The 56182-nt window shown below is 66.4% G+C and carries 52 protein-coding genes (2 of these 52 running past the window's edge); 24 read left to right on the top strand and 28 right to left on the bottom strand.

Annotated elements, in window-relative coordinates; all coding sequences use genetic code 11:
- A protein-coding gene (locus F1654_RS05415) for a serine/threonine-protein kinase (RefSeq protein WP_150022449.1) crosses the window boundary here: on the bottom strand, positions 1-62 show its beginning. It extends 2329 nt beyond the left edge of the window; 62 of the gene's 2391 nt are visible here — the first part of the coding sequence; the start codon lies at positions 60-62; its stop codon lies off the left edge, out of view.
- A 185-nt stretch (positions 63-247) separates the two neighbouring features.
- On the opposite strand from F1654_RS05415, the gene F1654_RS05410 reads away from it, so the two are divergent.
- Positions 248-835 (top strand): hypothetical protein, encoded by a 588-nt coding sequence (locus tag F1654_RS05410; RefSeq protein ID WP_150022448.1) that lies wholly within the window; start codon positions 248-250, stop codon positions 833-835.
- Positions 836-886: 51 nt separating this feature from the next.
- Here the strand turns inward: F1654_RS05410 and F1654_RS05405 are convergent, their stop codons facing one another.
- Entirely contained in the window at positions 887-1507 is a 621-nt protein-coding gene (locus tag F1654_RS05405; RefSeq protein ID WP_150022447.1) for a hypothetical protein, read from the bottom strand.
- A gap of 216 nt (positions 1508-1723) precedes the next feature.
- Here F1654_RS05405 and F1654_RS05400 point away from each other — a divergent pair, with 216 nt between their 5' ends.
- The 3 genes from F1654_RS05400 to F1654_RS05390 all read left to right on the top strand — a co-directional run bounded on the left by F1654_RS05400 (position 1724) and on the right by F1654_RS05390 (position 8571).
- The gene (locus F1654_RS05400) at positions 1724-7099 is read left to right on the top strand and encodes a VWA domain-containing protein (RefSeq protein WP_150022446.1); all 5376 of its coding nucleotides are present in this window, start codon (positions 1724-1726) and stop codon (positions 7097-7099) included.
- 105 nt (positions 7100-7204) lie between these two features.
- The gene (locus F1654_RS05395; protein WP_150022445.1) at positions 7205-7867 is read left to right on the top strand and encodes a hypothetical protein; all 663 of its coding nucleotides are present in this window, start codon (positions 7205-7207) and stop codon (positions 7865-7867) included.
- An 83-nt stretch (positions 7868-7950) separates the two neighbouring features.
- Complete coding sequence (locus tag F1654_RS05390; protein WP_150022444.1) at positions 7951-8571, top strand: hypothetical protein; 621 nt, start codon at positions 7951-7953, stop codon at positions 8569-8571.
- An 18-nt stretch (positions 8572-8589) separates the two neighbouring features.
- Here the strand turns inward: F1654_RS05390 and F1654_RS05385 are convergent, their stop codons facing one another.
- Positions 8590-8970, bottom strand: coding sequence for a hypothetical protein (locus tag F1654_RS05385; protein WP_150022443.1), 381 nt, complete (start codon positions 8968-8970; stop codon positions 8590-8592).
- A gap of 54 nt (positions 8971-9024) precedes the next feature.
- Positions 9025-9819 (bottom strand): hypothetical protein, encoded by a 795-nt coding sequence (locus tag F1654_RS05380; protein WP_150022442.1) that lies wholly within the window; start codon positions 9817-9819, stop codon positions 9025-9027.
- A gap of 174 nt (positions 9820-9993) precedes the next feature.
- Between F1654_RS05380 and F1654_RS05375 the strand changes: the two genes are divergently transcribed.
- The 4 genes from F1654_RS05375 (at position 9994) to F1654_RS05360 (ending at position 15299) form a co-directional block, all read left to right on the top strand.
- Positions 9994-10512, top strand: coding sequence for a hypothetical protein (locus F1654_RS05375; protein ID WP_150022441.1), 519 nt, complete (start codon positions 9994-9996; stop codon positions 10510-10512).
- A 94-nt stretch (positions 10513-10606) separates the two neighbouring features.
- Positions 10607-12964, top strand: coding sequence for a hypothetical protein (locus F1654_RS05370; protein WP_150022440.1), 2358 nt, complete (start codon positions 10607-10609; stop codon positions 12962-12964).
- 460 nt (positions 12965-13424) lie between these two features.
- Entirely contained in the window at positions 13425-14633 is a 1209-nt protein-coding gene (locus F1654_RS05365; RefSeq protein ID WP_150022439.1) for a TIGR03862 family flavoprotein, read from the top strand.
- A gap of 249 nt (positions 14634-14882) precedes the next feature.
- The gene (locus F1654_RS05360) at positions 14883-15299 is read left to right on the top strand and encodes a bactofilin family protein (protein ID WP_150022438.1); all 417 of its coding nucleotides are present in this window, start codon (positions 14883-14885) and stop codon (positions 15297-15299) included.
- Positions 15300-15343: 44 nt separating this feature from the next.
- Here F1654_RS05360 and F1654_RS05355 read toward each other — a convergent pair whose 3' ends face one another.
- The gene (locus F1654_RS05355) at positions 15344-16024 is read right to left on the bottom strand and encodes a ParA family protein (protein WP_150022437.1); all 681 of its coding nucleotides are present in this window, start codon (positions 16022-16024) and stop codon (positions 15344-15346) included.
- Between the two features lie 31 nt (positions 16025-16055).
- Positions 16056-16502 (bottom strand): bactofilin family protein, encoded by a 447-nt coding sequence (locus tag F1654_RS05350; protein WP_233205136.1) that lies wholly within the window; start codon positions 16500-16502, stop codon positions 16056-16058.
- Positions 16503-17215: 713 nt separating this feature from the next.
- Between F1654_RS05350 and F1654_RS05345 the strand changes: the two genes are divergently transcribed.
- The gene (locus F1654_RS05345; protein WP_199200461.1) at positions 17216-19543 is read left to right on the top strand and encodes a TonB-dependent receptor; all 2328 of its coding nucleotides are present in this window, start codon (positions 17216-17218) and stop codon (positions 19541-19543) included.
- Between the two features lie 57 nt (positions 19544-19600).
- Here F1654_RS05345 and F1654_RS05340 read toward each other — a convergent pair whose 3' ends face one another.
- On the bottom strand, positions 19601-20035 hold the full coding sequence (locus F1654_RS05340; RefSeq protein WP_150022434.1) for a nuclear transport factor 2 family protein: 435 nt from the start codon (positions 20033-20035) through the stop codon (positions 19601-19603).
- A complete protein-coding gene (locus F1654_RS05335) occupies positions 20032-20988 on the bottom strand; it encodes an SDR family NAD(P)-dependent oxidoreductase (protein ID WP_150022433.1) in 957 nt (318 codons plus the stop codon). The genes F1654_RS05340 and F1654_RS05335 overlap by 4 nt, the downstream gene beginning before the upstream one ends.
- A gap of 110 nt (positions 20989-21098) precedes the next feature.
- Between F1654_RS05335 and paaN the strand changes: the two genes are divergently transcribed.
- Positions 21099-22808 carry a phenylacetic acid degradation protein PaaN gene (gene paaN, locus F1654_RS05330; protein ID WP_150022432.1) on the top strand — a complete coding sequence of 570 codons (1710 nt, stop codon included), beginning with the start codon at positions 21099-21101 and terminating at the stop codon, positions 22806-22808.
- Complete coding sequence (locus F1654_RS05325; protein WP_150022431.1) at positions 22805-23251, top strand: PaaI family thioesterase; 447 nt, start codon at positions 22805-22807, stop codon at positions 23249-23251. The genes paaN and F1654_RS05325 overlap by 4 nt, the downstream gene beginning before the upstream one ends.
- On the opposite strand, the gene F1654_RS05320 is transcribed toward F1654_RS05325, so the two are convergent.
- Genes F1654_RS05320 through F1654_RS05310 form a run of 3 tightly spaced genes read right to left on the bottom strand, consistent with a single transcriptional unit; the run spans position 23229 to position 27627 of the window.
- Positions 23229-24707, bottom strand: coding sequence for a class I adenylate-forming enzyme family protein (locus tag F1654_RS05320; RefSeq protein ID WP_150022430.1), 1479 nt, complete (start codon positions 24705-24707; stop codon positions 23229-23231). The two genes, F1654_RS05325 and F1654_RS05320, sit on opposite strands and share 23 nt — an antisense overlap.
- Positions 24704-25948 carry a thiolase family protein gene (locus F1654_RS05315; protein ID WP_150022429.1) on the bottom strand — a complete coding sequence of 415 codons (1245 nt, stop codon included), beginning with the start codon at positions 25946-25948 and terminating at the stop codon, positions 24704-24706. The genes F1654_RS05320 and F1654_RS05315 overlap by 4 nt, the downstream gene beginning before the upstream one ends.
- A complete protein-coding gene (locus F1654_RS05310; RefSeq protein ID WP_150022428.1) occupies positions 25945-27627 on the bottom strand; it encodes a class I adenylate-forming enzyme family protein in 1683 nt (560 codons plus the stop codon). Before F1654_RS05310 ends, F1654_RS05315 begins: the two co-directional genes overlap by 4 nt.
- Before the next feature lie 177 nt (positions 27628-27804).
- On the opposite strand from F1654_RS05310, the gene F1654_RS05305 reads away from it, so the two are divergent.
- From F1654_RS05305 to F1654_RS05295, 3 genes are read left to right on the top strand one after another with little or no spacing between them, the layout of a single operon-like run.
- On the top strand, positions 27805-28794 hold the full coding sequence (locus F1654_RS05305) for a winged helix-turn-helix transcriptional regulator (RefSeq protein ID WP_150022427.1): 990 nt from the start codon (positions 27805-27807) through the stop codon (positions 28792-28794).
- 55 nt (positions 28795-28849) lie between these two features.
- On the top strand, positions 28850-29737 hold the full coding sequence (locus F1654_RS05300; protein ID WP_150022426.1) for an SDR family NAD(P)-dependent oxidoreductase: 888 nt from the start codon (positions 28850-28852) through the stop codon (positions 29735-29737).
- A complete protein-coding gene (locus F1654_RS05295) occupies positions 29734-30540 on the top strand; it encodes a DUF1295 domain-containing protein (RefSeq protein WP_150022425.1) in 807 nt (268 codons plus the stop codon). The genes F1654_RS05300 and F1654_RS05295 overlap by 4 nt, the downstream gene beginning before the upstream one ends.
- 54 nt (positions 30541-30594) lie before the next feature.
- Here the strand turns inward: F1654_RS05295 and F1654_RS05290 are convergent, their stop codons facing one another.
- A complete protein-coding gene (locus F1654_RS05290) occupies positions 30595-32043 on the bottom strand; it encodes a carotenoid oxygenase family protein (protein WP_233205135.1) in 1449 nt (482 codons plus the stop codon).
- Positions 32044-32055: 12 nt separating this feature from the next.
- On the bottom strand, positions 32056-33021 hold the full coding sequence (locus F1654_RS05285) for an NAD(P)H-dependent flavin oxidoreductase (protein WP_233205134.1): 966 nt from the start codon (positions 33019-33021) through the stop codon (positions 32056-32058).
- Positions 33022-33168: 147 nt separating this feature from the next.
- Between F1654_RS05285 and F1654_RS05280 the strand changes: the two genes are divergently transcribed.
- Genes F1654_RS05280 through F1654_RS05270 form a run of 3 tightly spaced genes read left to right on the top strand, consistent with a single transcriptional unit; the run spans position 33169 to position 36943 of the window.
- Positions 33169-34404 (top strand): acetyl-CoA acetyltransferase, encoded by a 1236-nt coding sequence (locus F1654_RS05280; RefSeq protein WP_150022424.1) that lies wholly within the window; start codon positions 33169-33171, stop codon positions 34402-34404.
- On the top strand, positions 34401-35615 hold the full coding sequence (locus F1654_RS05275; protein ID WP_150022423.1) for an acetyl-CoA C-acyltransferase: 1215 nt from the start codon (positions 34401-34403) through the stop codon (positions 35613-35615). Before F1654_RS05280 ends, F1654_RS05275 begins: the two co-directional genes overlap by 4 nt.
- Positions 35612-36943 carry a spinster family MFS transporter gene (locus F1654_RS05270; protein WP_150022422.1) on the top strand — a complete coding sequence of 444 codons (1332 nt, stop codon included), beginning with the start codon at positions 35612-35614 and terminating at the stop codon, positions 36941-36943. The genes F1654_RS05275 and F1654_RS05270 overlap by 4 nt, the downstream gene beginning before the upstream one ends.
- 36 nt (positions 36944-36979) lie before the next feature.
- On the opposite strand, the gene F1654_RS05265 is transcribed toward F1654_RS05270, so the two are convergent.
- Complete coding sequence (locus F1654_RS05265) at positions 36980-38230, bottom strand: Coenzyme F420 hydrogenase/dehydrogenase, beta subunit C-terminal domain (RefSeq protein WP_150022421.1); 1251 nt, start codon at positions 38228-38230, stop codon at positions 36980-36982.
- Positions 38231-38564: 334 nt separating this feature from the next.
- Here F1654_RS05265 and F1654_RS05260 point away from each other — a divergent pair, with 334 nt between their 5' ends.
- The gene (locus F1654_RS05260; protein ID WP_199200460.1) at positions 38565-39698 is read left to right on the top strand and encodes a BLUF domain-containing protein; all 1134 of its coding nucleotides are present in this window, start codon (positions 38565-38567) and stop codon (positions 39696-39698) included.
- A gap of 4 nt (positions 39699-39702) precedes the next feature.
- On the opposite strand, the gene F1654_RS05255 is transcribed toward F1654_RS05260, so the two are convergent.
- Positions 39703-41013: an ABC1 kinase family protein gene (locus F1654_RS05255; protein ID WP_150022419.1), complete on the bottom strand. Its 1311-nt coding sequence runs from the start codon at positions 41011-41013 to the stop codon at positions 39703-39705.
- Between the two features lie 154 nt (positions 41014-41167).
- Between F1654_RS05255 and F1654_RS05250 the strand changes: the two genes are divergently transcribed.
- Positions 41168-43090 (top strand): glycosyltransferase family 39 protein, encoded by a 1923-nt coding sequence (locus F1654_RS05250; RefSeq protein WP_199200459.1) that lies wholly within the window; start codon positions 41168-41170, stop codon positions 43088-43090.
- A gap of 10 nt (positions 43091-43100) precedes the next feature.
- The gene (locus tag F1654_RS05245) at positions 43101-43802 is read left to right on the top strand and encodes a class I SAM-dependent methyltransferase (protein ID WP_199200458.1); all 702 of its coding nucleotides are present in this window, start codon (positions 43101-43103) and stop codon (positions 43800-43802) included.
- Here the strand turns inward: F1654_RS05245 and F1654_RS05240 are convergent.
- From F1654_RS05240 to F1654_RS05215, 6 genes are all read right to left on the bottom strand, one after another.
- Complete coding sequence (locus F1654_RS05240) at positions 43772-44164, bottom strand: GtrA family protein (protein ID WP_150022416.1); 393 nt, start codon at positions 44162-44164, stop codon at positions 43772-43774. The genes F1654_RS05245 and F1654_RS05240 overlap by 31 nt on opposite strands.
- A complete protein-coding gene (locus tag F1654_RS05235; RefSeq protein WP_150022415.1) occupies positions 44161-45159 on the bottom strand; it encodes a glycosyltransferase family 2 protein in 999 nt (332 codons plus the stop codon). Before F1654_RS05235 ends, F1654_RS05240 begins: the two co-directional genes overlap by 4 nt.
- 27 nt (positions 45160-45186) lie before the next feature.
- Positions 45187-46113: a cupin-like domain-containing protein gene (locus tag F1654_RS05230; RefSeq protein WP_150022414.1), complete on the bottom strand. Its 927-nt coding sequence runs from the start codon at positions 46111-46113 to the stop codon at positions 45187-45189.
- 102 nt (positions 46114-46215) lie between these two features.
- Positions 46216-46569 carry a HepT-like ribonuclease domain-containing protein gene (locus tag F1654_RS05225; RefSeq protein ID WP_150022413.1) on the bottom strand — a complete coding sequence of 118 codons (354 nt, stop codon included), beginning with the start codon at positions 46567-46569 and terminating at the stop codon, positions 46216-46218.
- Positions 46569-46865 (bottom strand): nucleotidyltransferase family protein, encoded by a 297-nt coding sequence (locus F1654_RS05220; RefSeq protein ID WP_150022412.1) that lies wholly within the window; start codon positions 46863-46865, stop codon positions 46569-46571. Before F1654_RS05220 ends, F1654_RS05225 begins: the two co-directional genes overlap by 1 nt.
- A gap of 30 nt (positions 46866-46895) precedes the next feature.
- Positions 46896-48503: a carboxyl transferase domain-containing protein gene (locus F1654_RS05215; RefSeq protein WP_150022411.1), complete on the bottom strand. Its 1608-nt coding sequence runs from the start codon at positions 48501-48503 to the stop codon at positions 46896-46898.
- Between the two features lie 284 nt (positions 48504-48787).
- On the opposite strand from F1654_RS05215, the gene F1654_RS05210 reads away from it, so the two are divergent.
- Positions 48788-49282 (top strand): hypothetical protein, encoded by a 495-nt coding sequence (locus F1654_RS05210; RefSeq protein ID WP_150022410.1) that lies wholly within the window; start codon positions 48788-48790, stop codon positions 49280-49282.
- Positions 49283-49288: 6 nt separating this feature from the next.
- On the opposite strand, the gene scpB is transcribed toward F1654_RS05210, so the two are convergent.
- From scpB to F1654_RS05185, 5 genes are all read right to left on the bottom strand, one after another.
- Positions 49289-50062 carry an SMC-Scp complex subunit ScpB gene (scpB, locus tag F1654_RS05205; protein WP_150022409.1) on the bottom strand — a complete coding sequence of 258 codons (774 nt, stop codon included), beginning with the start codon at positions 50060-50062 and terminating at the stop codon, positions 49289-49291.
- Positions 50059-50865: a segregation and condensation protein A gene (locus F1654_RS05200; RefSeq protein ID WP_150022408.1), complete on the bottom strand. Its 807-nt coding sequence runs from the start codon at positions 50863-50865 to the stop codon at positions 50059-50061. The genes scpB and F1654_RS05200 overlap by 4 nt, the downstream gene beginning before the upstream one ends.
- Complete coding sequence (gene nagZ / locus F1654_RS05195; RefSeq protein ID WP_150022407.1) at positions 50862-51887, bottom strand: beta-N-acetylhexosaminidase; 1026 nt, start codon at positions 51885-51887, stop codon at positions 50862-50864. The genes F1654_RS05200 and nagZ overlap by 4 nt, the downstream gene beginning before the upstream one ends.
- Positions 51884-52693, bottom strand: a complete 810-nt coding sequence (locus tag F1654_RS05190) for an SPOR domain-containing protein (RefSeq protein ID WP_199200457.1) — start codon at positions 52691-52693, stop codon at positions 51884-51886. The genes nagZ and F1654_RS05190 overlap by 4 nt, the downstream gene beginning before the upstream one ends.
- Before the next feature lie 115 nt (positions 52694-52808).
- Positions 52809-53141: a DUF1476 domain-containing protein gene (locus tag F1654_RS05185; protein ID WP_150022405.1), complete on the bottom strand. Its 333-nt coding sequence runs from the start codon at positions 53139-53141 to the stop codon at positions 52809-52811.
- A 203-nt stretch (positions 53142-53344) separates the two neighbouring features.
- Here F1654_RS05185 and purC point away from each other — a divergent pair, with 203 nt between their 5' ends.
- Together purC and purS are read left to right on the top strand one after the other, a co-directional pair.
- Positions 53345-54103, top strand: coding sequence for a phosphoribosylaminoimidazolesuccinocarboxamide synthase (purC, locus tag F1654_RS05180; protein ID WP_150022404.1), 759 nt, complete (start codon positions 53345-53347; stop codon positions 54101-54103).
- Positions 54103-54345 carry a phosphoribosylformylglycinamidine synthase subunit PurS gene (gene purS / locus F1654_RS05175; protein WP_150022403.1) on the top strand — a complete coding sequence of 81 codons (243 nt, stop codon included), beginning with the start codon at positions 54103-54105 and terminating at the stop codon, positions 54343-54345. The genes purC and purS overlap by 1 nt, the downstream gene beginning before the upstream one ends.
- A gap of 18 nt (positions 54346-54363) precedes the next feature.
- Here the strand turns inward: purS and F1654_RS05170 are convergent, their stop codons facing one another.
- Positions 54364-54783 carry a hypothetical protein gene (locus F1654_RS05170; protein WP_150022402.1) on the bottom strand — a complete coding sequence of 140 codons (420 nt, stop codon included), beginning with the start codon at positions 54781-54783 and terminating at the stop codon, positions 54364-54366.
- 118 nt (positions 54784-54901) lie between these two features.
- On the bottom strand, positions 54902-55618 hold the full coding sequence (locus tag F1654_RS05165; protein WP_150022401.1) for a sulfite exporter TauE/SafE family protein: 717 nt from the start codon (positions 55616-55618) through the stop codon (positions 54902-54904).
- A 220-nt stretch (positions 55619-55838) separates the two neighbouring features.
- Here F1654_RS05165 and ccoN point away from each other — a divergent pair, with 220 nt between their 5' ends.
- Positions 55839-56182, top strand: partial view of a cytochrome-c oxidase, cbb3-type subunit I gene (gene ccoN, locus F1654_RS05160; protein WP_199200478.1) — the 5' end (the start) only. It continues 1303 nt past the right edge of the window; only the first 344 of its 1647 coding nucleotides appear in the window; the start codon lies at positions 55839-55841; the stop codon falls past the right edge of the window.

The raw sequence follows: 56182 nt of genomic DNA, 5'->3' as shown, positions 1-56182 counted from the left end.
TCAAGCTCCAGTGCAGCATCAAACAGGGCCTCGATTCTGGGCCAATCAACTCGTTGATCCATAAAGCGCGCTCTTGAAGGTTTTCAGGCGGATACTTCCGATCTTAGCGGCGCGCAGCGCAGCGCGCCAAGCCTGTAAATTACGCCTTGACAGTCCGCCCTGCCGTTTGAGCCCGTTCAGGTCTAGGCTCTGGTCTGAAGGGGCGTTGACTGACCTTCCTGACAGGCTGGCAAGACAGGAGAGAGCCATGATCCAGACAAGCTTGATAGCGGCCATCATCGCCACGGGCGCAAACGCCGTTGGCTGGGGGGCGGAACCGCTGACGCCCCAGGCCGATTTCCGCATGATCACCCAGATCCAGGACCAAAGCAGCGGCATGACGATGGAGGCCGAGCTGCGCCATTCCAATGGCCGTTTCCGTATGGAAACTCAGTTTCAGGGCCAGGATGCGGTGGTTCTCATCGATCCTGCATCCACCACGGTCACCATCCTGATGAGTATGAGCGGAATGCGCCTGGCCATGGACGTGGCTGCCGATGACAGCGGGTTTGACATTCCCGTAGCCGATGACCGGCTGGGTGAGCCGGTGGGTACAGACATTGTGGCCGGTGAGCCTTGCACGCTCTACCGCTTTGAGACCGAAGACGCGTCTGGCGGCGAAGCCCTGGGCTGCCTGACCGATGATTACATCGTGCTGCGCGTGTCTGTGCCCGATGAGGGCGCCGTGTTTGAGGCCCGCGAGTTCGAGCGGGCTGAGCAGGAGGACCGCTGGTTTGTGGTGCCGCAGGGCTATCAGCGCATGTCCATGGGCGCGATGGGCGCCTTCCCCCGCTAGCCGGACGGGCAAGCGCCAGCGCAGATACGGCTGCGCTGGCGCGAACCGGCCCTAGCGGAAGCGTCCCGGGAGGACGATCGCGCCCGGATTGACGGGCGCATCAAAACGCTCCCCGGCAGGAACAAAGAAGACGACCAGCGCATGACCGTCACGCCCGGCATGACGGCTTGCCGCACGCGCTGCGCGCTGGGCTTCAGACACGCCTGAAATCGTATCGCTGCGTCCCAGGAAGTGATCGCCGGGGAAGAAGTGATCGCCGGGGAAGAAGTGTGAACCCGGGAAAAAATGGTCGCCCGGGAAGAAGTGGTCGCCCGGAAAACTCTGGGCATAACCTCCATCGCGGCCAATGCGGATATCCTGAGCGGCGCGGCCCACGATCTGTCCAGAACCATCGACGATATAGGCCAGCACGGTCCCGGCTTGCGCCCCCCCGAAGCGGGCGTGGCGGGCGAACCACTCACCGGTCTGCGCCGCTGTGGCGCCGCGCTCGGCATGGGCGCGGGCAAAGTGCTGATAATCGCGCTCGGATATCTCAAGCGTCAGATCCACGGTTCTTTGCGCCACCGCCTGGGGCGCGCTCATCACGGCCGCCAGCGCCAGGGCCATCAGGCTGATCATGGCGAATACGGTCCGGTGCGCCAGGCGGGTAAAATCACGTTGGATGACAGGCATGGTTCCAGCTCCCTTGAAGGTTTGGCTGCGGGCATGAGGCGCGGCTGCCGGTGGAGCGGAAGACGCCAGGACTTCCTCCAGACAGGGCGCAGCCAGCCCTTACACACATTCCACTCTCCGCCGGGCGCTTGCAGACCCGTTCGGGGCTAACCTTGGTTTTCCCTCAAGCGATACTGGACGCCTCCCGCAATCCGGCGCTCCACGGGGCTGATCATCATGCTCGCACGTCATCGGTTTTTACTTGCAGCGGTCTTCTTTCCGGCCATGGCTTTGAGCTTGTGGGCGTCTGCGCCTGCAGCGGGCGAGGAATATGACGCATCCAGCGCAGCGCCCCCGCGCCTGTTCGAGCAGGAGCCCAACAACACCCCTGATCAGGCCCGCCGCTTTTCAGGCCACGCCGTGCTCATCGGCGAGGTCTCCGGACGCGATCAGGACGCCTGGATGTGGACGGTGGAGGATGAAGACGCCGATCACCTCTGGTCCATCGAGCTGGCGGCCGAGACAACCGGCCTGGTCCGCTTGGACATTATCGAGCTGTCCTATCACGACCCCGATGCCGTCGCCTCGGCGGTGGAAGGCGGGCTGGTTAGCGCCCTGCCTTCAGGGGACTCAGGCGCCGACCGGCTGATCTCCGGCTCCCAGACCCATCTCACACTGCAAACCCGCCGTGGACAGCCTGTCGTGCGCGAAGGCGAGCTGCTCCTGCCTCCCGGCGATTATCTGATCGGGATGTCAGCCGCCGGCGATGGCGGCGCTTATGAGGTTCACCTCCGGCGCGGACGGCGCGCGGCGCTGACCCCGGCTGACGCACTGGCGCATGATGCAGACGAGGCCATCATCATCACACCCGGCGCCGAGCAAGTCGTGATGATCGAAGACACCGCTGGCGTGTTTGCGCTGGATATCCCCGAAGACCAGGCCGAAGGCCAGCTGTGGCAGGTCTCTGTCATTGGGGGTCTGGGGACGCGCCTGACGGGCGGGTTGAGCGATGCGCAAGGCGCCCGGCTGGCTGCTTGGGTGACCGCCAGCCCGCTGCGCCAGCACTGGCGCAATCTGGCGCTGGAACCTGGCGCCCAGCTGGAGATCCAGGCGCAGGGAAGAGAGGAGCGGGCCGGGCTGATGGCGGTTTCGCTCACCGCCCTGGGCGTGGCCGCGCCGGGCGAGGAGCGCGAGCCCAATGACACGCTTGAGCAGGCCAACTGGACCAATCTTGCCGAGGACGGTTTCGCCGGCGTTCTCGACGGTTCGCGTGATGATGACTACTTCGCCTTCGCGCTGGATGACAGGCACGCTGAAGGCAGCCAGACACTGGTGATCGAGAACCCGGCAGGGGAGGAAATACTCGCCTGCCTTCAGGACTTCGAGCGCCAGCCCATCTGCCGGCGCAGCACCTCGGAACGCTTTGAGTTTGGTCCGCTGCAGCTGGAGGCGGGCGACTACGCCATGAACTTGCGCGCGCCGCGGGCGCAGGCGCGCAGTGTCACGTACGCCGTATCGCTTGAGACCGGCCCCGCCCCGGGCGCCACCTTCGCGCGCCAGCCTAATGATCTTGCCGACTGGGCCGCGCCCATGGAGCCGCGCCGCCCGGTGCGGGCGCAGACCGATATCCGCCGGGCCTTCTGGTTCGAGCTTCATGTCAGCGGCCTGCCGCAGCTCTGGCGCTTCCAGGCCAATGGTGACGCGTTGAGCGGCCTCCATGTGCGCGAGGCGGAGTTTGGCCGCACCGTCGCCTCCAACAGCACCGCACGCCCCTCGTCCGGCGGCATGCGCCTTGACCGCCTTACTCTCCTGCCTGGCCGTTATCTGATCGAGGTGAGGTCGGACGCCGACTTCATGTTGCGCGCCATCCCGATGGGCCAGCCTGAACCGGGTTGGGAGGTGGAACCCAATGACGACGCCCTGACGGCCAATGTGCTGACCCTTGGCGAGCGCATGCAGGGCAATTTCCACAGCGGCGATGTCGACATGTTCACTTTCTCCACCCACGGGTGGAGCCAGGTCAGCCTCCAGCTGGACCCGCCCGCCGACGCCGCGGTGCAGGTGCGTCTCCTCCACCAGGGGCGGGAAATCGGCCAGAGCGAATTCATCTCCGGCGAGTCCATCAAAATGAGCAGCCTTTTGCCGGCGGGTGATTATCATGTCGCGCTGCGCGGGCGCACGCCAAGCGAGCTGGAATACGCGCTGACGGTGGATATCGGCGCGCCATGGTCAGCGCCGGACGGGGCGGTCGTCGCGGACCGCGCACCGCTCGCCCAGCCCCTGCCCCATGACGGGCGGGTGGCGCTGCACACCGATACGCTGGCCCGGCGCCGTGCCTCGCACTGGGTCGCCCTTCCGGTCGCGGATGAGGACCGGGAGGTCTCCGCCCGCATTGACGGAGGATCTGTAACCGCTTTCGCGATGCTCAACGCAAATCTTGAGCTTCAATCGGAAGGTGGCGGCAGGGAGCAGGCGCCGGTGAGCGCAACCGTGCCCGCAGGCGAAGCCTGGCTGATCCATGCCACAGGCATGAGCAGAGAGCCCGTCATCATTGTGGACGACCCGGCCCTGAGTGAACCGGATGACAGCTGGCGGGCATCGCTGTCCGGCGCCCACACGCTCGCTGCGTGGCGGCCCGAGCGCCAGCGCGTGACGGCGGAGCTGGAAATCGTCAATACCGGCGATGAACCGGCCCTGCCCGATCTCGCGATCGCCGCCAGCCGGGCTGATGCGCGCCTTGCCTACGACCTGCCTGAAACTCCGCTGGAGGCGGGCGGGAGCGTCGTGATCGCTGTGGATGTGGACATGCCCGCCTGGCTTCCTGCAGGAGAACCCATCGCCCTGTGGGCGCGTGCGGGCGCCGCAAGCGCCGAACTGCGCCTGACGGCCGATCCCGACGCCGAGCCGGTCGGCGGCCATTACACCCGCATCGACGAGGATCTCGCCGGACTGGTCAACCTGGCTTGGGATGCGCTGGGCGCGCGGTTCACCGCAGATACGGCGCCGAGAGAGCGCGCCTTCCACCTGATCAACAACACGGTCGGCGGGGACACGGGCCTGCGCTGGTATGGCCCGATGGGTGAGGCCTTGCCGGTGATCGAGCTGGCAGGCGGTGGCGGGGACATTCACGCGCTGGTTTTCGACCAGACCTCATCGCTCTCTGGCGAGCAGCGCTGGCGGCGGGTCCGCGTGGAGGCTTCCGCCGATGGCCGGGATTTTCAGCCTCTGATGACGACGGAGCTGGATGTCGGCGACGGCCAGCAGGTGTTCAGGCTGGATACGCCCGTCACCGCCACCCACCTGCGCGTGACGCCGCTGAGTGACTGGGGGCAGACCGTCAGGGCCGGAGAAAGCGCCAGCAGACGGTCCGGCACGGGCGTTATCATGGCGCTGGGCATGCCGGGCGAAGGTCACACCCCCAATCTGCTGCAGCCGGAACTGGGCGGGCATGTGGTCTGGACCGACGGCGCCCAGCGCGTTGGGCGCTCCCTCCTGCATGGCGCCCTGCAACGCGCCTCGGGATCGCCGCTGCACCATCAGAGGGAGCAGCAACGGCAGGGCCGGGGGCGTGATATTGTCGCCGGTTTCCATCAACAGCGGCTGGCGCGGCTGGAGACCCTGGAGTGGCGCACCGGTCAGAGCCAGTCGGCCAACGGCCCGCAAAGCGTGCCGGTGAGCGTGTCCAGCACAAGCCCGCTTGGGCCCTGGACCCAGAAAGGTGTGATCGAGCTGTCCGGCGGCGAAGGCCGTCTGGTGTTCGATGAGCCTGTGATGACGCGCTATGTCCGCTTTGAATTTGAGGCCGCAGACCGGCGCTTCACCGTGCCTGAGCATGTCGCCGCCTATGAGGCGGAGGGTCTTGAGTCGCGCCGCTCCATTCTCGGCCATTGGGGCTGGTACACCCATGACGGTCCCGAAGAACCCGAGCCGCAGCCCTTCGAAGGCGAGGTGGACACCGCCTCGTCTGCGTCATCGCCCCTGCCGCTGGGCGATGGCCGCCGGGGCCGGCTGGAGGCTGTGGGCGATGTGCGCGCTTACACCGTCACCGTGCCCGATGGCGAGAACACGCTTGAGATCGCGCTGAACGAGAGTGTGAGTGATCGTGCTGCGGTCCGTCTGACCGGGCCGGAGGGCGAGATTGAGATCGTATGGGAACACGAGGCGGACCACCGCCGCGGCGCGGCCATCGGCCTTGCGCCCGGCGAATACCGGATCGAGCTGGAAGAGCCGGTGCGCTCCATATTCATCGTCTGGGATGGGTCGGGCAGCCTGATTGATCACCGGCCCGCCATTTTCCGGGCCTTCGCCGAGTTCGCCGACGGCCTGATCCCGGAGCAGGAAGTCGCCAATATCGTCCCGATCGGCTTTCCGCCCCTGATCGATGGCTGGGCCGAGCATGGCGTGCAACTCAGTCAGGCGCTCGCCGCCGTGGATATCAATTCCCCGCGCTTCTCGCGTGATAACGCCACCTCGGACGCCGAAACCGGTCTTATGGTCGCTGCACGGCGGCTCGACGGGCGTGAGGGAGAGCGCGCCATCATACTGATCGCTGATGCCGAGCTTTTGACTCCGCACCGGACCGATCTTTGGCCCATGCTGGAGCGCGTACGTCCGCGAATATTCTCCCTCGGCATGAATCCTGGCGACTATGGCTCCGACACCGCCAAGCTTTTGCATGAGCGCGACCTGATCATGAACTGGGCCATGGCTGCGGGCGGCCGCTACAGCTACAGCGCCAGCACCGCCGCCCTGCTGCGCAATCTCGAAGCGGCCATGCACGAGATCCGCCAGCCGACCGAGTTCCTGATCTCGGCCGAAACCGGCTGGACCGATCCGCCCGAACCTGGGTCGCTTGCGGTGGTCAGCGGCGATGAACCGGCTGTTGCGGGATCGGTGGTCCATATGATCTTCGACGCATCAGGCTCCATGCTCCGGCGCATGACCGGCGGGCGGCGCATCGAGGTCGCGCGCACGGTGGCGCGCGACGTTATCGCCGAGCGCATTCCTGCTGACGTGCCGGTGGCGCTCAGAGCCTTTGGCCATACTGCGCCGGGCAGCTGCGAGACCGAACTGCTGGTCGCTCCTGCCGCCGGCAATCACGCCGATGTGCTGGCCGCTGTCGAGGGCATCCAGGCGATCAATCTGGCCCGTACGCCGCTGGCGGCGTCGCTGGCTGCTGTTTCCAGCGATCTCCAGAACTTCCAGGGCGAGCGTCAGCTGGTGGTGATGTTCACCGACGGAGAAGAGACCTGCGAGGGCGATGTGGAGGCTGAACTCGAACGCCTGCTGGAAACGGGCGTGGACGTGCGGATGAACATTGTCGGCTTTCATATCGACCAGGCCAATCTGCGCGATGAATTCGAGCGGCTGGCTGATATGGGCGGCGGTGTGTATTTCGACACCCGCGACGGCGATGGCCTGTCACAGGCGCTGGCCCGGGCGCTGGCCGCCGAATTCACCGTGCGCGACGCTGCCGGGGCGCTGGTCGCCCGGGGGCGTGTGGATGAGGACGAGATTGAGCTCGAAGCCGGGCGCTACATCCTCCAGATCGACGGCCGGGAAGACCGGGAGATCGTCATCGAGCCCCAGACCCTGACAGTCGTCACACCTTGAACAGGCGCGTCTGCGCCATCCTTCCGCACTCACCGCCATGGCTGTGGCGGCCTGTCAGGCCTGGCCTGCCGCCCGGCTCTAACAGGACATCTCAGGAGATCTGCAATGATACAAGGATACACCTCCCTCCATGCCGCCAGTGCGCTGGCGCTCGGCCTTTGCCTGTTCGCGGGCGCCGCCAGCGCCCAGTCCCAGGGCGTGACCAGAGCCGGCTCGGTCTCTGGCGTGATCGGGGACATGGCCTATGAGGGCAGCATCCCGATGCCCAATCCCCCCAATGCCGATCTGTTCGATGGCGCGCATTACACGGTCGCGATGCAAGGGGCTAATCTCGCCTTGCAGATCAAGATTCTGGCGATTGGTCAGAATGAGACGATCCGCAACAGCCCGACGGGCTATTATGGCGACAATGCCGTCCAGCTCGACCTTGTGTTCGAGTTCACCCAGGACGGCCGGGACGCCATATCAGCGGACAATATCGTGTCGTCGTCCGTGACCTTTATTGAAACATGGCCGAGCCACGTGCCTTCGCCGGCGCTGCAATACCAGACCCTGTTCTCCCAGCCGGCGGTGTCCATAGACACGTTCAACTGGACCCGGGACGGCATCGAGATTTCAGGCAGCGTGTCCGGCGAGGCGTGCCTCTATGTCTACGACATCGACCAGCGCGGCAACCGCGTGAACTCGCAGGCGCGGGTGATGGGCGAAACCTTCTGCCCCCAGATCAATCTCGATTTCTCGGCCCTGGCGACCGAAGAGCATATGTAACCGCCAGCACAATGGCTCACCCCCGGGCCCGGCCTTTTCAGGGCCGGACGCTTTGCCGGCGCGTTCGCGCACAGGAGACCTTGATGAACCGCCCATGCATACAGATGAGCCTGCAAACAAGCCTGATCGCAGCCTGCCTGGTTGCCGGAACAGCGCAGGCCCGCTCGCCCGGCGTGAGCCTGACGCCACAAGCCTTCATCGAGATTAGCTGGGAGAATGTGAACGCCTCCCGCTATGAGGTGCGGGCTGGTTCATCGCGGCTTATGTCGGCCTCCCGGCTGAGCTATCTGCATCTCAGCGACGTTCCGCCGGAGAATTTGAGCGTTTATGCCATCCGGTTTGAAGGCGACGGCGATACAGAGCCGTTCCGCGAAGTGCGCGAGCCGATAGACTTCATGGCTGAAACCACCGAGCGCTATGTGATTGACTGGGATCCGCAGGTCTACACCCGTCCGTTCGTCGGCGTGAGGGCCGCCTATGCCGGCCCAGCGCAAGACCGCGGCACACGCATCCGCGCCGCTCAGCAGCGCCCTTTCATTCTGCCCCAGCGGCCCGCGTGGATTTATCAGGTGGTCTTCGGCCAGGGACTGGCCGGTGAGGAGGGCCGCTACACCGCGCCCTTCGACGCTGGGCCTGACGGATTTAACGGTCTCGGGCCATACACGGACCTGACCCCGCCGGACGCCGGAGAGGCCAGGCCCTGAGTGTGATCACAGCGCCGTTCAGGGGCAGCGGCCCTCAAAACGGACCTCCATCTGATCCTCGCGAATGGGCGGAAACACGGCGGCGGCGCCCGCCGCGCTGAGCACGCCGTCATCACTCCAGCGGCGAATGTCCGGGGCGGCGTCGCTGTCCTCGGGACCGCGATGCACCCACTGGCTGTTGTCATATGTCACCGACAAGGAGTGCATGCCCGGCCAGCGCATCAGCATGATGGAAACCGACTGCCCGTCCGGCGTTTCACCCGAAGCGCTGGCTGTTTCGGTATCCACCCCGCATCCGCTCACCGTCATGGGAATCGCTTGGCCGTCCAGCCACAGCGTGCCGGTTCCAGCGGGCGCATCAGGCGCAGTCAGCATCAGGGCCAGGGCGGAAATAAGCATGGCGTCGTCCTTGTTTTGATGGGTTGGCCGCAGGGCGGCAAAGTCAGAGGCAGGCTACCAGCAGTCGCGGCGTTCGAACAAATCCATGAGATGGTCACGCCGGTCATAGGCCACATCTGTGCGCCAGGCGCCGCCATCGCTCGGCTGGCGTTGCGCAGAACCGCCTGCGCCCAGCACACGGCGCGCATCGCCCAGAACGCCGCTGGTTTCGTAATTGCGGGTATGGCGGGCCGCTGTCTGGCCAGCGTCAAGCACCTGGTCGGCATCCACACCGGCGCCCGCCGGGCGGGTCCCGGTTTCCTGCTCGATGAACACGTCAATATGGCCGATCTCGGCTTCCAGGGCGTCGCAGCTCAGTGCGGCATCCCGGGGCAGAACCGGGGCCAGCCAAGGTCCTGCGCCCGGCTGATCAATCTCGTCCAGCGCCGCAGCGCAGTCTCTGTTCTGGTACAGCCCCATCAGATGATCACGCCGCTCAAAGGCCACACGGTCAGGGTCCGGGCCTTGATTGCGGGCGCGCTGGTTGCGCGGCGGGTTGCCGCCGAAAATGCGTTGCGCATCACGCATCATGCCGCTCGCCTGGCGATTGCCGGTGCGCCGCGCCGCCACCTCGGCGGCCGCAGCGCCCTGGCGCGCGTCCACGCCGCCGCCGCCCGGGCCGTCACGATGGCTTGCACGCCACCGGTCGATCTCGCCGATCTCGGTCTCCAGGGCGTCGCAGCTCAGGCTCCGGTCCCGCGGCTCCCTGGCGTGCTGCCAGGGCCCGGACTGGGCCGCCGCCATGGCGGGCGTCAGGACAAGGGCGGCCAGCCCCAGGGCGGTGGCGAGGACTGTGTTCAGCCAGGTCATAATCGGATGTCTCCCGGGCAGAGATGCAAACGGTTGAAGTCTCTCAAACCCAGCAAACCGGCCTTGCGCAACAGGCGCCAGACCCGGACGGGTCTAGCTGGGCGTTGCATTCAGGCCCCATCGTGGGAATGCTCAAAAACATCAGCCCCTCAGATTCCTGCTCTGGAGAACGCCATGTCCATGCCGGCCGCCTTGCCCCGCCACAAAACCCTGTTGCTGGCCGCCCTTCCGGGCCTTGCACTGGCCGCTGCGCCGGCGCTTGCGGATGATGTGAGCGGATCCCTGGATGGCGAGCCGCGCCAGTGGCATGTGCTGCAGGGCGAGGACAGCAAGACGGTCAATTTCCGCCAGGATTCGCCCGGGTTCTACTCGGTGACCGTCCAGGCCCACCGCAATCCGCGCTATGAAGTCGAGGGCAGCGTTTCGATCACCTTCTCCCTGATGGGCGAGGAAGTGCTGGACGCCACCGCCATGTATTTTCCAGAGGCGCGCATGACGCCGCACTTCACCGATGAAAGCGCGCTCGAAGGCCTGGTGCTGGAGCGCGTCGAGCTTGATGGCGGCCAGCCCCGGATCACCGGCCGCTATGAAGGCGTTCTGGGCTACCGGGCGTCCATGTTCCGCGAGCCCGACCCCGCCAATACGGTCTCGCTGGTGGTCGAATTTGACGTGACCCCCTCGCGCGAGGACTAGGCGCGCCTTCACAGAGGCTGAAACCCGTTCGGGTCTGTGCGCAGCCCTCGGGCTTGGCGATCATGACCCGGTTATCCGCGCGTGGGAGGTTTGAATGCGAGCGTGTTTTATCAAGGTGCTGGCGTTGAGCTTCGCTCTGGCGGCGCCCGCCGCCATGGCCGCTGCACACGATGATCGGGAGCGGCGCGAGGAGACGCTGCGCGATGTGATCGGTCAGGCGCACGCAGCGGCCGATCGCATGGCCTCCCTGCGTCCGGCGGTCGAGGATGATGCTTTCGACATCCTGCCTGCTGTGGAGCGGCTCGATTTCGACGGCCACGAGATCGCCAGCTTCGTCACCGCACAGGTGCGTTATGAACCCTATGACGGCATTCTGCGCGGCGCCCAGGCGACCCTGTCGGCAAAGGCGGGCAATGCGATCGATCAGAGCCTCCTGCTCATAACCTTGCTGGACATGGCCGGTTATGACGCCCAGATCCTGCGCACCGACGAGACGGGCGGCGAGCTGGGCAGGCTTCTGGCACACGAAGCAACGCGCGAGCGTGGCCCTGCTCGTGCTATCGCCGATACGCAGCGGCTGGAAGACGCACTGATCGCTGTGATGGGCAGCCGGGCGGACCGCGCGGCCGCGCGCTCGGCCGCCAATGCCCTGGGTCCGGGCGAAGCTGGCGCGCTGGACGAGGCCGTCACACAGACCGCTGAACGTCTGAGTGATCTGATCACCCAGCCTGGCGCCCGGATCAGTTCAGGCGATTATTTCTGGGTGCGTTACCGCCTGGGCCCGGGCATGTCCTGGACCGAGGCCCACCCCGCACTGTCCGGCGAAGCGCCCGAGGGACTTGAGCCGCAGGAGGTGATCACCGGAACGGCGCCGGATGACTGGCTTCACTATGTCGAGATTTCGCTTTCGGCGGAAATTCTCGAAAATGGCCGACTGGGCCAGCACTCTCTCATGACGCCCTGGCGCCAGCCGGTGGCGGCCCTGTTTGACCGCCCCGTCAGCCTGTCCATGTTCGGGGATATCAGCGCGCTCAGCGAAAACCAGGCCGGCACGCTCTTTATGCCCACCCTCAACGGGGACACGCCCCCTGGCGCGCACGCCGTCACCCTGCGCGGCGCGATCATTGACGCCGGCATATTGCAAATGGACTCAAGCGGCATGGCGGGCGTGTTCAGCACGCTGGGCGATCTCTTGCAGGACAGCAGCGACCTGGCGAGCCGCGGCCCGGAAGACCAGCCCACGCGCGCACTGACCGGCATCATCCTGACGGTAAGCTGGACACAGCCATCCGGCGAGACGCGCACCGAGGAGCGCTGGCTGATCGACCGGCTCGCCAACCGGCATGCAAGCGGCGAGGCGCCGCGCCTGGACCTGTCCAAGAGCCTGCGCTGGCTGGCGCACCGGATGAATTTCCGCCGCGATTTGTTGATCAGCGCGGGCGGCGCCCACTCGGCTCACCGGCTGGCGGCCGCGCTTGAAGCGGAAACGGCGCGTCTGCGCTATGGCGCGCACCTGCTCGAACTGACCGACGCGGCGACCGGCGAGCTGCGCATGAATGAGGCCCAGCCCTTCAGCGAAACCCATCTGCCCTTCCTGATGAACCTGCAAACCGTGATTGATCAGGACATCCGCAACCCGGCCGGACGCCATGTCTATCGCGACGGGCCTCTTGTGCTCTCCCTGCACCGTGCCTGGGATGAGCAGGATGATCAGAACGTGGCCTATATCGACATCCTCATGAATCCATGGGCGGGCGCCGCGCTGGACGGGGACAGTCTGGTGAGCTGGCCGGCCGGAGCGCTGGCGCGCGGGGTGCTGGACACGCAGGCCGAGCTGGATTTCGGCCTTGGCGAGCCGGGTTCGGACTATTTCGGCGCGCTGGAGCGCAGCCGCGACCTGACCATCGCCAGACGCTCGAGCGATGTGGCGCACTGGCCCCAGGACGCCCGCCTGGCCGCCGAAGCCGATCTGGCTGAAGGCTTCGCCCTGGTCATGCTCCAGGCTGAGACAGCGCAAGGCGTCCCCCTATGGTGGCGGGTCCGCGCGGATGGCGGCGAGGTGCTCGGACGCAATGCGCTGGGTGGCCAATCCACCACCGAATACATCGTGGCCTACGCCAGCGGCGCCTGGGCCCTGTTCAGCTTCAGCCGCGACACCAAGGCCTGCATGGACGGCTATGATGCGGACCAGGGGCTGGGCTGCTGCCTGCTCTACACCGTCGTCTATCATAGCGCGTCTGCAGGCATAGGGGCGGGCGCCCAGGCCGGATTGCGCGCCGGCGCCGCCCATACGGCAGGCAGCATTAATCAGGTCACCCATGTAGGCGCTCTCGACCTTGTGTCGTTCCTCAGCGTGGAAGCGGGCTTTAACATGGGGGGCCGGTTTGCGAACGAAGTTCTCCCCAGCCTGACACGCGAAGGACGCTGCGGCCCCCCCACGCGCAATCAGTAACTGAGCTGATTGGCTTGGCTATTGCGCTGACCGGCATGCGAGGCTTCAGAGCGCCGTGCGTGGCCGGGGACTTCACGCGCAGAGCCTTGACCAAGCTCATCCCCCCGGAAAGGAAGGCGAACACGCTCTACTCATGTACGGCGGCCTGGATCACAGGGATGGGTCAGTGCGTATGAGCTGTTCCGATTCCGTTTTCCGTGACACATAATAGATAATAAATTCAATATGTTATATATTTCGCGGCATGTTCCATAAATCCCAGCCTCACCGCCACGGCCCAGCCGCGCAGTGAGCGGTTTGATCCGTGTGCAGGCCTTCAGGCGATCCGCCCCGCCTGGCATGATATCTTCAAGGTCAAATGTCATGTGGCGCCGGTCCCATGGCGCTATCCGCCACCATATCAGGGCGTGCCCAGAGCATGCGGAAAGCCCTTCGTGTTCGCATCACAGGACTCTGAGCCATGACCGGCCGTATCGCCATTATCGGGGCCGGGCCTGCGGGCCTTATCGCGGCGGAGCGTCTGGCGGAGCAGGGGTTCGGCGTTGATGTTTATGAGCGCATGCCCAGCGTGGCGCGCAAATTCCTGATGGCGGGGCGGGGCGGGCTGAACCTGACCCACTCTGAACCCCTGGAGCCCTTTCTGGACCGCTATGGCGCGCAGCGTGACTGGCTGGGGCCGGCCATCCGCGCCTTTGCGCCGTCTGACCTCATCGCCTGGTGCGAGGGCCTGGGGCAGGCGGTGTTCACCGGCTCCAGCGGGCGGGTGTTTCCCAAAAGCATGAAGGCCTCGCCGCTCTTGCGCGCGTGGCTGGCGAGGCTCGATGCGCTGGGCGTCAGCATCCATTTGCGCCACGCCTGGCGTGGCTTTGATGAGGCGGGCCGGTTCCTGATGGCCGGGCCGGACGGTCAGGAGCGCGTGCTGGAGGCCGATGCGGTGATCCTGGCGCTGGGCGGGGCGAGCTGGCCGCGTCTGGGGTCAAGGGGCGAATGGACCGGCTGGCTGGCGGCGCGCGGCGTCGCGATCACACCCTTCGCGCCAGCCAATGCCGGATTTGATGCGCGCTGGTCGTGCGTGATGCGTGAGCGCTTCGCCGGCGCGCCGCTCAAGGCCGCCCGCTTCAGCCATGAAGGCCGGTCGGTGCGCGGCGAAGCCATGATCGCGGCCTATGGCCTGGAAGGGGGCGCGATCTATGCCTTGAGCGCGGGCTTGCGCGACGCTATCGGGCGGGACGGCGCGGCGGTGCTGACGCTTGATCTGGCGCCTGACATGTCCGAGGCCGCCCTGGCGGCGCGGCTCAAGGCGGCCAGGCCGGGCCAGTCCCTGTCCAGCACGCTGCGCAAACAGGCCCGGCTCTCGCCGCTGTCAGCTGCGCTGGTGCGCGAAGCGGGTGAAGCACCGCGCACGCCACTAGAGCTGGCGGCGCGCATCAAGGCCTTGCCCCTTACGCTGCACGCCATGCAGGGCCTCGACCGGGCAATCTCGAGCGCCGGGGGCGTGGCGCGCGAGTCCGTGGATGGGCGCTTCATGCTGAAGGCCCTGCCTGGCGTGTTCGCTGCCGGAGAAATGCTCGACTGGGAAGCGCCCACTGGCGGTTATCTCCTGCAGGCGAGCTTCGCTTCCGGCGCTGCGGCGGCAAGGGGCGCGGCCGCTTGGCTTGACCGGTCCTGACAGCGCGCCGGGGGGCGCGGCCATGAAATCATTTACCCCGGTCTCATTCACCTCTTGACGGGAAAACCTCCGGTCAGGCTTACTCCGGTCAGCCGATCCCTGAAGCGCTGGCGGCCTGAGCGGGGCGGATGACATGCTGGACGCCGCCTGAACCCTGTTGAGTCAAACCGGACCCTTTTTCCGGCCTTCAGCCGGCGGTGATGCGGTCAACAGGACAAGGTTTCTGAAGGATCGGGAGTTTATGGTTCCGTGAATACAAAAACGCCGCTTTCCATCATCGCCGCTGACGCCCGTATTGTGGGCGCCGTGACCTCCACGGGTGAAGTCCAGGTAGAGGGCAGGGTGGAGGGTGAATTGCGCGCCGAGGCGCTGGTGATCAGCCGGGAAGGCCGTGTCAAAGGGACGGTTCATGCCGGATCGGCCGTCATTCACGGCTGCGCCGAAGACACGCTCTATGTGCGCGAACTCAGGCTCATGCCGGGAAGCCGTCTGGTTGGCGATGTGAACTATCAGACGCTGATGATTGAAGGCGGCGCCATTCTTGACGGGCTTTGCCGCCCCCAGGCCCGGACGGCCCCTGCGGGCTCAATATCCCAAATGGACGGGTCAAAGCGCCCGGACAGCGCGCAGACCTCAAACAATCCTCCACAATGGCCCTTCAGGTAAAGCCCGGGAGGGGGGAAGGCAGGCTTGGGCAGGGGCCCTTGCGCCTATTTGCGCATGGCTTTGATGTCTTCGGCGATCCAGCGGAAAAAGCCGCCATGTTCGATAAACACTGATACGATATTGGCGTCCTCGGCCTCAAAATGGAATGCGCCGCGCAAGCCTCTGGAAAACGTCAGGGCCGGGGCTATGCGAACATTGTTATTGTAAAAATTGTCACGGATCACGAGCGCTTCATTGTCGCTGAACACCTGATTGGGCACGAGCGTGATGCGCGCCCGGTTCTCCCGGATGTCAGCCAGGCGGTTCGCCGCCTCTTTGAGTTCGGGAAGATAGGTGCGCGTCGCCATGATATCCGCATCCGATACGGCCACGGGCACGAAGATCAGATCCGGCTGGATAACGGGCATCAGGGTGACGGACGGAAATCCGGCAGGGGTGTCCACGAACAGAACATCATTGTTCCGGCGCAGCGTTTCGATGGCGGCGCGCACGCTCTCCAGATCGGCGTTCGGGCCTTCCCAGTCATGATCGCCCATATAGACGTGCTGGACGCCCGAGGCGCCGAACCGGCGCGCGGCGTTATAGGTCGTGCGCAACCGGTCGAAATCGATAACGCAGACCCGCAGGTCATATTTCGCCGCAAAGTAAATTGCGCTGAGGAAGGCCAGGGTGCTTTTCCCCACGCCCCCCTTGGCATTGGCGAACAGGACGGTGATGCAGCTCATCTGCGTTCAACCCCCTAGCCTTGTATCTGCCCTAGCCGGTCTGAGAATTGCTCTCGCCGCCATTATTCGGGGTGTCGGGATTATGCTCGTTTTTTGAGGTGGTGTCTGCCTCACGCGAGGTCTTTGAAATGGCGGAGCGAAGATTGGAGAGGGAGGATGCGCCTTCGCTGCGATTGCTGCGGTCCTGGGTGTTGATCTGACCGATCAGCTGAGCGCCCTCATGGGCTTCCAGCGAGCCGTACGTGATCTGGCCCTCGATTCGCCCGCCGCCGCGTATGGTCAGCTTGCCGGACAGGACCAGCGTGTCCTGAACGCTTCCCATGATGTCAGCGGTCTCGCTGGTAATATCGCCGGAGACATGGCCCTTCTCGCCAACAATCAGGTGAATGGCGCGCAGCTTGCCGCTGAAGTGCCCGTCAATGCGCGCAGCTCCGTCGACTTCAAGCGAAGCGCCCTCGACGGCGCACTTTTCGCCCATAAAGAAAGCAAGGTCTTCGCTGCCTTCAAGGGGGCTGACTTTGGCGGACTTGGGGGACGTAGAAGCGTTACTCATCACGGGCCTCGCATTACCGGAAATGATCAGGAATGAACCCTCTACCAGCACCGTATTGCGCGCAAGATCAAGGCCCAACTCACAAACAAATGGCCATGAGGGTGTAAATCAGCGCCAAGGGCGGCGCGATCCAGGTTCGGTCCAGGGCGGGGCGGGCAGGTTCCTTGCGGGCTTTGGACAAGGCGAGCGCCGAATGGGCGCTTCAGGCTTGAAGATCTGGCCGGACGTGTTGGCAGCCGGTTGGCCTGGCCGGACCTGGCAGCCCAAACCGGCCAGAGCGGGCGAAACAGGAGCTGTTCGCGTTTGTCTGGCGCCGCCCAGTATCCTGGCGAAAGCGCTCCACCGGTCCGGCTCCGGCCCGGTTTTGCAGGTCTTCAAGGAGAGTCTGCGGCAGATGACGCAGCCTTCCGAACGCAAGCCGCGGGAGGGCAACATTCACTCCGGGCAAGCTCAGACCGGGGGGAATTTATCACATACGCAAGTGACCCCTCCGCCGATGGAATCTGGCGAAAGCTTTGCTCAGATGCGGTCGGGAAGGGGGTGGCGCTCCCATTATCACTTTTATTATCATACCAACTATGACAATCTCCGCTCAACGGCGGCCTGGATCGCCGAACTTTCAGTCAGGGGAGACCATCATGAAAGTATCTCGCTATCTCATCGGAGCAGGGCTGGCGGCGTTGATCGTCGCCATTGACGGCGCCGAGGCGCTGGCCCAGCAGCTGGACACGGTCACCGTCACCGCCCAGCGCCGAGAACAGGCGGTCACGGACGTGCCGATCGCCATTACCGTGCTGGAGGGCCAGACGCTTAACGAGTTGAGCATCGCCACGCTGGACGATCTTCAGCTGACGGTTCCGAACTTCCAGGTCACCCAGACCGGTATCGGCACGCAAATGTTTATCCGCGGCGTGGGCACCGGCAATGATCCGGCTTTCGAGCAATCCGTGGCCCAGTTCATTGACGGGGTCAGCTATGGCCGCGCCCAGCTGATTCGCGCGCCCTTCTTCGACCTGGAGCGGGTTGAAGTGCTGCGCGGGCCCCAGTCCGTGCTGTTCGGAAAGAACACCGTGGCGGGCGCGCTGAGCCTGATCACTGCAGCGCCCACCCGCGAGACCACAGGCTATGTCACCGCGACCTGGATGCCCGAGTTCGGCGACCGGCAGGTGGATGCGGCGGTTTCCGGCCCGTTGTCAGAACAGCTGATGGGGCGCCTGGCGGTGCGCTATTACGAGACTGACGGGTTCGTCTCCAATCCCAACAAGGGCCGCGATGAGCCGAGCCGGGAGCAATTCGCCATCCGCGGCTCGCTCCTGTTCGAGCCCAATGACCGTTTCGACGCGACGCTGAAGCTGGAGCATAACCGGTTCGATTCACGCGGGCGCGAGATCGAAGTGGTGCGCGACGTGAACACCCAGACCCTTCCCAATGGCGTCCCGCTGACCTTCGCCAATGCGCTGACCGGGGCCGGGCTGCCTGGTGCGATCACCAATAGCGAGTTCAACTTCACCCGCGACGCAGATTCCGATGAGTTCGCCGACAACACGCTGTTCAACGCCACTTTGACGGCCAATTACGATCTGGGCTTCGGCACGCTCACCTCGGTGACCGGCTATCTCGACTATAGCCGCGACGAGCTGGCTGATCTCGATTTCACCAACTACTTCATCCTCACGGGGCTATTGTCAGAGGACTATGACCAGTTCACCCAGGAGGTCCGGGTGGTCTCCCGGCAGGACCAGCGTCTGCGCTGGATCGCGGGCGGGTTTTATCAGTCCTCGACACTGACCAATAACGACATCACCGGCTTTGGCCCGGATATCACCAATCTGGGCTTCGCGCCGCTGGCCAATGTCGGACTGGAGCGCCGCTACAAGACGGATTCGACCGCCTTCGCGCTGTTTGGCGAGCTGACCTACGACCTGACCGACCGGCTGCGCCTGATTGGCGGTCTGCGCTGGACCACCGAAGACAAGGACGCCACCCGTCAGATCGCGGCCACGACAAACCCGCTGGGCTTTGACGCGCCTCTGGTCACCGATCCGGTGGTTCTGGCGACCATCCAGGCCGGCCTGGGCGTCGAGCTGAACAATCCGGGCGGCGGATCAGGCCATGATCTCAGCCAGTCGCGCTCGGAAAGCCGTTTGACGCCGTCCGTGACCGTGGAATTCGACGCCACTGACGACGTGATGATCTTCGCCTCTTACAAGGAGGGCTTCAAAGGCGGCGGCTTCGACGTGCGCGGCAACCGCACGGCCTTTTTCGAGTTCGCCGACGAGACCGTGCGCACCTATGAGGCGGGCTTGCGTTCGGACCTGATGGCGGGACGCGCCCAGTTCAACGCCACGGCCTATTTCTCACAATACTCCAACCTGCAGATCAGCCAGTTCGATGGCACGATCGGTTTCAATGTGGGCAATGCGGGCAAGACGGAGATCTCCGGCTTCGATATTGACGGCCGGATCGCGCTGACCAACGAGCTCTCGCTGGCCGCAGGGGTGTCATATCTCGACTTTGAATACACCGACTTCCGCCGCGGCAATTGCGCCTTCCAGGAGACGCCGGACGGGGACATCGTCGATGGCGTCCAGCTATGCGACTACACAGGCCGCCGCGGCCGGTTCACCCCCGAATGGACGGGTTTCGCCAGGCTGTCCTATGACCGGCCTGTCACCGACACCATCGACTTCTCCAGTGTGCTCAACGTGGCCTATACGGGCAGCCACAACATCCACGACAATCTGGACCCGCTGGGCAATGTGGACGGCTACACCATGGTCGATCTCAGGGCCGGTTTCGGAACCGAGCGCTGGGAAGTGGCCTTGCTGGCCCGCAACCTTCTGGATGAAAAAGTGCTGACCTTCGCTGCGAACGTCCCGTTCGCCAGCTCGGTGGGCGCGAACACGCAGTACGCTGTGCCCCTGCGTCCGCGCGTTGTGGGCGTGCAGGCCTCGCTGCGCTTCTAGTTTCCAACAGGAAGACTGAATTGGCCCCCGCTCCTTCCGGAGCGGGGGCTTGCCTTGTCAGTCCATGGACGGCCGGTTGATCAGATCGCTTGCGTAATCGGGCAGCTTGGCGGTTCCGGCCACCTGGCCATCAATCAGGGCGCGGTCGAAATAATCGCGCCAGCCGGTAATCAGGCCGTCGGGTGCGAAATCCACAATGCCTGCATAAGGCACGAGCACGCGCTGGCCGTCCGGACCGTCAAAATCTTCTGCAGCCTCGTAAAACAGCCGGTCTTCGGTCTCTGCATGGGTGAAAAGGCGAAGACGGCTATTGGACGAGACCTGACCATAGGCTTTCAAAAAGGCGATGGATTCCTCACGCCCGATGGCGGGCGGCTTGGTGGTGGCGGAAAAATGCCAGACCACATCCGGCGACAGGCGCGCCGCCACGGCGTCGAGATCGCCGCGCTTCCAGTCGGCGACCAGGTCGAGAAAACTTTGAAGATGGCTCATGAGGCGTCTCCGGTTTGCAGGCGTGTCTTGAGGGCGGCGGCGCCGGTTTCCAGCTTGGCGCGGATATCGGCGTCGCTGGCCAGCGGCGTACGGGTTCGCTTGAAGGCGTGGGCCGGGCGGGGCGCGCGGTCGAACCACAGCGCGCCGGCCTGGGGCGCAGGGCGCGCGCTGATCAGCCACAGGGCGGTATCTGCGCCCTGGTCTTCATTGCGCAGGATCGATTTGAGGACCTTGCGGAATTTCGGCAGCGAACGCTTGACGCCGTCAGTGTCCACCCATCCTGGATGCATGGTCCAGGCGGCGTAGCCGCGCGCGGCCCAGCCGTCTGACAGCACCAGCTGGGCGCGCTTGTGGGTCGCGTAGGCGGCGAAGCCGTTATATCCTTCGGGCTTCTGCTCCATGTAAACGAGGTTCTGGGGCGCATTATACATGCCGCCCGAGGCCATATTGACCACGCAGCCTCCAGGCTTGAGCGCGCCGGACGCCATCAGCGCCTCTGTCAGGATGAAGGGGTTGAGGATATTGACCGCATACATCGCGTCGATACCCTCGCCCGTGGCCTCATGGGCATGATTGAGCACGCCCACATTATTGATAAGCGCATCAACACCGCCAGGCCGGGCTGCGAGCATATCGGCAAGCGCCAAAGTGTCGGAGGCGAGCGACAGGTCCGCCTTGAGCGGTTCGACCCGTCCAGCCAGGCCTTTGGCTTGCGCCACCAGATCCGCCAGCTTGCTGTCACTGCGCCCGGCCGCCAGCGCTATACCGCCGCTTCTCGCCACGCCCAGCGCCATGGCCGCGCCGATGCCGCCCGTGGCGCCGGTGATCAGGACCGTGCGCCCTTCCAGACCGTCATATTGCTCGGGAATGTTCAGCCCCTTGAGCATGAACCCGAGCCGCGAGAACGGGATTAGGAATCGGCCATAGAAATTGATTGTTTTTGACAGACTCACGGGCGGCTCCTCTGTGTGATGTCAGAGCCTGAAACTAGACCGCCCATGTCGCTTGCACAACCATACCCAATTGAGCCACCATATGCCGCAAGACATTGCAGGAGCATTGGATGACTGCCCGACCCGCTGATCTGGCCGCGCGCCACGCGCACCATCTGGACGCTGCGCTGAAGGCCTGCGCCACGCGTGAGCAATGGAGCCCGTTCAAGGAATCGCCCAGCTCGAAAATCCACGGCGAGGAACGCCCGGCGGAGGGCAAGGCGCGCTTCGAGGCCCTTCTGGGCCGGCCCTTCGAGCTGGACCAGCCCGGGACGATCGGCGCGGTGGGCCATGAGGTCTCGCCCTACACGCTCGAACCGCTGGCCATCGCCTATCCCAAGTCTGACCCCGATGCGCTGTTCAGCGCCGCCAGAGCGGCGATGACCGGCTGGAACTGTCTGACGTCCGAGGAGCGGGCAGGGGTCTGTTTCGAGATGGCGTTCGCGCTGGAAGAGCAGGCCTTCGCCAACGCTCACGCGACCATGCACACTGCCGGACAGGCCTATCTGATGGCGTTCTCGGGCAGCGGCGCGAACGCGCTGGACCGGGGCGTGGAGGCTCTGGCCTATGCCTACAAGGCGATGGCGGACGTGCCGCGCGCGGCCGAGTGGGAGAAGAATTTCGGACGCACAGGCGTGGTGCGCCTGAAGAAGACCTACCGGCTGCGTCCGCGCGGCGTGGCGGTGGTGGTGTGCTGCGCGACATTTCCCATGTGGAACGCCTATCCGGCGGTGTTCGCCAATCTGATGACGGGCAATGCGGCGATCCTCAAACCCCATCCCAATGGCATTTTGCCCGTCGCCATGGCCGTCAAACGCATGCGTGAGGTGCTCACCGGCGCAGGGCTCGACCCCAATATGGTCCTGCTGGCCGCCGACGAGCGCGAAGCGCCCATCACGATCGACCTGCTCAAGCATCCCGCCTGCGCGATCATCGACTATACCGGCAGCCAGCGCTTTGGCGCCTGGATCGAAGAGCACTGCGCGGACCGCTTGGTCTATACCGAGACCGCAGGGTGCAATGCGGTGGTGCTGGACAGTTTTGATGACATGGATGCGGCCATTGGCGGCCTGGCCAATGGGCTGTGCGGCTTCTCCGCCCAGATGTGCACCAGCCCGCAGAATGTCCACTTGCCCGAAACCGGCGTGCGCGCAGATGGCAAGACGCTGAGCTTTGACGAGGCGGCCCGGCGGATTGTGGACGCCATCACCCGGCGCACGGAAAACCCGGCCCGCGCGGCGGGACTGTGCGCAGCGGTCCAGGCCGAACAATCGCTCGAGCTGATCAGCGAGGTCCGCGAGAAGGTGCTGGCGGCCGGCGGCCAGGTGCTGCTGGACTCGCGTCCCTACGCTCATCCCGACTTTCCGAACGCGCGCACCGCAACCCCGCTCGTGGTGTCGGTCGACGCCAGCCAGATCGATCTCTACGGCGAAGAGGTGTTTGCGCCGGTCTGCTTCGTGATCCGGGAGGCGTCCAGAGAGGCGGCGCTGGAAAACTCGGCCCGCATCGCATCCGAACGCGGCGCGATCTCGTCCTATCTCTATTCCGCCGATCGCGGCTTCATCGAGACGGCCCAGGACCGGTTCGCCGAGGCGGGCGCGTCACTCTGGATAAATATGGACAACCGCATGCCGATCAATTTCGCGGCGGCCTATTCGGATTATCATGTCACCGGCCTGAACCCGGCGGGCAATGCCTGTCTGGCGGATCTGGCCTTTGTGGCCGACCGCTTCCGCATCGTGCAGTTCCGCGAGCCGGTTCCTGCGGCGGCGGCCGAATGAGCGCCCTGGCCTTCGAAGGCTCGGGACTGGATATCCTGACCGCCTGGCGCGAGGCCGGACGGATTCCCGGTTTCGCGGCATTGCTGGGATTTGATGTTGCACAATTCTCTGACGGCGCGGCCAAGCTCGAATGCCCGGTCAGGTCCGATCACGCCAATCTCATGGCGGGCGTGCATGGCGGGGTGATGGCCGGGCTGATGGATGCGGTGACGGGCTGCGCGCTATTGACCCTGCTGGACGATAGCCAGCGTTTTGCAACAACCGACCTGCAGGTGCGCTATGTGCGCGCTGCGCCGATATCCACTGCAAGGCTCATCGCCGAAGCGCGGATCGTGCATCGCGGGCGCACGCTGGCGGTCGCCGAGTGCACCGTGTCCTCCGATGCAGGCGTGCACGCGCGCGGCACGGCGGGGATGATGATCACGCCCCGTCACAAGCGCTGAACAGGGCGGCGACTTCCCGGCGCACCACCTTGCCCACCGGGTTGCGCGGCAGGGCCTCGATTCTGTGGATGGCCTTGGGCGCGGCCACCGCGCCGATGGCGGCTTTCACCGCCTCGCGCAAAGCCTCGTCATCCACGCCGGGCTGCGCCACGATGGCGGCCTCCACCCGCTCGCCCCAATAGGGATCGGCCACGCCGAACACGCAGGCCTCCGTGACCCCGTCCACGGACAGAAGCGCCCGCTCGACCTCGGCCGGATAGACATTGAAGCCGCCGGTGATGAGCATTTCGCGCGACCGTCCCCGGATGAACACATGGCCGTCCGGGTCGATGCGCCCCAGATCGCCGGTCTTCAGCCAGCCATCCTCGATATCCAGCGGCTCCCCGGTGAGGTAGCGCGGCGCGACCAGCGGACCGCGCGCCGCAATTTCACCTGTTCCGTCCGGATCCGGACCGAGAATGCGCAGCTGGGTGGACGGGCAGGCCCGCCCGGCGCTCTCCAGCTTGCCGGTCCCGGCCATCTCTCCCGCCGTCATCGCCGCCAGCGCCATGGGCGCTTCGACCTGACCGTACATGGCCGCGATTTTCGGCCCGAAAGCCTCCCAGGCGCGGCGTATCTGGGCCGGGGGCATGGGGGCGGCCGAATAGATCAGTTCGCGCAGCGCGGGGAAACGTTCAGGGCGCGCCAGCCCGCTCCCGCTCAGCTTGATGATCAGGGTGGGCGGCATGAAGGCCAGGGTCACCCCTTCGCGCTCCATCGCGTCCAGAAGCGCTTCAGGCGACAGGTCGGAGGCGATGACGTGACGCCCGCCTGCGATCAGAACGGGCAATAGCAGATGGAAAGCCCCGTGCGACAAGGGCGCGGCGGCGAGATTGACGTCCTCGCCCGTGATCGCGAACACGGCGGCCAGGTCACTGGCGGCTGTGGCGATCACGCGTTGCGTCTGGGCGACGGCCTTGGGCCTGCCGGTCGTGCCCCCCGTCAGCTTCACGCTCATCACGTGATCGGGCGCCAGGGCCGGCGCGCGCCACTGTCCGGCGTCTGCGCTGAGCGCGTCCAGACCCTGCCGGTCGCCAGCCCTGAACAACGCCGCTGGCAGGCTGCTGGAGTTGACGCAGTCCTTGCAGGCCTCGTCCAGCAGCACCAGTGAGGGCCGCAGCGTTTCGCATATCTGGATATTGAGGGCCGGGGCGCTGCGCGGGTTGAGAGGCAGCCAGGCATAACCGGCGAGGAAAATACCGAACATTGCGACCACATGGTCTGCATGGTTCTTCGCCGCCAGCGCCACAATGGCTTCGCGATTATCGCCCAACCGCTTCTGCAGCCCGGCCGCCAGCGCCGCCGCCCGGCTGGCGAGCTCTCCATGGGTCAGCCGGGCGCCCAGATCGTCCTGCAGCGCGGGCCGGTCCGGCCAGCGCGCGGCGCTTTCCATAAAACGCAGGACCGGCGGGATCACGCGGGCCGCTCCAGAAGGGTGACGGCCGTCGCGGCCTCCTCGGTCTGCAGGAAGCCGCCGCCGTTTTCCGCCACCGCGATGCGCGCGCCGGGAATCTGGCGTTCGCCTGCTTCATCGCGCAGGTGCAAGCAGAGCTCATAGAGCTGGGCGATGCCGGTGGCGCCCACCGGGTGGCCTTTCGAGACCAGCCCCCCGGACGGATTGACCGGGACCCGTCCGCCCAGCGTGGTCTGCCCGGCCTCGGAGAAGGGACCGCCCTGGCCGATGGGGCACAGGCCCAGATTCTCGATCTGCTGGATTTCGGAATAGGCCGTGGCGTCATGGACCTCGGCCAGATCGACATCTTCGGGCCCAACCCCTGCCGCCTCATAGGCGGCCCGCGCCACGCGGGCCCCGACATGGGCCGCGAAATCGTCCGGCGCCCGGTCCGCGCCACTGCCCAGCGCGAAGCCGCGCAGCCTGACCGCTCTTTGGCGCATGGCGGGCGTCATGGTCTCCCCGGCCATCAGAACCAGCGCAGCAGCGCCATCGCTGATCGGCGCACACATGGAGCGGGTGAAGGGCCAGACAATCAGCTTGTCGGCCAGCACGTCGTCCACGCTCATTGGCGTGCGGTATTGCGATAGCGGGTTGAGCGCGGAGTGGGTGTGGTTCTTGGACGCCACAGCGGCCAGCTGGCGCCTTGTGGTGCCGAAAGTCTTCATATGCAGCCGGGCGAAGGCGGCGTAGCTGTCCATGAAAAAGCTGCGCGCCTGCGCTTCGCGGCCCTTGAGCGCCTGAGGGATCAGGTCCGCGGCCAGGGCGGAGAGCTCGGCATGAATGCGGTCTATGTTCTCTATATCCGTGCCGCCGCGAAAGGCGGCGGCGATCTTCTCGGGCCGGTCGGGAAAAAACATCTTTTCGGCGCCAACCACCAGCGCGGTCGAGCAGAGCCCTGCACGGATTGAAGCGGCGGCCTGGATGACGGCGGTCGAGCCCGAGGCGCAGGCATTCTCGACATTGACCACCGGTATCGCGCCGATGCCCATGGCCCGCAGCGCGACCTGCCCGCGTATGGTGTTCTGGCCTTCCAGCATGGGCTGGCGGGTATTGGAGAACCAGGCGGCCTCAATCCGGTCCGCACCGATGCCTGCATCGGCCAGCGCGCCCCTGACCGCCTCTGCGGTCAGGGATTTGACGCTGGCCTCAGGGCGCTTGCCCATCGCCGTCATGGCGATTCCGGCGATGAACAGCGCGGTCATGCGGAGCTGGTCTCCAGCCGTTTCTTCAGATCGGGCCGCACCACCTTGTTGAGAGGATTGCGCGGCAGCTGGTCGATCAGCTCCAGCCGCTCGGGCCATTTGAACTTGGCCACGCCCTTGTCTTCAAGGAAGGTTTTGACAGATTCCAGATCGAGGCTCTCGCCGTCCTTGACCACGGCGAACAGGCACACCTTCTCGCCCATCATGCGGTCATCATAGCCGCATACCGCGGCTTCCACGATGGCGGGATGGGCGTTGAGCACGCCATCAAGCTCTTCGGGAGAAATGTTCACGCCGCCGCGGATGATGACGTCCTTGCGCCGGCCCTTGAAGCGGTAGAAGCGGGCCATCTCCCCCTCTCCGGCGATTTCGAACAGATCGCCGGTGCGGAAATATCCCTCGGCGTCGAACACATCCTCGCCTGTGTCGCCGAGATAGCCATCAAACACGTTCGGCCCGCGGATCAGAAGCTCGCCTGTCAGGCCCGGCGCATCGATCAGCGCGTCATCATTTTGCCAGTCGACCAGCTTGCTCTCGAAAAAGGCTGCAAAGCCGTTGGACCAGCTCAGGCCTGGCGCGCCGAAACGGGGGAAGACCACTGCACGCTGTTCGGGGTCGGGCACTTCGGCGGGGCCGCCCACAAGGCCGATCCCCTCGTTGGAGCCGAAGAAGTTCACGATCTCCACCCCGAACTTGTCCTTGAACCCCTTGGTCATCCAGGGATCGAGCGGCGCGGAGCCTGAAGCGATGTATTTCACCGCCGACAGATCGACCTGCCCGTGAAGGGCCTCGTTCTGAAGGAACATGTTCAGCACGGCGGGCGGCGCGATGGTGTAGGCGATCTTCTCCGTCACCAGCTGGCGCAGGAAGCCGGGCAGATCGAAAGGATGGTGCAGGACCAGCGTGCCGCGGTTCTCCAGCCAATAGACGAAGAAGCCCGCCAACGCGGCCATATTGATCAGCGGAAACGGGTTGAGCATGGCCGAGCCCTTGGGCAGCGGCACCGCATCGAACACCGCCAGACTCTGGGTGAACCAGTGGCCGTGATGGCGCGGCACGCCCTTGGGCGTGCCGGTCGAACCCGAAGTCCAGCAGATCGTGACGATGTCCTCCGCCTGGCCTTCGGATGCGGGGCGGGACCCGGGCTCGGAGAAGTCCAGCGCCAGCGGCTCGAAGCCTTCTGTCCTGGCGCCGAACGCAAATCGCTTGGCGCCGGCGGGCAGCGCGTCCGCGATCCGCGGCGCACACGGCTCGTCCTTGAAGCGCGTGATCCCGATAAAGGCTTTCGCCCCCAGCTCGCCGGAGGTGTGGGCCACTTCGTGGCGGCCATACTGCATGGCGATGGGGCTGATGATGGCGCCCAGCCGGGACAGGGCGATGTAAAGAACCGTCAGTTCTGCGGTGTTGGGAAGCTGGACCAGAACCGCATCACCGCGCCCGATCCCGGCCTGTTTCATGACCGCGGCCAGATTGTCCGCCGCGTTTTTCGCCTCCGCCCAGCTCAGGCGCAGGGGCGCGCGGCCGATCAGGGCTTCGCAATCGAGCGGATCGACGATGGCGGTCTGGTCCGGCGCGTCAGAGGCGGCGGCGTCGAAAGCGCCATGCAGCGTGCGGCCGTCCCACCACCCCTTGTCGCGATAGGCCTGATGGCGCGCCTGCGCCTGCGCTGTCCGGTCCATGGCCGGTCTCCTCCCATTGTTCACGTGCGGCGTGATCCGCCGTTTTATAACTTGCACAATCAAACCAACTGGAGCGTCCGGCGCCAAGTCCTATCGCTGCGCCAGCTGTGAAAATCATACCCGCACGCGCGAAAACCGTCTGTGACAAAGCCCGCCGCATCGCCTATACGAGTTGTTATGCAACTTGCGACCGTGAAACCCGCTGCTGACCTGAAGCTGATCCGCAGCTGTTCTATCTGGCGTGCGCTGGAGGTGGTGGGCGACGTGCCCACCATGCTGATTCTGGAGGCGTTCTGGCTGGGTGAACGGCGGTTCGACGGCTTCCAGCAGCGCACCGGCCTGCTCAAGGCGCTGCTCAGCCAGCGGCTCAAGACCATGACCGAGACCGGGCTGCTGGAGAAGCGCCAGTATTCCGAACGGCCTGCGCGGTATGAGTACTGGGCCACCGAAAAGGGCCGCGACCTGTACTGGGTGGCGCTGGCCATGTTGCGCTGGGAGAAGCGCTGGGGCGCGGCGGCGACCAAGTTCACCGTCCAGCTTGATCACCTGGCTTGTGGCGCGCGCAATATCGATGCGGTGCCGTTCAGCCGCTCGGCCGGCGTGCCTTTCACTGCCCGGGATGTCAGCTGGGAACACGGGCCGGGCATGGGCTGGATCGCGCCGCGCCACAGCCGGCGGCGCAAGCAGCGCACAGACGCTGAAAGCACAGAGAGCAATCTTCTGGACGTGATCGTGCAGGTGCTGGGCGACCGCTGGGCCTCGCTCATCCTGCGCTCGATCTTCACCGGCTTCCGCCGCTATGACGAGATCCAGAAGGACGCGGCCATCGCCACCAACATCCTGGCCGACCGCCTGCAATGGCTGACGGGCATGGGGCTGATCCACAAGCGGCTCTATTCCGAAAGTCCCGCCCGCTATGAGTACCGCCTGACCGAGACCGGCATCGACTATTATCCGGTGCTGGTCATGCTGATGGTGTGGGGCGACCGCTGGTATGTGGCGCCAGAAGGGCCGCCCCTGGTGCTCGAGCACCGGCACACTGGACTGCCGCTGGATCCGGTGATGGCTTGCTCGTGCTGCCACCAGCCGCTCGTGCCCGGCGAGGTGGCCTTCCACATCCGGCCCATGCGGCGCAGCCAGGAAGAAGTCCGGGCGCAGGGGGCCTAGACTTTCATTATCATACCCACTAGTTTTTCCTCAGCTTTCAAGGGGAGGAACCGCTATGGGCGCTCCATCACAGCCCGGCCGGGTGACGCTGGTCACCGGGGCGGGCAAGGGGTTGGGACGGGCCTTCGCGCTGGCTTGCATGGCGCGCGGGGACGCGGTCGTGGTCAATAACCGGCGGCGCGAAGGCGCTGAAGACAGCGCTGAGCAGACCGCTGCAGAAATTCGCGCTGCCGGAGGGCGCGCCGCCGCCGAACTGTCAGACATCACCGATCCTGGCGCGGGCGAAGCCATGGTGCAGGCGGCCCTGTCCGCCTTCGGGCGGCTTGATGCGGTGATCTTCAATGCCGGGGTGAACGGCGCGGCGGGCCGGTTCATGGACCTGCCCGCAGATGAGTTCGCGACCGTTATGGCGGTCAATCTGACCGCCCAGATCGCGCTGGCCCGCGCCGCCTTGCCCCATCTGCGCGAAAGCCCGGCGGGGCGGATGGTGTTCGTGTCATCCTCGGCGGGCCTGTACGGCATATACGGGCGGGCTCCCTATAGCGCCTCGAAAGCCGCACTGAACGGATTTGCGCTGGCCCTGGCGCAGGAAGAGCGGCGCGGCCCTGTGCGGGTGAACGTGCTGGCGCCCTATGCGGCCACCCGGATGACGGGCGACGCCATCAGCGGGGAGATGGCCGCGCGCTTCACCCCTGAAGCCGCTGCGCCCGCCTGCGCCTTCCTGGCCAGCGCAGCGTGCGAGCGCGGTGGCGAGATTTGGGTGACAGGCGGAGGATTCGCCCGCCGGGCCGCGATGATGGAGGGCGGCGGATCAGCCTTGCCGGCCACTGTGGCTGAAGCGGATCTGGCCCGCGCCGGCGCCATGGACGGCGCACGCGAAGCCTCGGGCGCGCCCGCCGCCTTCATGGATTTCGTCAAGTGCGCGCAGGAGGCGCAGTCATGACCCTTGTTTCTGCAATCGCTCTCAATCTGGCCGTGGCCTATGCGCTGGTGATGATCTGCGTGCTGGCCCTGTGGGCCATCAGCGTGAAAATCCGCGATGTCAGCATTATCGACATGTTCTGGGGGGCGGGATTCGCGGTGATCGCGGTGGCGCTGTATCTGCTGAACCGGCCCCAGAGCGTTTACGCGATCATGCTGGCGGCCATGCCGGCGCTGTGGGCGGCCCGCTACACGCTTTTCATCCTGAAACGCAATTGGGGCCATGGCGAAGATGCGCGCTACGCGAAACTGCGCGACTGGGTGCAGGGCGGAGACGCGGCTTTCGCGCGCTTTTCCCTGACCCGGGTATTCCTGCTGCAGGGCCATGTGATGGTCATCGTCGCGCTGCCTGTCATCGTGGCCCTGGCGATGGACGGCCCGCCCGCCTGGCCGGTGCTGTTATGGGTGGGCGCAGGGGTATGGCTGGCGGGCGTGGCGTGCGAAGCCGCCGCCGACGCGCAGCTGACCGCCTTCCGCAAGGATCCCGCCAACAAGGGCAAGGTGCTGGATAAAGGCCTGTGGGGCTGGTCACGCCATCCCAACTATTTCGGCAACGCGCTTTTGTGGTGGGGCATTTTCATCGCCGCCAGCGCGCACCCCGTCGCGCTCGTGACGGTGATCGGCCCGATCATGATGACCCATTTCCTGGTCAATGTGACCGGCATGCGCACGCTGGACAAGAAGCTGGCGCGCGAGAAGCCGGGCTATGCCGAATACATGGCGCGCACATCAGGCTTTGTGCCCATGCCGCCCAAACGGGCATGAAAAAACGGGGCTCCGGTCTCCCGGAGCCCCGCCCTTCACTGTCATGAACCCCTGTCAGGCCGCGCGGATCTGGTCACCCGGCGCCCAGGTGCCGTGGAAGCCTGCAGGCACGCGCTGGGGCAGCTTCACCCGCGCCAGCGGCTTGGAGGAGAAGTCCTGCGCATCCAGGATCAGCGCTTCCGACGCGCCGGTCTCGGCGTTGAACACAAAGGAGATGACATAGCCGTCATCCTCGTGCTTGGCCCCGGTCCTGGCCGCATAGGCCGGCTCGGATCCGAACCGGCCGGGGCCGAATTCATGGGCCTCGCCGCGTCCGGTCTTGAGATCATATTTCACCAGCCCGTCAAAGACCTGGGTCTGGGTATTGGGAATGGAGACGTGATAGGAATACCGGCTGTCGCGGCCTGTCTTGTCGAGATTGATGACCGGGAACTCGGTCACCCGGTCATCAACGGGGCGCTCCTTGGTCTGGCCGGTCTTCAGATTGAAGCGCCACTCATACAGCACCGCCTGCAGGGCCAGCACGCCAACCATCGGCGCGTAAGGGCCGTAAGCGGGATCGGGGGTGAGGCCGTTGGGGATCATCTTGCAGGCGTAGAAGACGATCTCGTCGCCTTCCTCCCACGCATTCACCCCGTGATAGATGTAGCACGGATCAGCCTCGAACCAGCGCACATCGCCGGTCCCGTCCTTGCGCAGCACGCCAAAGCGGGTGGCCTGGCCCTTGGGCTGGTGAATCTGCCACATGCCGTTGCGTATGCCGGACTCGGTGAACACCACCGGCAGATCCATCAGCACCATGTAATTCTCGGTGATCGCCATGTCGTGGGGCAGGCGCGGCCCGGGCAGCTCGATCTCGCGGAACCAGGACAATTCATTGTCCTTGGACACCACCCCGGCGCTCATGACCGGGTTGTAGAGGTCATAGTCAAAGAACACGAACTCCCCGGTCCCGGGGTCCACCTTGGAGTGGGCGGAAACATTCTTGGGCAGCTTGCCCGAGAAGGTCTCGGTGCGCACGGTCTCGAGCGTGCGCGCGTCCACGCGCACCGGCTGTCCGGAAATATACCACAGCGCCATCAGCGAGCCGTTGTGCAGGACCACATCGGTATTGGCGGTGTCCTTGTAGGTGGTGGGGTGGCGTGATTTGTCGGCGGGCATGAGGATGCCGCCCGCATCAAGCATGCCGGCTTTCTCCGCCTCGTGATCGGCCGAGCGGACATAGCGGTTGCGGTATTCCGCCTTGCCGTTCTCGAAATAAATCCCGTGCAGCATGCCATCGCCGTCGAACCAGTGATGCATGCCCTCAGGCGCGTTCAGCGGGTTCGGGCCATTGCGCACATAAGCCCCGTGAAGATCGCGGGGAATCTCACCCTCAACCTCCAGCTCCAGCGCGGTGACTTCCTTGCGCACGGGCGCATAAATGCCCTTCAGATACGGGTTGAGCTTGTTGACCGGGGTGCTGAGCTCTTCGCGCTCGAAATCGGTGACGATCATGGTCATGGCAGGCCTCCTTCAGACTGCCCGCGCCGGACGCGCAGGGTTTTCAGCTGTGTGAACGGGGATGGCGCAGGCGGCGGCGTACTCGCTGGCCAGCGCGTCGGCGATAAGGGCGGCGCTTTGCGTGGCGGTGACCGCGCCCACGCCATGCCCGGCGGACCAGACATCGCGCCAGGCTTTCACCTGGCCTTCGCTGTCGGCGAAATCGGGACCGTCCTCGCGGCGGCCGTCCGCCCCGATGCCCATGCGGGCCAGGCTGGCCTTGAGGTAATAGGCGTCCGCCCCGGTCAGCTTGTTGGACAGGACAAGGTCCTCGAACTCGGCGGCTATGAGCATGGAGCGGTATTCATCGGACGCCAGACTCTCTTCAGCAGCGATGAAGCGCGTGCCCATATAGGCAAAGTCCGCGCCCAGCACCTCAGCGGCGCGGATTGCGCGTCCGTCGCCTATGCCGCCGCCCAGCATGACCGGGCCGTCGAAAAAGCGGCGCACCGCGGACACGAAGGCGAAGCCGGCCATCGGGCCGGTATGTCCGCCCGCGCCTGCCGAGACGAGCACAAGCCCGTCTGCGCCCTGCTCGACGGCCTTCCTGGCGAAACCCACCGAATTGACATCTGCGAAGACCAGACCGCCATACTCATGGACCGCATCCACCACCCGGCGCGGCCCGCCCAGCGCTGTGATGACGATCTCGGGTTTGTAACGGCCGACCAGATCAAGCTCGGCGTCGAACCGGCCATAGGATGAATGGGTGACCATGTTCGCCGCAAAGGGCGCGCGTGGACCGTCAGGCGCACACGCGCCGGCCAGCCAGTCCTCCAGCACCTCGATGGTGCGCGCATTGGGAAAAGGAAAGCTTGCCATCAGCCCGGCCCGGCGCGCAGCATCCACCAGCGCAGGTCCCGATACCAGGAACATGGGTGCGACAACTGCGGGCAGGCGCATGCGGGCCTTCAGCGCATCGGCTGTGGTGGAGGTCAAGCGGCGGCTCCGAAGTTAGCTTTCATAACCATACCAACTCGATTGTGGGCGATCCGGCGGCGGCTGGCAAGGCCCTTCAGGTGGCTACTTGCATAATCATACCTGTTAGCTTTAGCCTCGCTTCCAGATCGAGCGAAGGAGCGGGCCATGGCCGCTGAGGTGTTCATTCTGGGCGGCGCGCAGACCGACTTCGCCCGCAACTGGGCCCGTGAGGGGCTGGGTCTTCAGGATATGATGGCTGAGGCGGCGCTGGCCGGACTGGCCGATGCGGGCCTGGACCCGGCACATGTCGAGACCGTGCATATCGGCAATTTCGCGGGCGAGCTGTTCTGCGGACAGGGCCTGCTGGGCGGGTTCGCCGGGCATATCCATCCTGATCTGGAAGGCCTGCCCACCATGCGTCATGAGGCCGCGTGCGCCTCGGGTTCGATGGCGATTCTGGCCGCCATGGCCGATATCGAGGCGGGCCGTTACGGCGTGGCGGCGGTGCTGGGCGTGGAAATGATGCGCAATGTGCCCGGCCAGACTGCGGCGGAATATCTGGGCGCGGCGGCCTGGGCGGGACGGGAAGCGCAGGGTGCAACCTATCTGTGGCCAGCCATGTTCTCCGATATCGCCGAGGAATACGACGCCCGCTTCGGCCTCGACCGCGCCCACCTGGCGGAAATCAGCCGGATCAATTTCGACAACGCCCGGCGCAATCCCGCTGCACAGACCCGCAAATGGTCCTTCAGCGAGGCGAGTTTCAGTGAGGATGACGAGGCCAATCCGGTCATCGAAGGCCGCATGCGCAAATCAGATTGCGGGCAGGTCACCGATGGCGCGGCGATGATCGTGCTGGCCGGCGCCGAGGCGGCGCGCGCCCACGCCGCACGCACCGGCCGCCGGCTGGAAGATATCCCGCGCATCAAGGGCTGGGGCCACACCACCGCGCCATTGCTGCTGGAAAAGAAGCTGGCCGATTCCCGGGGGCGCAATGATGGCTGGATGTTTCCCTGGATGCGCAAGGCGATGACAGACGCTTACGCGCGCGCCGGGCTGAGCGGCGCCGGGGACATCGACGCTTTCGAGACTCATGACTGCTTCTCGGTGACCGAGCTGGCCGCCATCGAGCATTTCGGCATCACCGCGCCGGGCCGGGCGGGCGAGGCGGTGGAGGACGGGCGCATCGCCCTGGGCGGGCGCTCGCCGGTCAATCCGTCTGGCGGGTTGATCGGGCTCGGCCATCCGGTTGGCGCCACGGGCGTTCGCATGGCGCTGGACGCCGCCCGTCAGGTTCAGGGCCGTGCAGGTGACTGCCAGGTCGAAGGCGCACGCAATGTGGCCACTTACAATGTGGGCGGTTCGGCCACCGCCAATGTCTCACTGGTGATCGGCGCATGAAACTGTCTGACGCATACCTCTATGACGCAGTCCGCACGCCCCGGGGCAAGGGCCGCGAAGGCGGCGCGCTGGCGCATATCGGCCCGCACGAGCTGGTCTCCCAGCTCGTGGCGGCGCTCAAGGACCGCACTTCGCCGGACGCGGTGGAGTCCGCTTCAGCCCTGATTCTGGGCAGCGTCGGCCAGATCGGCAGCCAGGGCGGCAATATCGCTTTGGTCAGCCGCCTGCATGCGGGCCTGCCTCACGAGACTGCCGCCTGGACGCTGAACAATTTCTGTGTGGCGGGGCTGACCGCCACAGGACAGGCCGCAGCCCTGGCCAGCGCCGGAGAACCAGCCCTGATGCTGGCGGGCGGGGTGGAGATGCTCAGCCAGGTCCCCTTCATGGGGGACAAGGCCAGCTATTACACCGATCCCGATCTGTCCCGTGCCCTGCGTTACGCGCCCGTGGCGCTGTCGGCCGATCTGATGGCCACCAAGGAAGGGCTAAGCCGCGCCGAGCTGGACGCCGAGGTGATCGCCTCCCACGAGCGCGCCGCGCAGGCCTGGGCGCAAGGCCGCCACGATGCGGCGGTGGCGCCTGTCCGCGGCCCTGATGGCGCGATCGTGCTGGCGCGCGACGAGTGCATCCGTGAAGGCATGGACCAGGCCGCGCTCGACGCCCTGCCCCCTGCCTTCGCGAAGATGGGCGCAGCGGGCTATGACGCGATGATGCTGAAAGCCAATCCGGGGCTGGAGGCGGTCTCCCATCTGCATTCGGTCGCCCACTGCCCGCCCATGGCCGACGGCGCTGCGCTGACCCTGATCGGGTCACGGGCGGCGGGTGATGCGGCGGGGCTGAAACCCAAAGCCCGGATCCTGGCCCGGATCGATGCGTCCGGCGATCCGGTCGATCAGCTCACAGCCGGCTTTGCGGCCATGGACGCCCTTTTGTCCATGACCGGGCTGTCGCTGGATGATTTTGACCGCATCGAATTCATGGAGGCGTTCGCCGCCGTGCCCGCCAAGTTCCGCCGCGACCGGGGCGCAGACCCGTCGAAGGTGAACGTCAATGGCGGCCATCTGGCCATGGGCCATCCGATGGGGGCGACCGGCGCAATTCTACTGACCACGCTGGTTCATGAACTGGAACGTTGCGGCGGCGCGCTGGGGCTCGCTGTCGCCCATGGCGGTTCAGGCACGGGTTCAGCCATGATTGTGGAACGCTCATGAGCGTGTCAGACAAAGCGTCCGCCGCTCCGGGCGCCGGGTATCGCGGTTTCGTGCTGGCGATGCTGTTTCTGGTCTATGCGTTCAATTTTCTTGACCGCCAGATCATCGCCATCCTGGCCATTCCCATCCAGGCTGAGCTGGGGCTGGATGACCGGCAAATGGGGCTCCTGGGCGGCATCGCCTTTGCGGCGCTGTATTCCGTACTGGGCGTGCCCATCGCCTGGCTGGCCGACCGCACCAGCCGGACCTGGATCATCACCGTCTCGCTGACCGCCTGGAGCGGGTTCACCGCCCTGTGCGGCCTGGCGCAGAATTTCTGGCAGCTCTTCGCCGCCCGGGTGGGCGTCGGCGTGGGCGAGGCCGGCGGCGTGGCGCCGTCCTATTCACTGATCGCGGACTATTTTCCGCCAGGCAGCCGGGCGGGGGCGCTGGCGATCTATTCGCTGGGCATTCCGGTGGGCAGCGCCTGCGGGGTCTATGCCGGCGCGCTGATCGCGGGCGGGGCGCTGGGCGCGGACTATGACTGGCGCTCGGCCTTTATCTTCGTGGGCGTTGCGGGCGTCGTGCTGGCCCCGCTCTTCCGTCTGGCCGTGCGGGAACCCAGGCGCGGCGGTCTCGATATCAAGGCGCCGGCCGCGCCTGCTGTGGAAGCGCCCGCCAGCATGACATCCGACGTCAGCCGGCCCAGCTTCGCAGCCACGATCGCCCTCTTGGCGCGCAAGCCCACCTTCTGGCTGCTGGCGCTGGGCGCATCGTGTTCATCCATGATGGGCTATGGGGTCTTTTTCTGGATGCCCAGCTTCTTTGCCCGGACCTACGGGCTTGGCATCGTCGACACGGGCTGGATATTCGGCACCATCGTCCTGATCGGCGGCGGGCTGGGCATTTTCCTCGGCGGAATCCTGGGTGACCGGCTGGGGCGCGCCAGCAAGAAGGCCTATGTGCGCGTGCCCGCCATCGCGTTCTTTCTGACCATGCCGTTTTATCTGATCGGGGTCATGGCGCCGTCACCCATCGCCGCATTTTTCCTGTTCCTCATCCCCACCGGCCTCGGCCTTGCCTGGGCGGGACCGACGCTATCGGTATTCCAGCAATTGGTGCCGCCATCCATGCGCTCGGTCGCATCGGCCGTTTTCCTTCTGCTCAATAATCTCCTGGGCATCGGGGTCGGCGTTTACGTGCTGGGTGAGCTCTCGACCCTCTATGCCCCGCTGTTTGGCGAGCAGTCGCTGCGTTATGCGATCATGACCGGTGCAAGCCTCTATCTGGTGGCCGGGATATTGTTCCTGACCGCCCTGCGCACGCTGGACCGTGACTGGGTGAATTGACCGGCGGCAAGCTGCGCCATCAGTACGCGCGCTGGCTCAAGAACCGGGCGGGTCATGTTCGCCCCGCTCGCCGGCTTCAGGCTTGAGCCCGTAGGGTGCGACCAGGCGCCAGACATGGTCCGGGATCATGTTTTTCATCCGCCGCGGTTCCTGACGGCGCAGGTGCAGCACGGTTTCGGACGCCTTCATCTCCACCCGGGCCCGGGCGAACTCCAGGCCGCGGGGTCCGATTTTCGGCATCAGCCAGGCGGCTATGGGCCGCGCCCAGTCCGGCATGGCGCGCAAGGGCAGCCCGCCCGCCGCACGCTCGGTATTGGCGATGAAGCCGGTGACCGCGGTCTGGCGCTTGCCCTTGGAGCCGGGTTCGGCCAGCGCGGCCTCATCGGCGATCAGATCCAGCAGCGCCTCGCCGCGCGCATTGCGCACCAAGAGCCATTGCTCGCCCTCCCCGCCCATATAGCCCACCGTGATGTCGGCCAGCACATTGGTGTAGTCCACGCAGGTCCGGCAGGTCAGCGGGAAGAAGTCCGGCGGCAGTTTGGAAATCGGCAGTTTCAGGAAGGGGATGGTCTTGCGCCGCCCGTCCTCGAAGCGCAGCTCCACCTGGTAGTCGGCGCGAAATTCCAGATAGGTGATGGCGCCGGGCTGGTCCGACAGGAGCGCCAGGAACTGGTGGAAGCGCTCTGTGGTGGTGTTGTCCGAGCACGGCGTGCCGATCACATAGAGCGCGTCTAGATCAAGCTCGGTCTCCAGCGCGCGCAGCGCATAGACCTGACAGGGAATGCCGATCACCGCCACCCGCTTGTAACCCTTGGCGCGCACCGGCTCGATCAGGGCGATGAGGGGCGAATAGCCCATGCGCATGCCGCGCACATGGGCCATGCCGTCTGCGCGCGTGACCATCACCGGAACCGGTTTCCAGCGGTCGTCAGGATCGGGCGCGACGGTCAGCACCACGTCCACCGCATCGGTTTCCAGAAGCCGCTCGGCCAGACGCGTCGCGATTCCCGTCCACTGGGCGCCCTCGCGCGGGGCTTTCAGCGCCGCGCGCACCATGCGCCGGAAGGGGCCGAAATGCAGCTCGTCGGGACGAGCAGGATCGCGCGCGCGGCCATGCACCCTGGCTTCCAGGGCGGGATAATCGGGCTGGATGAACTGGCAGGCCCGCCCGCATGCCTTGGGGTCCTCCAGGCGCGAAACGCCGCAATCGGTGCACAGATTGCGCGCCTCGGCTTCGCGCAGGGCTGGCGCCTCAACGCCCGGAAATTCAGGTCGCGGCGCTGTCATGAAGGCCCGTTCGGGTCAGGGGCTGACACAAAAGTGGGCATGGGAAGGCGCGTCCTTGCGGGTGCGGGATCTCGAGCGGACCGCGCGCTTCAAGCAAAGCGCCGTCCGCGTCCAGTGACGCGAAAAGCGGGACGGGCGTCAAGGGCAATGCAACAGTCTTGCTTGTCGCTTTTGCTTGACACTCATGGGCGGGCGTTCATGGTGGACAGGACGGCGTCGGCGCCGTCCGGCATGCGCATACGCATTCCGGGGCTTCACGATCACACGAGCGGCCCACATGGCTGCGCGATCTCCCCGGCAAGACTGTCCCGCTTCATGGCTTACGGGGACTTTTATGGCCTTGACCACCGTTCTCGATCCGGCGGCCCGCCGGGTCTTCCGCCTCGCCTACGCCAGCCGCTCGCTCTCGGGAATGGGCGCGCCGTTCGTGACCGAACTGGCCGATTACGCCGCATCCAGTAACCGGCGCAACCGGGTCTCGGGCGTGCTCTTCGCGCAAGATGATATCTTCCTGCAATGGCTTGAAGGGCCGCGAGACACGGTGTGCGCCCTCATGAAACGCATCGAGGCCGATCCGCGCCATCATGAGGTCAGCGTGCTGGGTTCGGGGTGGATGGCGCAGCGGCGATATGCGCGCTGGCCCATGCAGCTCAGTGACCGGCCCATGCCCTGTCTGGCGCCGCGTTCGCCCCGCTCGTCCTATGACGCGGACGGCGCCATGCGCGCTTTTGACAGCGTGGCGGAGGATCATCTTCGTGAGGCGGCGCCGGACGGGCGCGTGCATCTTGAACATGCCGCCTTCGCCCGCGCGCTGATCAGCGCGTCAGACGAAGCTCTGCCCGCCCTGCCGCAGGCGGCCCTGCGCGATCTTCACCGGCGGGCCGAGCTGGCCGATCATGTGTGCATGGCTCTCGCCCAGGGCCGGGCGGAGGATATCTGGCCGCCGGACCAGATCGCCATCGCCCTGTTTCGCCTCAACCGGCTGTGGCAGCAGGCGGGCCGTGCGCGCGACCCTGTGCAGGCGCGCCGTCATGTGGCTATTGCAGTCCCGCCGGGCGCATCTGAAATCCTGGGCGCCATCGTCAAGGCCGATCTGTTGCGCAGCGAGGGCGTGGCCGTGCGCATGGTGCTCGATGACTCCGATGAGGCGGCGCTGGATGCGGCCTGCAGCCCGGGTCTCGACGCCGTCATCGTGGCCGGTCCGCGCGCAGGCCCGGGCAGCGAGGCGCGCCGAGCCCATGGCTTTGCGCTGGCCGTTCAGGCGCGCGCGCCCCGGCGTCCGGTCTATCTGGGCGGCGCGGCGTCAGGCCCGCTGGCCGCCTGGGCCGGCGCGCAGGCGCTTAACGAGGCGCAGGCCAACGCTCATGCGTCGCTTGCGATCGGCGAGCTGGTGCAATCGGCTCTGGGGTCACTCAACCGCCAGCGCACCGCCTTCGACGCGCCGCGTACAGCCTCCCAGCGCCATTAGGCGCTCATAGCCACGCCGCCACCAGCGGTCTCAGGGCGATGCGGGCTTTCAGGCGCGCGGCGATCAGATAGATTCCGGCCACCTTGCGCTGGATATAGGCGAAATCCACCGGCGGGGTGTGATTGAACCCGGCCGCCTGAAGCGCCTGGCCCTCGGCGCGCATGCGCTCGGCCAGGCCTGACCCGGCGAAATCGAACACGGCTGTCGAGGCCAGCGGCGCAAATCCCGTGCGGGCGAGCGCGACCGCCCGCGCCCGCACATCCGGTTCCAGACCGGCGCTGATCGCCCCGGCGTCTTCCAGCGCCGTTTCCAGCGCGGCGTCATCGCCCTCCAGCCCGGCCCGCAACAGCGTGCGCAGGCCTTGGGCGCGCGCGGGGCTCACCGTCTCCACCGCGCCGAAATCCAGAAGCGCGATGCGCCCGTCCGGGCACAGGCGGAAATTGCCCGGATTGGGATCGGACTGGATCAGTCCGAACTCGAAGATTTCCCGCAATGTCAGCCTGACCAATCGCTCGGCGATGGCGTTGCGCCGAGCCTGGTCTTCGCTCCCGGCGTGTTTGAGCGGGGCGCCGTCCAGCCAGTCCATGGCCAGTATGTCCGGCCCGCTCAAATCGGTTTCCAGGCCGGGCGTGACGAAGTCCCGGTCATCGCCCAGCGCCTTGGCGTAGGCGGCCAGATACTGCGCCTCGCTGAGATAATCGGCCTCCCGGTGCAGACGCGTGCGCACGCCCTCCAGGAAGGGGCCGATATCGGCGCCCTTGGGCAACAGCCCCGAGCGGCGGATCAGAAAGGAGAGCGTGTCGAGATCCACATCAATGCTGTCGCGCACGCCTGGAAACTGCACCTTCACCGCCAGCGCCCGTCCGCCGCGCAGGCGCGCACGGTGCACCTGTCCGATGGAGGCCGCCGCCGCCGGGCGGGTCTCGAAGCGTTCGAAGCGGGCGGCCCAGCCCGGACCCCAGGCCCGGTCCAGCACCCGGCGCAGCTGATGGGGCGGCATGGGCGCGGCGCTCTCCTGCAACCGGGTCAGGGGCTCGGCCAGCTCTGGCGCCAGTACCGCGCCGTAATCCATGGAGACCAGCTGGCCCGCCTTCATCGCCGCGCCGCGCAGGCGCGCCAGCTCCTCGGCGGTCCGGCGCATATGGCCCGGCGTCAGCAACAGACCGGCGGGCTTCAGGCTCTGGCCGCGGATCAGGGCTTCAGCCCCCTTCAGCAGCGACCGGCCGGCCAGCTCCGCGCCCAGACCGGCCATGTGCGCCGTGCGCGACAGGCGCCCTGAAGGTGCGGCCACGCCGCGCCGGTCACGCTTGTCCATGGCGGGCTCCCTCACCAACACAACGCATGGAAGACGTTCTAGGGCGCGCAGAGCCAAGGTCACGGGCGGCGCGCCGCCGCAGACAGGCGCAATTGCCGCTCGCGCTGGACGCGCGGCGGTTTATGGTGACCCGTCTTCAAGCGGGGAGGGGGCGTTGCGCGCACCGGACCATGAACGGGTGAGCCCCTGGCTATGGGCGGCGGCGGGGCTGGCGGTTGCGGCCGGCGCGCTCTGGTCGCTGTATCTCGCCGCCAACGCCAATCTTCTCTGGGAAGAGGCCTATTTCCGCCTGGCCGGGCGATCCCCGGCGCTGGGCTATGCCGATACGCCGCTGGGCACGCCTTTGCTGGCGGCTTTGTCTGAAGCGCTGTTCGGGTCCGGCAAGCTTGGCTCCCGGCTGCTGACCTGGGCGCTGTCGGCGCTTTTGCCGCTGGGCGTGTTTTTCCTCGCCGAGCCGTTGACGGGACGGGTCAGGGCGCTGATCGCGGCGGCGCTGTCGGCTCTGGTCCCGCCCTTTGTGATCGCAGGCGTCTACGCCTATCCCGAAGGCCCGCTCCAGCTGCTCGCCGTGGTGTTCGCCGGCTGTCTGATCCGTGCGCTGGCGGGAAACAAGCTGGCCTGGTGGCTCGCCGCCGGGGCGGTATGCGCCATCGGCCTGCTCTATCATTACCGTTTCTGGTTCGCCCCGGCGGGCGTGCTGGTCTTCCTTCTCGCCGCGCAGGCCGGGCGCGCCCAGTGGCGCAATCCCAAGGCGCTGGCCGCCGGGGCGGTCGCTGTGCTGGGGGTGATCCCCAGCATCGCCCATAACGTCCTCACCGATTTCGGGCCGCTGCGCTTTCAGGCGCTGGAGCGTCAGGACTGGCGTTTCTGGCCGCGCGGCCTGCTCTACCCGGTGGAGCAGGCCGGCCTTGTGACGCCGGTGATGTTCGCCTTGCTGGCCGGCGCCGCCGTGCTGGCGGTGCTGCGCTGGCGGGGCGGGGATGCGCGCCATGCGCTTCTGGTCTGCATGGCCGGTGCGCTGTTTATCCCGTTTGCAGCGCTGGCCCTGTTTGACAGCCGCTATCTCCTGCACTGGCCGCTCATGACCTATGCCCTTTTGATCGTACTGGCGCCGGAAGCCGCCCAGCGTTTCCACGACGCTCTGGGCCAGGCATGGCGGCGCTGGACGGCGCGTGTTGCGGCTGTGATCGGCGCTGTGCTGATGGCCGCGGGCGCTATCGGTTTCGGGGTCAGTCTCCTGATCTGGCAGGCGCCCGAGCGCTTTCTTGAGCCGGACCGGTTTTACACCCTGCAGGGCGGCGATCTGGAGGACTGGTCACGCTTTGCGCCTGCGCTAGAGCGCGCCTTTGCCCAGGCCGGGGAGGGCGCGGTGTTCGCCGCCGCCGACCAGGTGGCCGGCGTGCAGCTGCGCGTCACGGGGGGTGTTACGGCCCGGGCCTACATGCTCGATCATCCCGATGACGCCACACGCGGCGTGCAGACCGCCCACGCCCCGCGCGGGGAGTCCGAGGCTGACCTCATCGCCCGCGAGGGCGGCTCACCGGCTGTGGTGGCCCTGCGCGAGCCCTTCTATCTCTACCGTGATCTGGACGCCGTGGCGTTCCGCGAGCGCCTGTGCGCCATGTTTGAAGACGTGCGCCTTGTGGAAACCGCCCGTCTGCCCCCGGGGCGGGTGGAGGCGTCATTCTTTGTTGCCCGCGTGCGGGAGGGCGGACCGGCGGAGACCTCAGAGCCGTGCGCCTTCCTGCCCCACGCCATTCTGGAGCGTCCGCGCCCGGCCGAGCGGGTATCGGGCGTGATCCCGGTCTATGGCGTGGCCGCCCATCCGTCCGGCGTGGAGCGGGTGGAGGTGCTGGTCGATGGCGAAGTGAAAGTCACCGCCTGGCAGCGCCATGACCTGCCCGGCTGGCGCTTCCCGCCCGTGCTGGACTTTGATCCGGACTATCCGCAAGTGTACTGGGATGTGCGCCTGGATCTCGATGGCGTGCCTTCCGGCCGGCGCACGCTCTCCATCCGCGTGGTCGCGCGCGGCGGGGAGAGCTTCATCACCGGCGAGCGGCCCCTATTCGTGCGATGATGCCAGCCTCATGAAACTGCCCCGCGACATCACGGCCCGCCTGGTCTGGGCGCTGGACAATCTCCTGCCGCCCGCCTTGCGCGATGCGCGCTGGTTCGCCCGCCTGTTCATCGCGCCGGTGGCCCGCTCGCGCACCCGCGCCTATCTCGATTTCAAGGCCCGCGCGCCGGGCATGAGCGCGCACGAATACGCCGCCGCCTATCGTGAAACCGCAGGCGTGATGGACCGCGAGACCGATCTCAACCGCCCTTGTGCTGACGCGATCGAGGCGGCGCTGACCGGCGGGGCCGTGCTGGATGTGGGCGCCGGGCGCGGTTGGCTGGCTGCGCGCCTGTCGGAGCGCTGCGCAGTCACGGCGCTCGACATCGTTACGCCCGAAGGCAGGGATGATGGCGTGGGCTGGGTGCAGGGCCGGTTCGAGGCGCTGCCCTTTGCCGATGACAGCTTTGACGGCGTGGTCTGCGCCCATGTGCTCGAACACGTGCTGGATTTCGAGGCCTGCCTTGCCGAGCTGCGCCGGGTGACGCGCGGGAAGCTGATCATTGTCGTCCCGCTGCAGCGGCCCTATCGCCACGCGCTGGACCTGCACCTCAATTTCTTCCCGTGGCCGGAAGCCTTCCTCCTGCGCGCGCGTCCTGGCGGGCGGGCCCATGCCTGGTCGGTGCTGGGCGGGGATCTCTATTACGAGGAAGATGCGGCGAAGGCCCAGTAGCGCGAGGCCAGAAACGTCGCCGCCGGAACCGCGATCACGGCCAGCGCCAGCGCGGCTGCGGCCCCGCCCGGTCCCGAGGCCGCAAGCCAGCCGCCCAGCACCGCGTTGGACACCGCGAACCCGCCCAGCGCCACCACGAAAAACCGCGCGGTCGCCGCGATGCGTCCTGATTTGACAGCGAAGGTCCACATCACATGGCCCGCCGCCGATACCAGAAAGGCGATGGCGAAGCCCAGCGCATTGGCCGCGAACGGCGCCATCTCCATGGCGAAGAACACCGCAACCAGGCCTGCATAGACCAGGGTGGCGGCCACGCCCACCACGCCGAAGCGCATGAGCTGGAACACGCCCGTCCTGATCATGGCTGCGACGTGCCGGAGGGTTCCGGGCGCGGCTCGGGGCGGCGGTAAATGCGGTCGACGAGATAGACCGGCCTGGCCTTCGCCTCGGTGAACAGCCGGCCGATATATTCGCCCAGCACCCCCACCGAGATCATCTGCATGGCTGCGGCGATGAGCACCGCCACCATCAGCGAGGCGTAACCGGGCACGTCTGCCCCGAAGGCCAGGGTGCGCACGGTCAGATAGACGGCGTAGACAAGGGCGCCCATCGCAAAGACCAGGCCCAGATAGGTCCAGATCCGGATCGGCAAGGTGGAAAATCCGGCCATGCCGTCCAGGGCGAACGCCCACAGCTTGGGCAGGTTGAACTGGGTGCGTCCCGCTGCCCGTGGCGCGCGGTCATAGAACACGGCCGTGGAGGAGAAACCCACCCAGGCCACCAGCCCCTTCATGAAGCGGTTGCGCTCGGGCAGGCGCTTGACCGCTTCGGCCACGCGCCGGTCCATCAGGCGGAAATCGCCCGCATCGGCGGGGATTTTCACGTCGGAGAAGCGGTTGAACAGCGCGTAGAAGGCGCGCGCCGCGCCGCGCTTGGCCCAGTTGTCCGCAGCCCGGCTGGCGCGCACGCCATAGACCATGTCATAGCCCTCGCGCCATTTGGCGATGAAGGCGGCGATCACTTCGGGCGGGTCCTGCAGATCGATATCGATAGGCACGATGGCGTCGCCCGCGGCGTGATCCAGGCCGGCGGTCAGGGCCGCTTCCTTGCCGAAATTGCGGCTCAGCTGGACGATGGTGACGCCGGGGTCAGCCTCGGCCAGCGCCACAAGCTGCTCCAGCGTGGCGTCCGTGGCGCCGTCCACCACGAACACATATTCAAACCGGCAATCATCGAGCCCGGCCAGCACCGGTCTGACCGCGTCCATGAAGGGCGCGACGGAGTCCGCCTCGTTAAAGCAGGGGATGACCAGAGAGATCAGGGGCGAGGGCGGGCGCGGGGCGGGCGTAAGCGCCATGGCGGATCTTTCGGAGTGATGAATCGATCAGGCCCCACTATGCCCCGCTTCGCCCATGGCGGAAATGAGCGGCTCGCCGCCCGGCGCGGCTTCAGGCGCCGGGGCGTCGGGCTTCGGCAGAAGTTTCAGCTTGCGTGCGGCAAGCCCCAGCCCGGCGCGGGCGGCCAGGCCCAGGCCGCGGCTCTCGTCGATGGACGGGGTGAGGCCGAAGCGGCGGCGCATCAGGCCGTTGAACATCATGGCGTGATTGCGCACGCGCACGTCCGCACACGCATATTCGGTGGCCATGGAGACGTTCAGCCCGTCCAGATTGACCACGCGGTGCGGCGTGTGCACCGGCCAGCACAGCACTTCGCCGGGCTCCAGATCGAACACGCGCGCGCGCCGGTCAAACTCGCTGCGATAAGGCAGGTCGTCGCTGAACGGGTGCATCAGCACCGCTTCCACATCAGCCTCATTGAGCACCGGCGCCGAGCGCGGATAGACATAGACGCGCTTCTTGCCGCGCAAGTGCCAGAGCATGGTGTCGGTGCGGTCGATATGAAACGGCACGCGCGCGCCCGGCGCGGAGATCAGCAGACCGCCCTTGATCACATCGGGGCGGAAGCGTGGATGCAGGGCGCGCAGCTCGGCGAACACAGCGCCCAGCAGGGCGCGGTATTCGGGATGGATGTTGAACGCCTGGCGCAAATTCATCCACACCCGGCCCTGACGCGCGCCCTCCAGCAGCTCCGCCCCGCCGCGCGCGCCCGGCGCCATATCGGTCCAGGAGCGTGACGAACCGTCCTCGTCCATCACTGCAATGTCCAGAAGTTCGCGCGGATGGGTCTCGATGAGCTCTTCCAGCGCGGGGTCGCAGAACAGGCCGCTATCGGCCAGACGATGCCGCGCACGCACAATGCCGGTGCGGAACCGCCCGCGATCTTCCTGCGTCCAGCGCTCGATCCAGTCCATGCCCAACCCTCCCGCATCCGTCCCCGTCCGGCACAGGCGCGGCGGGTTTTGAGGGGGCGGGGCAAGGAATGGGCCGGAGGAGATCAGGGGACGGTGCTTGGCCTATTCCTGAGATTCATCAGGCAACTGCCCGGCCAGCGCCACCTCAAGGTCGGCCACAAGTTTGGGGAAATGGTCGCTCACAGTGCGTGCAACGATATCCGGATCGATGGTTCTATAGCCGTGGACTATGCGATGCCGTGTCGCCGCAGCGTTTCTGAACTCGATATGGGAGAGCGCGTCGGCCACGGGACTCGGCGTGCGGCTGGCGGCCTCCCCTATAATTTCAATGCATCGTTGAACTGCAAGGAAACGCACTTCGTCACTCGCCAGAGCGGCGCCGTCTCGCTCGCCCACAAGGGTCAGCGCCTTACGTGCATAGGCAAGCATGTCATCGAGAAATGGTCGCGACTGCATTACACCGCACGCGCCTCAGCCAGCACCACATCCTTTATGCCCGGGTGCAGGCAGGTGCGCGGGACCAGATCAACGCGAACGCCCAGCTCGGACACAAGGAAATCATCGAGATCATTGAGGGCGAAAAAACTCGGCGTGCGCTCGAAATCAAGCAGGAGATCGAGATCGCTCCCCGCCCCGTGTTCGCCGCGCGCCCGCGAGCCGAACACGGCTATTGCGCTGACGCCAAAGCGGGCGCGCAATTCAGGCTTTAACGCCCGCAGACGGTCCAGCAATTCAGGGTCAAGCGTGCTCATGAGGCCATGATAGCACTGCTTGCCGGGACGTTACATCCTGAACACCCCGAACCGCGTCGGCTCGATGGGCGCATTCAGCGCCGCAGACAGCGCCAGCGAGAGGACGCGGCGGGTGTCGGCGGGGGCGATGACGCCGTCATCCCACAGCCTTGCGGTGGAATAATAGGGCGAGCCTTCGGCCTCGTAGGTTTCGCGGATCGGCGCCTTGAAGGCTTCTTCCTCGTCCGCACTCCAGCTCTGGCCGCGCAGCTCCATGCCGTCGCGCTTGACCGTGGCGAGCACGCTGGCGGCCTGCTCTCCGCCCATCACCGAGATGCGCGCATTGGGCCACATGAACAGGAAGCGCGGGCCGAAGGCGCGCCCGCACATGCCGTAATTGCCCGCGCCATAGGAGCCGCCGATCACCAGGGTGATCTTGGGCACGCGCGCGCAGGACACGGCGGTGACCAGCTTGGCGCCGTCCTTGGCGATGCCGCCGGCCTCGTATTTGGAGCCGACCATGAAGCCGGTGATGTTCTGCAGGAACAGCAAGGGAATGCCGCGCTGGCAGCACAGCTCGATGAAATGGGCGCCTTTGAGCGCGCTTTCGCTGAACAAGACGCCGTTATTGGCGATAATGCCCACCGGCATGCCGTGCAGACGGGCGAACCCGGTCACCAGCGTCTCGCCATAAAGCTTCTTGAACTCGTCAAACTCCGAGCCGTCCACGATGCGCGCGATCACCTCGCGCACGTCATAGGGCGTGCGTACATCGGCCGGGATCACGCCGTCCAGCGTCGCCGGATCGAGCACGGGCGGGCGCGGATCAGCGATATCCAGCGCAGGACGCTTGGTGGTGTTGAGCCCGGCCACGATGCGCCGGGCGATCTGCAGGGCGTGATCATCGTCGGCCGCGTAATGGTCCACCACGCCCGACTGGCGCGCATGCACGTCGGCGCCGCCGAGATCTTCAGCCGAGATCACCTCGCCGGTGGCGGCCTTCACCAGGGGCGGGCCGCCCAGGAAGATCGTGCCCTGCTTGCGCACGATGATGGTCTCGTCGCTCATGGCCGGCACATAGGCGCCGCCCGCGGTGCACGAGCCCATCACCACGGCGATCTGGGGGATGCCTTCGCTGGAGAGCGTCGCCTGATTATAGAAGATGCGCCCGAAATGGTCGCGGTCGGGGAAGACTTCGGCCTGATGGGGCAGGTTGGCGCCGCCGGAATCGACAAGATAGACGCACGGCAGCCGGTTCTCGCGCGCGATCTCCTGGGCGCGCAGATGCTTCTTGACCGTCATCGGGTAATAGGTGCCGCCCTTCACCGTGGCGTCATTGCACACGATCATCACTTCGCGGCCGGACACCCGGCCAATGCCGGTGATCATGCCCGCCCCGTGCACATCGCCCTCATACATGCCATTGGCCGCCAGCGGCGACAGCTCCAGAAAGGGCGAGCCGGGATCGAGCAGGCGCTGCACCCGGTCGCGCGACAGAAGCTTGCCGCGTTTCAGGTGCTTCTCGCGCGCGGCGTCCGATCCGCCCAGGGCGGCGGCGCCGGTCTTGTCCTTCAATTCATCGACCAGCGCGGCCATGGCGTCTGCATTGGCCTTGAAGGCCGGGGCGTTCGGATCAAGCTGGGTGGGCAGAACAGGCATGGCGGCTCCAGGGCGTCTGGCCGGACAGGGCGTGCGGTCTGATTAGCCCGCGCGAGGGACACGGCGCAATGGCGCGGCGCGCAGTTGATCATGTCGCCCAAGCCCCCTTGCGTTTCCCCGGCGCAAGCCGGGGCCCAGTGGCGCCGGTGAATCTGGGTCCGTCTTTCGATGGGAGAACGCAGGCAGGGACGGAGCGCAAAACGGGGGAGTGTTGATCGGGCGCCAATGATCTGGAAGGCTGGCGACCTTGCGGGGCATGACAATCGGCTAAGACGGAGGAGATCATGACAATATTGTCTGCCGCAACCGCCGCCCTGGGCCTGGTCAGCGCCGGGCAAGCGCCGGAGGCCAACCCTGTGCATCTGCTGCAGGACGGGGTGGCGCTGTCCATCACCGCCCACACCAGCGGGATGTGCGAGGTTCAGCCCGCCCCCCTGTTTGAAAGGATGACGGACAGTTTTAGCGCGCACGGTCTCGAATTCCGGCGCGCGCAGGACGACGAGACATCGCTGATAGCCATCACCGTTCGCACCTATGGCCAGACGGATTATGGCTGCGGGGCCTACATGCATGTCGAATTCATGCAGCATGTGGAGGCGGTGGCGGTCGACTACGCGCAGGCGCCGTATGAGGGGCAAGTGACGCTGGCCAGTTTCATGACGCCCTATCCCCAGTCCGGGCTGGAGGGCGAGGACTTCCAGGCCGGGCTCGGCGATTGGGCCCGTGAAGAATTGACCGGGCTATGGGGCCAGATGATGGAGCTTCAGGCGCAGGACTGAGCCCCCTTAATCCTCTTCCTCCACATCGAGGAAATCGACGTGGAAGTCGGCCGCTTCCTCGTCGGAGAACAGGTCTTCCTCCTCGCCGGGCAGGATGCGGCCGGGTTCGGGGATCATGAAGTCGGGCGGCAGGCGGCTGGAGAGCAAGCCTGCGGCTTTCAGATCACTGACGCCGGGCAGATCGCCAAGAGAGGCCAGGCCGAAATAATCCAGGAAGCCGTCGGTGACGCCATAGGTCACCGGACGGCCCGGGCTGCGCCGGCGTCCGCGCAGGCGGATCCATTTCATCTCCAGCAGCTGGTCCAGCGTGCCTCTGGACACCGCCACGCCGCGAATATCCTCGATCTCGGCGCGGGTGACCGGCTGGTGATAGGCGATGATGGCCAGCGTCTCGAGGGCGGCCTGGGAGAGCTTGCGCGGCTCCTCGCGTTCGGTGCGCAGAAGGAAGGCGAGATCGGGCGCGGTCTGGAAGCGCCAGCGCCCGCCTACTTCCATGAGCTGGATGCCGGCGCTCTGGTATTTGGCCTGCAGGGCGGCGATCACCGCGCGCACGTCCGCGCCCGAAGGCAGGCGCGCCTTGAGGGTGTCGAGGTCCAGCGGCTCCACCGCCGCGAACAACAGCGCCTCGGCCATGCGCATCAGCTCGGCGTCATTGTCCACGGCCAGGCGCACGCCCGGCGGGCCGCTATCGCCGCCGGGGCGCTGCCCGGCCTCGGCGCGCAGGGCGCGGATCGCCTCGGTGACCGGATCGCGTTCGGCGCCGGGCGTGTCATCGCTCATGAGCGTTTCTCCCGGCTGGCGGGGCGCATCCAGATCGGGGCGAAGGGTCCGTCCTGGCGCATGTCGGCGTCCCCGTCCTTGGTGATTTCCAGCGCCGCCAGCAGGCTGGACGCGGTGATGCTGGCGCCTGACGGTCCGTCGGCCTCCGCCTCCTCGGGCAAGAGCTTGCCGAACTCCTCCCAGCCGGTCAGGCGGGTGAGCACGCCGGTCAGGCGCTTGCGGGCCTGTTCGAGGGAATACACGCGCGGCGCGGCGGGCTGATAGGTGGCGAACGCCCCGCGCTCGCGCCGCGCAGCGTAGGCCTTGAGCAGATCATAGAGCTCGGCCTCATAGAGCGGCGTGCGGATGGAGCGCACGCCTTCAGGCTGGCCGCACGGGAAGACGTCGCGCTTGAACAGGGCGCGCGCATAGAGCGCTTTGGCGCCTGCGCGCATGGCTTCCAGCCGGGCCAGGCGGAAGGCCAGCGCGGCGGCCATCAGCTCGGGTTCGGGCTCGTCGTCCTGGGGGCGGGGCTTGGGCAATAGGAGGCGCGATTTGAGATAGGCCAGCCAGGCCGCCATCACCAGATATTCGGCCGCCAGATCGAGCCGCCTCTGGCGCGCGGCGTGGACGAAGTCGAGATACTGGTCGGCCAGCTCCACCATGGAGATGGCGGTCAGATCCACCTTGTTCTTGCGCGCCAGCGCCAGCAGCATGTGCAGCGGGCCTTCCCAGCCGCCGATATCCAGGATCAGCGCCTCGTCCTCGCCGGCCTCGCGCGCCGCCTCGAAATCGTCTTCGGTCTCGGGGAACAGCGTGCTCATGGCGCGTCCAGTCCGGCCTCTTCGAACAGGCGCGCCAGGGCGGCCTGGCCCGCGTCGGGATCGAACGGATCGGGCGCGCGCCGGGCGGCCAGCGCCGCATCGGCCCGGCGCAGGGCGTCGTGATCCAGGCGCGGCGTGGCGTGGGCGATCTCGATCATGTCGGGCATGGCGCCGTTATGGATGACCAGATCGCAGCCTGCGGCGAAGGCGCGGCTGGTGCGCTGGCGCAGCGGGCCGGACAGCGCCTTCATCACCAGATCATCGCTCATGAGAAGGCCGTCAAAGCCGATATCGCCGCGGATCACGCGTGTGATCACTTCGGACGAGAAGGTGGCGCAGTCATCGCGGTCGATGGCGGTGTAGACCAGGTGGGCGGTCATGGCCATCAGCGCGCCCTTGATTCCGCGGAAGGCGGCGAAGTCCGTGCGCGCCAGCGTCTCCTCGTCCGCTTCCACCACGGGCAGCTCGAAATGGCTGTCCGCACCGGCCCGGCCATGGCCGGGCAGATGCTTGATCACGCCCAGCACGCCCTGATGCAGAAGGCCCTCCAGCGCGGCTGTGGCCATCGCCGCCACGGCGTGCGGATCGCTGTGCAGGGCGCGGTCGCCGATCACGTCATGGGCGCCCTCCACACGGATATCTGCGCACGGGGCGTAGTCGGCGTCGATCCCCAGCGCGTAGAGCTCATGGGCGATGAGCCGGTGATTGATCCGCACCGCCTCCAGCGCCAGCTCCGGTTCGCGGTCCCACAGCGCCGCAAAGCGCGCAGCGGGCGGCGCAGCGCGCCAGTGAGGCGGGCGCAGGCGCTGCACCCGGCCGCCCTCCTGGTCGATGAAGACCGGCGCGTCGCGCCCCACGCAGTCGCGCAAGGAGTCGGTCAGGGCGCGCACCTGACGGGGACGGTCCACATTGCGCGCAAACAGGATGAAGCCCCAGGGATCGCAATCGCGAAAGAAGGCTTTTTCCTCCTTGCCCAGGGTCTCGCCCTCAACGGAGAAGGCAACCGCCGCCGCCCCGCTCATCGCCGCGCCACCAGGCAGGACTGGCCGCGCGCGTCCAGCGAGGCGCAATAGGCGGCGGCCTCCTCGCGGGTCTCGAACCCGGCCACGCGCAGGCGGTGAAACACGCCGCGATCGCCCAGATCGGCGCGCTGGATGTCAGGCCCGCGCCCGGAGGTCATGTCGGAATGGCGCGAGACGAAGGCGAGCCAGCCCGCCTCGGCTTCTTCCTGGGCCCGGTAGGCGCCGATCTGCACCACAAAGGCGCCTTGCGCCCGGCCTGACGGCGCGGGGGCGGTTTCGCTGCGGGCCGGGGCGGCAGGCTCAGCAGGTGTCCTGTCCTGGGCTGATTCCGGGGCTGATTCCGGGGCGGGTTCCGGCAGCGCCTCGGGCGGGGCATCCAGCGCATCGGCGTCAGCGGCTTCCACCTGCACCGGGGGCAGGCGCTCAGGGCGCGCCACCGGCTCCTCGGCGCCCGGCCGGACGGGCGCGGGCCCGCCATCGGCCTCATCGCGCCCGGCGCGTTCTCCATTGCGCCTGCGCAGCTCATAGGCGCTCAGGTCCTGATTGGGGGTCTGGAAGCCGCCCGGATCTTCGGGGGCGACGCGGAAGGGCTCGGCGTCCGCCAGGATCACCGGGCTGTCGGAGCGCTCGCGCACGCCCAGCTGGAACGCATTCCAGACCACCGCCATGAACAGGGCGAACACCACCGCCGCCGCCAGCAGCACCAGCCAGCCGCGCCGGTCCTGCTCGGCATCACGCGCGTCAAACATTTCATAGTCATCCGGCGGGGGCGCGTAGGGCCCAGCGCCGGGGCGCTCAGTGCTCATGGCCATACCTTGCAGACCTTGGACCTTGTCATGGCGGCGTGTGATTCGCCCGCGCGATCACGCCCGCACCATAGCAAGCCGCAGCCGCGCGCGCCTCCCCGCGGCTCAGGGCGCTTCAGGCCGGGCGCTCGCCCGCCTGGACCTGGGCGCGGGCATCATCGAGCAGCTGGTCCATCTTCAGCTTGATCACATGGTCGGAGTGGGAAACGCCTTTGGCGTCGAAATCGCTGCGGATCTTGCGCATGACATCGGCGTCGCCGGGCTCCTCGAGATCGGCCTTGACCACGGCGGCGGCGTAGGCGTCCGCCTCCTCGCCGCTCAGCCCCATCTCGCCGGCCGCCCACAGGCCCAGCAGCTTGTTGCGCCGCGCCTGAGCCTTGAACTCCAGCGCCTGATCGTGGGCGAATTTGTTTTCAAACGCTTTTTCGCGATCTTCAAAGCTGGCCATCAATTGCTCTCTTGCTGGATGGGAGGAGGCGTAATCACATTCGCCATGGTAATCGCCCGCCCGGCAGGGAATCAATCGCAAGAGGCGGCGGCGCGCCCATGTTGCAGCGCACTGGCCAATGAGCGTATCATGAGGCTTCCGCGGCCCGTGCATGACGGGCCGTTTCTCGTTTCCCGCCCCTCTGCGGAGTTGCGCCAGCACCCATGTCCCGCCGCAAGAAACTTTACGAAGGCAAGGCCAAGATCCTCTATGAGGGTCCCGAACCGGGCACGCTCGTCCAGCATTTCAAGGATGACGCCACCGCCTTCAACAACAAGAAGCAAGCCGTTCTGGAGGGCAAGGGCGTCCTCAATAACCGGATCTCCGAACACATCATGGAGAATCTCAACCGGATCGGCGTGCCCACCCATTTCATCCGCCGCCTCAACATGCGCGAGCAGCTGGTGCGCGAGGTGGAGATCATCCCGCTTGAGGTGGTGGTGCGCAATGTGGCCGCCGGCTCCATCGCCCAGCGCTTCGGGCTCAATGAGGGCGAGCCGCTGCCGCGCGCCATTGTGGAATTCTATTACAAGGATGATGCGCTGGGCGATCCGCTGGTCAGCGAGGAGCACATCGCCGCGTTCAACTGGGCCAGCCCCCAGGATGTGGACGACATGATCGCGCTGGCGCTGCGGGTGAATGACTTCCTGTCCGGCCTGTTCACCGGCGCGGGCATCCGCCTGGTGGACTTCAAGCTGGAGTTCGGGCGCATTTACGACCAGAACGACATGACCCGCATCATCCTGGCCGACGAGATCAGCCCTGACAGCTGCCGTCTGTGGGACATGACCAGCGGCGAGAAAATGGACAAGGACCGGTTCCGGCGCGATCTGGGCAATGTCACCGAAGCCTATGCCGAGGTGGCGCGGCGTCTGGGAATCATGAAGGAAACCGGCAACGGAACTGGCGACGAGGCGATCTGATGAAAGCGCGCGTGCATGTCTATCTCAAGCCCGGCGTCCTGGACCCCCAGGGCCAGGCGGTGGCGAATTCCCTGAAACATCTCGGCTTTGACGAGGTGGGCGCAGCGCGCCAGGGCAAGCTGATCGAGATCGATCTCAACACCGCCGACGCCGAACTGGCCCAGAAGCGCGTGGCCGAGATGTGCGACAAGCTGCTCGCCAACCCTGTGATCGAGACCTACGACATCGAACTGAGCGCGTAAGCCCGTCCGGCTTCGCCCCTAGTGCAATCCGCGCATGTAGAAGTTCGGATTGGAAATGCAGGGCGTGCCGTTGAACATGGCGTTGAACGTGCCGTACTGCACGCCCGGAACGCCTGTGCGCATGGTGGTGGAATAGCCGTGGCCGTTATTGGCCCAGGACGGGCAGAGCGGCGCCGCCTGGGCGTAGCCGCCATAGGATGGCGCGCTATGGCTCCACCGGTCCCGGTAGCCGCGCTCATGGCGCTGGCTGAGCCGGCGCACGGCGGCGCGCTGGGCTTCCAGACAGGCGCTGTCATAGCCTGCAAATGTCCCGTCCGGGCGGTAGACCGAACACAGCTCGTAATCGCCGTTGGACAGGCGCTGGGCTTCGGCCGGTTCTGCAGCCGCCAGGGCGGTCAGAACGGCGGTGCAACTGGCGGCGGCGATCATGCGGAACATCAGCCCCTCCGTCATGCGGCCCGTGAAATCCTCAGGCCGCGCTTTGGAATGTCACGTTCATAAACCTAACGCCGCCGAGGGTGAATGCAAGCTGAACGCTTTTGGGCTGACGCGCCGCTCACGGTCCGTGCGGCCCCCAGACGCCCAGTGCGGTGAACACCGCCAGCGCCCCCAGCAGCCCCGCCGCCAGCCAGCGCCAGACCGCCCGGCGCATCATCGCCTGCACCGAGGCGGCGCCTGCGGCCAGCACGGTCAGGGCCGGAATCGTGCCCAGGCCGAAGCCGGCCATAACCAGCGCGCCCTGCAAGGGGCTTCCGGTCAGCCCGGCGTAGAAGGTCGCCAGATACACCATGGCGCACGGGATCAGCCCCCAGGCCAGGCCCAGGCCCAGAGGCCCCAGCCTGTGCAGATGATGCAGGCGCCGGGTGAGGGGCGAGGTGATTCGCCCGGCCAGACGCCCGCCCGCGCCGCCGAATACGGGAATGTCCAGCACCGAGAAGGCCGCCGCCATCAGCGCCAGGGCGCCCAGCCAGCGCGCCGCCGCACGGGCGAGATCGGGTGGCTGGCTTTCATGAAAGCCCCAGCCGATCGCGCCCGCCGCCGCGCCCAGCGCGATATAGATGCACACGCGCGCCAGCTGGGCCTGGGTCAGCACCCACAGCCGGCGCCTTATGGCGTGACCGGCGCCGCCCTGCACGGCGATGGCCGCAGCAATCCCTCCGCACATGGCCAGGCAATGCACGCTGGCGCCCAGCCCGGCGATGAAGCCCGCCAGCATGTCCAGCTCCAGCCGTCCGGCCAGCGCCGGGCCGGTGTCCAGACCGGGATGGGTCACGCCTGCGCGCCTTCATGCATTGGAATATAACCTGTTTCACCTTGCGGACGCCCGCAGCGCGCCTTGATGCGGGCCGCGGGCCGCGTCACCCTAAACGGGCTGCATGAGGCGGCAAGATGAGACATAATGCCATACTTCCCTTGCGGTCTTTTATCCGCACAAGGGGTGTGATTTTAATTTCCCCGTCGAGGAGGGGCTTATGGGCGCGGGCACAGCAAACATGACCGGACAGACGAAAACCGGCTTTGATCATAACGGATTGATCGTCACGGCGATTTGCGTCCTGGGCGCTATCTGGGCGCTGATGGCCGCCGCCTTGGGATCAGACGCAGCCATGCGCACCCATGCCTGGGTGATTCTGGCGGGCTTCCTGACCGGGCTTCTGATCATCGTGGGCGCCTATTCCAATGGCGGGGTCGTCATCGACAAGCGCGAATACAACGAGGCGGTCATCCGCTATGGCGTCATCGCGTCCATGTTCTGGGCTGTTGTCGGCCTGCTGGTGGGGGTGGTGATCGCGGCCCAGCTGGCCTGGCCCACCGTGTTCCAGTTCGACGCGCTGCC

The sequence above is a fragment of the Alkalicaulis satelles genome (assembly GCF_008630495.1).
GTDB lineage: Bacteria > Pseudomonadota > Alphaproteobacteria > Caulobacterales > Maricaulaceae > Oceanicaulis > Oceanicaulis satelles.
Note: the sequence above shows the minus strand (reverse complement) of the source record. Positions and strands in the feature narration are given on the sequence as shown.

What these genes read in the sequence shown, in the direction of transcription:
- F1654_RS05410 (WP_150022448.1), top strand. Translation starts at nt 248, where the DNA reads ATGATCCAGACAAGCTTGATAGCGGCCATCATCGCCACGGGCGCAAAC.
- F1654_RS05405 (WP_150022447.1), bottom strand. Translation starts at nt 1,507, where the DNA reads ATGCCTGTCATCCAACGTGATTTTACCCGCCTGGCGCACCGGACCGTA.
- F1654_RS05400 (WP_150022446.1), top strand. Translation starts at nt 1,724, where the DNA reads ATGCTCGCACGTCATCGGTTTTTACTTGCAGCGGTCTTCTTTCCGGCC.
- F1654_RS05395 (WP_150022445.1), top strand. Translation starts at nt 7,205, where the DNA reads ATGATACAAGGATACACCTCCCTCCATGCCGCCAGTGCGCTGGCGCTC.
- F1654_RS05390 (WP_150022444.1), top strand. Translation starts at nt 7,951, where the DNA reads ATGAACCGCCCATGCATACAGATGAGCCTGCAAACAAGCCTGATCGCA.
- F1654_RS05385 (WP_150022443.1), bottom strand. Translation starts at nt 8,970, where the DNA reads ATGCTTATTTCCGCCCTGGCCCTGATGCTGACTGCGCCTGATGCGCCC.
- F1654_RS05380 (WP_150022442.1), bottom strand. Translation starts at nt 9,819, where the DNA reads ATGACCTGGCTGAACACAGTCCTCGCCACCGCCCTGGGGCTGGCCGCC.
- F1654_RS05375 (WP_150022441.1), top strand. Translation starts at nt 9,994, where the DNA reads ATGTCCATGCCGGCCGCCTTGCCCCGCCACAAAACCCTGTTGCTGGCC.
- F1654_RS05370 (WP_150022440.1), top strand. Translation starts at nt 10,607, where the DNA reads ATGCGAGCGTGTTTTATCAAGGTGCTGGCGTTGAGCTTCGCTCTGGCG.
- F1654_RS05365 (WP_150022439.1), top strand. Translation starts at nt 13,425, where the DNA reads ATGACCGGCCGTATCGCCATTATCGGGGCCGGGCCTGCGGGCCTTATC.
- F1654_RS05355 (WP_150022437.1), bottom strand. Translation starts at nt 16,024, where the DNA reads ATGAGCTGCATCACCGTCCTGTTCGCCAATGCCAAGGGGGGCGTGGGG.
- F1654_RS05350 (WP_233205136.1), bottom strand. Translation starts at nt 16,502, where the DNA reads ATGGGCGAAAAGTGCGCCGTCGAGGGCGCTTCGCTTGAAGTCGACGGA.
- F1654_RS05345 (WP_199200461.1), top strand. Translation starts at nt 17,216, where the DNA reads ATGAAAGTATCTCGCTATCTCATCGGAGCAGGGCTGGCGGCGTTGATC.
- F1654_RS05340 (WP_150022434.1), bottom strand. Translation starts at nt 20,035, where the DNA reads ATGAGCCATCTTCAAAGTTTTCTCGACCTGGTCGCCGACTGGAAGCGC.
- paaN (WP_150022432.1), top strand. Translation starts at nt 21,099, where the DNA reads ATGACTGCCCGACCCGCTGATCTGGCCGCGCGCCACGCGCACCATCTG.
- F1654_RS05325 (WP_150022431.1), top strand. Translation starts at nt 22,805, where the DNA reads ATGAGCGCCCTGGCCTTCGAAGGCTCGGGACTGGATATCCTGACCGCC.
- F1654_RS05315 (WP_150022429.1), bottom strand. Translation starts at nt 25,948, where the DNA reads ATGACCGCGCTGTTCATCGCCGGAATCGCCATGACGGCGATGGGCAAG.
- F1654_RS05310 (WP_150022428.1), bottom strand. Translation starts at nt 27,627, where the DNA reads ATGGACCGGACAGCGCAGGCGCAGGCGCGCCATCAGGCCTATCGCGAC.
- F1654_RS05305 (WP_150022427.1), top strand. Translation starts at nt 27,805, where the DNA reads ATGCAACTTGCGACCGTGAAACCCGCTGCTGACCTGAAGCTGATCCGC.
- F1654_RS05300 (WP_150022426.1), top strand. Translation starts at nt 28,850, where the DNA reads ATGGGCGCTCCATCACAGCCCGGCCGGGTGACGCTGGTCACCGGGGCG.
- F1654_RS05295 (WP_150022425.1), top strand. Translation starts at nt 29,734, where the DNA reads ATGACCCTTGTTTCTGCAATCGCTCTCAATCTGGCCGTGGCCTATGCG.
- F1654_RS05290 (WP_233205135.1), bottom strand. Translation starts at nt 32,043, where the DNA reads ATGACCATGATCGTCACCGATTTCGAGCGCGAAGAGCTCAGCACCCCG.
- F1654_RS05280 (WP_150022424.1), top strand. Translation starts at nt 33,169, where the DNA reads ATGGCCGCTGAGGTGTTCATTCTGGGCGGCGCGCAGACCGACTTCGCC.
- F1654_RS05275 (WP_150022423.1), top strand. Translation starts at nt 34,401, where the DNA reads ATGAAACTGTCTGACGCATACCTCTATGACGCAGTCCGCACGCCCCGG.
- F1654_RS05270 (WP_150022422.1), top strand. Translation starts at nt 35,612, where the DNA reads ATGAGCGTGTCAGACAAAGCGTCCGCCGCTCCGGGCGCCGGGTATCGC.
- F1654_RS05265 (WP_150022421.1), bottom strand. Translation starts at nt 38,230, where the DNA reads ATGACAGCGCCGCGACCTGAATTTCCGGGCGTTGAGGCGCCAGCCCTG.
- F1654_RS05260 (WP_199200460.1), top strand. Translation starts at nt 38,565, where the DNA reads ATGGCCTTGACCACCGTTCTCGATCCGGCGGCCCGCCGGGTCTTCCGC.
- F1654_RS05255 (WP_150022419.1), bottom strand. Translation starts at nt 41,013, where the DNA reads ATGGACAAGCGTGACCGGCGCGGCGTGGCCGCACCTTCAGGGCGCCTG.
- F1654_RS05245 (WP_199200458.1), top strand. Translation starts at nt 43,101, where the DNA reads ATGAAACTGCCCCGCGACATCACGGCCCGCCTGGTCTGGGCGCTGGAC.
- F1654_RS05240 (WP_150022416.1), bottom strand. Translation starts at nt 44,164, where the DNA reads ATGATCAGGACGGGCGTGTTCCAGCTCATGCGCTTCGGCGTGGTGGGC.
- F1654_RS05235 (WP_150022415.1), bottom strand. Translation starts at nt 45,159, where the DNA reads ATGGCGCTTACGCCCGCCCCGCGCCCGCCCTCGCCCCTGATCTCTCTG.
- F1654_RS05230 (WP_150022414.1), bottom strand. Translation starts at nt 46,113, where the DNA reads ATGGACTGGATCGAGCGCTGGACGCAGGAAGATCGCGGGCGGTTCCGC.
- F1654_RS05225 (WP_150022413.1), bottom strand. Translation starts at nt 46,569, where the DNA reads ATGCAGTCGCGACCATTTCTCGATGACATGCTTGCCTATGCACGTAAG.
- F1654_RS05220 (WP_150022412.1), bottom strand. Translation starts at nt 46,865, where the DNA reads ATGAGCACGCTTGACCCTGAATTGCTGGACCGTCTGCGGGCGTTAAAG.
- F1654_RS05215 (WP_150022411.1), bottom strand. Translation starts at nt 48,503, where the DNA reads ATGCCTGTTCTGCCCACCCAGCTTGATCCGAACGCCCCGGCCTTCAAG.
- F1654_RS05210 (WP_150022410.1), top strand. Translation starts at nt 48,788, where the DNA reads ATGACAATATTGTCTGCCGCAACCGCCGCCCTGGGCCTGGTCAGCGCC.
- scpB (WP_150022409.1), bottom strand. Translation starts at nt 50,062, where the DNA reads ATGAGCGATGACACGCCCGGCGCCGAACGCGATCCGGTCACCGAGGCG.
- F1654_RS05200 (WP_150022408.1), bottom strand. Translation starts at nt 50,865, where the DNA reads ATGAGCACGCTGTTCCCCGAGACCGAAGACGATTTCGAGGCGGCGCGC.
- nagZ (WP_150022407.1), bottom strand. Translation starts at nt 51,887, where the DNA reads ATGAGCGGGGCGGCGGCGGTTGCCTTCTCCGTTGAGGGCGAGACCCTG.
- F1654_RS05190 (WP_199200457.1), bottom strand. Translation starts at nt 52,693, where the DNA reads ATGAGCACTGAGCGCCCCGGCGCTGGGCCCTACGCGCCCCCGCCGGAT.
- F1654_RS05185 (WP_150022405.1), bottom strand. Translation starts at nt 53,141, where the DNA reads ATGGCCAGCTTTGAAGATCGCGAAAAAGCGTTTGAAAACAAATTCGCC.
- purC (WP_150022404.1), top strand. Translation starts at nt 53,345, where the DNA reads ATGTCCCGCCGCAAGAAACTTTACGAAGGCAAGGCCAAGATCCTCTAT.
- purS (WP_150022403.1), top strand. Translation starts at nt 54,103, where the DNA reads ATGAAAGCGCGCGTGCATGTCTATCTCAAGCCCGGCGTCCTGGACCCC.
- F1654_RS05170 (WP_150022402.1), bottom strand. Translation starts at nt 54,783, where the DNA reads ATGTTCCGCATGATCGCCGCCGCCAGTTGCACCGCCGTTCTGACCGCC.